This window comes from Streptomyces sp. NPDC102467 (assembly GCF_044765445.1).
Taxonomy (GTDB): domain Bacteria; phylum Actinomycetota; class Actinomycetes; order Streptomycetales; family Streptomycetaceae; genus Streptomyces.
Window position 1 is genome coordinate 113358 of sequence record NZ_JBIWKA010000014.1, and the last position, 57671, is coordinate 171028.

50 protein-coding genes and 1 tRNA gene (2 of these 51 cut by a window edge) are annotated in these 57671 nt (G+C 70.7%); 28 read left to right on the top strand and 23 right to left on the bottom strand.

Going from position 1 to position 57671, the window contains the following annotated elements; translation table 11 throughout:
- The 4 genes from ACIREE_RS28390 to ACIREE_RS28405 all read left to right on the top strand — a co-directional run.
- On the top strand, positions 1-303 hold the end of the coding sequence (locus ACIREE_RS28390) for an ABC-F family ATP-binding cassette domain-containing protein (protein ID WP_404157965.1). It extends 1506 nt beyond the left edge of the window; the window shows 303 of its 1809 coding nt (coding positions 1507-1809); the start codon falls outside the window, past its left edge; it ends in the stop codon at positions 301-303.
- A 203-nt stretch (positions 304-506) separates the two neighbouring features.
- On the top strand, positions 507-2357 hold the full coding sequence (locus ACIREE_RS28395) for a PQQ-binding-like beta-propeller repeat protein (protein ID WP_404157968.1): 1851 nt from the start codon (positions 507-509) through the stop codon (positions 2355-2357).
- Positions 2358-2424: 67 nt separating this feature from the next.
- On the top strand, positions 2425-4302 hold the full coding sequence (locus tag ACIREE_RS28400) for a PQQ-binding-like beta-propeller repeat protein (protein WP_404157971.1): 1878 nt from the start codon (positions 2425-2427) through the stop codon (positions 4300-4302).
- Between the two features lie 268 nt (positions 4303-4570).
- Entirely contained in the window at positions 4571-5278 is a 708-nt protein-coding gene (locus tag ACIREE_RS28405; RefSeq protein ID WP_404157974.1) for a LuxR C-terminal-related transcriptional regulator, read from the top strand.
- A 719-nt stretch (positions 5279-5997) separates the two neighbouring features.
- Here the strand turns inward: ACIREE_RS28405 and ACIREE_RS28410 are convergent.
- The 3 genes from ACIREE_RS28410 to ACIREE_RS28420 form a co-directional block, all read right to left on the bottom strand.
- Positions 5998-6735, bottom strand: a complete 738-nt coding sequence (locus ACIREE_RS28410; protein ID WP_404157977.1) for a hypothetical protein — start codon at positions 6733-6735, stop codon at positions 5998-6000.
- A gap of 760 nt (positions 6736-7495) precedes the next feature.
- Positions 7496-7687, bottom strand: coding sequence for a DUF397 domain-containing protein (locus tag ACIREE_RS28415; RefSeq protein WP_404157980.1), 192 nt, complete (start codon positions 7685-7687; stop codon positions 7496-7498).
- Between the two features lie 8 nt (positions 7688-7695).
- Positions 7696-8547, bottom strand: coding sequence for a helix-turn-helix domain-containing protein (locus ACIREE_RS28420; RefSeq protein ID WP_404157983.1), 852 nt, complete (start codon positions 8545-8547; stop codon positions 7696-7698).
- 217 nt (positions 8548-8764) lie between these two features.
- On the opposite strand from ACIREE_RS28420, the gene ACIREE_RS28425 reads away from it, so the two are divergent.
- Positions 8765-9205: an ATP-binding protein gene (locus ACIREE_RS28425; protein ID WP_404157986.1), complete on the top strand. Its 441-nt coding sequence runs from the start codon at positions 8765-8767 to the stop codon at positions 9203-9205.
- Positions 9206-9325: 120 nt separating this feature from the next.
- Here the strand turns inward: ACIREE_RS28425 and ACIREE_RS28430 are convergent, their stop codons facing one another.
- Positions 9326-9628, bottom strand: coding sequence for a hypothetical protein (locus ACIREE_RS28430; protein WP_404157989.1), 303 nt, complete (start codon positions 9626-9628; stop codon positions 9326-9328).
- Positions 9629-9645: 17 nt separating this feature from the next.
- Entirely contained in the window at positions 9646-11340 is a 1695-nt protein-coding gene (locus ACIREE_RS28435) for a sodium:solute symporter family protein (protein WP_404157992.1), read from the bottom strand.
- Positions 11341-11608: 268 nt separating this feature from the next.
- Here ACIREE_RS28435 and galT point away from each other — a divergent pair, with 268 nt between their 5' ends.
- From galT to galK, 3 genes are read left to right on the top strand one after another with little or no spacing between them, the layout of a single operon-like run.
- Positions 11609-12673: a galactose-1-phosphate uridylyltransferase gene (gene galT / locus ACIREE_RS28440; protein ID WP_404157994.1), complete on the top strand. Its 1065-nt coding sequence runs from the start codon at positions 11609-11611 to the stop codon at positions 12671-12673.
- Positions 12673-13650 (top strand): UDP-glucose 4-epimerase GalE, encoded by a 978-nt coding sequence (galE, locus tag ACIREE_RS28445; RefSeq protein WP_404157997.1) that lies wholly within the window; start codon positions 12673-12675, stop codon positions 13648-13650. Before galT ends, galE begins: the two co-directional genes overlap by 1 nt.
- A 32-nt stretch (positions 13651-13682) precedes the next feature.
- The gene (gene galK / locus ACIREE_RS28450) at positions 13683-14846 is read left to right on the top strand and encodes a galactokinase (protein ID WP_404158000.1); all 1164 of its coding nucleotides are present in this window, start codon (positions 13683-13685) and stop codon (positions 14844-14846) included.
- Between the two features lie 11 nt (positions 14847-14857).
- Here galK and ACIREE_RS28455 read toward each other — a convergent pair whose 3' ends face one another.
- Entirely contained in the window at positions 14858-15301 is a 444-nt protein-coding gene (locus ACIREE_RS28455; RefSeq protein WP_404158003.1) for a GNAT family N-acetyltransferase, read from the bottom strand.
- Between the two features lie 265 nt (positions 15302-15566).
- Between ACIREE_RS28455 and ACIREE_RS28460 the strand changes: the two genes are divergently transcribed.
- On the top strand, positions 15567-16316 hold the full coding sequence (locus ACIREE_RS28460) for a response regulator transcription factor (protein ID WP_363194740.1): 750 nt from the start codon (positions 15567-15569) through the stop codon (positions 16314-16316).
- A gap of 62 nt (positions 16317-16378) precedes the next feature.
- Here the strand turns inward: ACIREE_RS28460 and ACIREE_RS28465 are convergent, their stop codons facing one another.
- Complete coding sequence (locus ACIREE_RS28465) at positions 16379-16876, bottom strand: MarR family winged helix-turn-helix transcriptional regulator (RefSeq protein WP_404158006.1); 498 nt, start codon at positions 16874-16876, stop codon at positions 16379-16381.
- Between the two features lie 88 nt (positions 16877-16964).
- Here ACIREE_RS28465 and ACIREE_RS28470 point away from each other — a divergent pair, with 88 nt between their 5' ends.
- The gene (locus ACIREE_RS28470; RefSeq protein WP_404158009.1) at positions 16965-17798 is read left to right on the top strand and encodes a trans-aconitate 2-methyltransferase; all 834 of its coding nucleotides are present in this window, start codon (positions 16965-16967) and stop codon (positions 17796-17798) included.
- Positions 17795-18163 carry a hypothetical protein gene (locus tag ACIREE_RS28475; RefSeq protein WP_404158012.1) on the top strand — a complete coding sequence of 123 codons (369 nt, stop codon included), beginning with the start codon at positions 17795-17797 and terminating at the stop codon, positions 18161-18163. Before ACIREE_RS28470 ends, ACIREE_RS28475 begins: the two co-directional genes overlap by 4 nt.
- Before the next feature lie 79 nt (positions 18164-18242).
- On the opposite strand, the gene ACIREE_RS28480 is transcribed toward ACIREE_RS28475, so the two are convergent.
- A complete protein-coding gene (locus ACIREE_RS28480) occupies positions 18243-18935 on the bottom strand; it encodes a TetR family transcriptional regulator (protein ID WP_404158014.1) in 693 nt (230 codons plus the stop codon).
- A 12-nt stretch (positions 18936-18947) separates the two neighbouring features.
- Entirely contained in the window at positions 18948-19940 is a 993-nt protein-coding gene (locus ACIREE_RS28485; protein ID WP_404158017.1) for an acyl-CoA desaturase, read from the bottom strand.
- Positions 19941-20232: 292 nt separating this feature from the next.
- Here ACIREE_RS28485 and ppc point away from each other — a divergent pair, with 292 nt between their 5' ends.
- Positions 20233-22971 (top strand): phosphoenolpyruvate carboxylase, encoded by a 2739-nt coding sequence (ppc, locus tag ACIREE_RS28490; protein WP_404158019.1) that lies wholly within the window; start codon positions 20233-20235, stop codon positions 22969-22971.
- 9 nt (positions 22972-22980) lie between these two features.
- On the opposite strand, the gene ACIREE_RS28495 is transcribed toward ppc, so the two are convergent.
- The 7 genes from ACIREE_RS28495 to ACIREE_RS28525 form a co-directional block, all read right to left on the bottom strand.
- A complete protein-coding gene (locus ACIREE_RS28495) occupies positions 22981-23433 on the bottom strand; it encodes a hypothetical protein (RefSeq protein ID WP_404158022.1) in 453 nt (150 codons plus the stop codon).
- Between the two features lie 61 nt (positions 23434-23494).
- Entirely contained in the window at positions 23495-24094 is a 600-nt protein-coding gene (gene pth / locus ACIREE_RS28500) for an aminoacyl-tRNA hydrolase (RefSeq protein ID WP_404158025.1), read from the bottom strand.
- Between the two features lie 122 nt (positions 24095-24216).
- The gene (locus ACIREE_RS28505) at positions 24217-24798 is read right to left on the bottom strand and encodes a 50S ribosomal protein L25/general stress protein Ctc (RefSeq protein WP_404158028.1); all 582 of its coding nucleotides are present in this window, start codon (positions 24796-24798) and stop codon (positions 24217-24219) included.
- Positions 24799-24998: 200 nt separating this feature from the next.
- Positions 24999-25976 (bottom strand): ribose-phosphate diphosphokinase, encoded by a 978-nt coding sequence (locus ACIREE_RS28510; protein ID WP_404158031.1) that lies wholly within the window; start codon positions 25974-25976, stop codon positions 24999-25001.
- A 116-nt stretch (positions 25977-26092) separates the two neighbouring features.
- Complete coding sequence (glmU, locus tag ACIREE_RS28515) at positions 26093-27547, bottom strand: bifunctional UDP-N-acetylglucosamine diphosphorylase/glucosamine-1-phosphate N-acetyltransferase GlmU (protein ID WP_404158034.1); 1455 nt, start codon at positions 27545-27547, stop codon at positions 26093-26095.
- Between the two features lie 112 nt (positions 27548-27659).
- Positions 27660-27731, bottom strand: a tRNA-Gln gene (locus ACIREE_RS28520).
- Positions 27732-27758: 27 nt separating this feature from the next.
- Positions 27759-28616 (bottom strand): hypothetical protein, encoded by an 858-nt coding sequence (locus ACIREE_RS28525; protein WP_404158037.1) that lies wholly within the window; start codon positions 28614-28616, stop codon positions 27759-27761.
- A 167-nt stretch (positions 28617-28783) separates the two neighbouring features.
- Here ACIREE_RS28525 and ACIREE_RS28530 point away from each other — a divergent pair, with 167 nt between their 5' ends.
- Positions 28784-30118: a sensor histidine kinase gene (locus ACIREE_RS28530; protein ID WP_404158040.1), complete on the top strand. Its 1335-nt coding sequence runs from the start codon at positions 28784-28786 to the stop codon at positions 30116-30118.
- Positions 30119-30211: 93 nt separating this feature from the next.
- Here ACIREE_RS28530 and ACIREE_RS28535 read toward each other — a convergent pair whose 3' ends face one another.
- Complete coding sequence (locus tag ACIREE_RS28535) at positions 30212-30727, bottom strand: SUKH-3 domain-containing protein (protein WP_404158043.1); 516 nt, start codon at positions 30725-30727, stop codon at positions 30212-30214.
- A complete protein-coding gene (locus ACIREE_RS28540; protein WP_404158046.1) occupies positions 30727-31281 on the bottom strand; it encodes a YwqJ-related putative deaminase in 555 nt (184 codons plus the stop codon). The genes ACIREE_RS28535 and ACIREE_RS28540 overlap by 1 nt, the downstream gene beginning before the upstream one ends.
- A gap of 268 nt (positions 31282-31549) precedes the next feature.
- Between ACIREE_RS28540 and ACIREE_RS28545 the strand changes: the two genes are divergently transcribed.
- From ACIREE_RS28545 to ACIREE_RS28560, 4 genes are all read left to right on the top strand, one after another.
- Positions 31550-32545: an SMI1/KNR4 family protein gene (locus tag ACIREE_RS28545; RefSeq protein ID WP_404158049.1), complete on the top strand. Its 996-nt coding sequence runs from the start codon at positions 31550-31552 to the stop codon at positions 32543-32545.
- Between the two features lie 7 nt (positions 32546-32552).
- The gene (locus tag ACIREE_RS28550) at positions 32553-35477 is read left to right on the top strand and encodes an SUKH-4 family immunity protein (protein WP_404158051.1); all 2925 of its coding nucleotides are present in this window, start codon (positions 32553-32555) and stop codon (positions 35475-35477) included.
- A 76-nt stretch (positions 35478-35553) separates the two neighbouring features.
- Positions 35554-36549, top strand: a complete 996-nt coding sequence (locus ACIREE_RS28555) for an LCP family protein (protein ID WP_404158054.1) — start codon at positions 35554-35556, stop codon at positions 36547-36549.
- Between the two features lie 172 nt (positions 36550-36721).
- Positions 36722-37615, top strand: a complete 894-nt coding sequence (locus ACIREE_RS28560; RefSeq protein ID WP_404158056.1) for a cellulose-binding protein — start codon at positions 36722-36724, stop codon at positions 37613-37615.
- Between the two features lie 86 nt (positions 37616-37701).
- Here ACIREE_RS28560 and ACIREE_RS28565 read toward each other — a convergent pair whose 3' ends face one another.
- The gene (locus ACIREE_RS28565; protein WP_404158058.1) at positions 37702-37908 is read right to left on the bottom strand and encodes a MarR family winged helix-turn-helix transcriptional regulator; all 207 of its coding nucleotides are present in this window, start codon (positions 37906-37908) and stop codon (positions 37702-37704) included.
- A gap of 14 nt (positions 37909-37922) precedes the next feature.
- Here ACIREE_RS28565 and ACIREE_RS28570 point away from each other — a divergent pair, with 14 nt between their 5' ends.
- The gene (locus ACIREE_RS28570; RefSeq protein ID WP_404158061.1) at positions 37923-38882 is read left to right on the top strand and encodes a zinc-binding alcohol dehydrogenase family protein; all 960 of its coding nucleotides are present in this window, start codon (positions 37923-37925) and stop codon (positions 38880-38882) included.
- 237 nt (positions 38883-39119) lie between these two features.
- Here the strand turns inward: ACIREE_RS28570 and ACIREE_RS28575 are convergent, their stop codons facing one another.
- The gene (locus ACIREE_RS28575; protein ID WP_404158064.1) at positions 39120-39584 is read right to left on the bottom strand and encodes a helix-turn-helix domain-containing protein; all 465 of its coding nucleotides are present in this window, start codon (positions 39582-39584) and stop codon (positions 39120-39122) included.
- 68 nt (positions 39585-39652) lie between these two features.
- On the opposite strand from ACIREE_RS28575, the gene def reads away from it, so the two are divergent.
- On the top strand, positions 39653-40252 hold the full coding sequence (def, locus tag ACIREE_RS28580) for a peptide deformylase (protein WP_404158067.1): 600 nt from the start codon (positions 39653-39655) through the stop codon (positions 40250-40252).
- A 10-nt stretch (positions 40253-40262) separates the two neighbouring features.
- On the opposite strand, the gene ACIREE_RS28585 is transcribed toward def, so the two are convergent.
- The 3 genes from ACIREE_RS28585 to ACIREE_RS28595 all read right to left on the bottom strand — a co-directional run bounded on the left by ACIREE_RS28585 (position 40263) and on the right by ACIREE_RS28595 (position 43853).
- Positions 40263-41894, bottom strand: coding sequence for a cation acetate symporter (locus ACIREE_RS28585; RefSeq protein ID WP_404158070.1), 1632 nt, complete (start codon positions 41892-41894; stop codon positions 40263-40265).
- Positions 41891-42262, bottom strand: a complete 372-nt coding sequence (locus ACIREE_RS28590) for a DUF485 domain-containing protein (RefSeq protein WP_404158072.1) — start codon at positions 42260-42262, stop codon at positions 41891-41893. The genes ACIREE_RS28585 and ACIREE_RS28590 overlap by 4 nt, the downstream gene beginning before the upstream one ends.
- A gap of 73 nt (positions 42263-42335) precedes the next feature.
- Positions 42336-43853 (bottom strand): MFS transporter, encoded by a 1518-nt coding sequence (locus ACIREE_RS28595; RefSeq protein ID WP_404158075.1) that lies wholly within the window; start codon positions 43851-43853, stop codon positions 42336-42338.
- A gap of 291 nt (positions 43854-44144) precedes the next feature.
- Here ACIREE_RS28595 and ACIREE_RS28600 point away from each other — a divergent pair, with 291 nt between their 5' ends.
- The 9 genes from ACIREE_RS28600 to ACIREE_RS28640 all read left to right on the top strand — a co-directional run.
- Complete coding sequence (locus ACIREE_RS28600) at positions 44145-44933, top strand: ABC transporter ATP-binding protein (protein WP_404158078.1); 789 nt, start codon at positions 44145-44147, stop codon at positions 44931-44933.
- The gene (locus ACIREE_RS28605) at positions 44930-45091 is read left to right on the top strand and encodes a hypothetical protein (RefSeq protein WP_404158081.1); all 162 of its coding nucleotides are present in this window, start codon (positions 44930-44932) and stop codon (positions 45089-45091) included. Before ACIREE_RS28600 ends, ACIREE_RS28605 begins: the two co-directional genes overlap by 4 nt.
- Entirely contained in the window at positions 45088-47670 is a 2583-nt protein-coding gene (locus ACIREE_RS28610; RefSeq protein WP_404158084.1) for an ABC transporter permease, read from the top strand. Before ACIREE_RS28605 ends, ACIREE_RS28610 begins: the two co-directional genes overlap by 4 nt.
- 511 nt (positions 47671-48181) lie before the next feature.
- Positions 48182-49078, top strand: coding sequence for a 2-dehydropantoate 2-reductase N-terminal domain-containing protein (locus ACIREE_RS28615; RefSeq protein ID WP_404158086.1), 897 nt, complete (start codon positions 48182-48184; stop codon positions 49076-49078).
- Positions 49079-49174: 96 nt separating this feature from the next.
- Positions 49175-50404, top strand: a complete 1230-nt coding sequence (locus tag ACIREE_RS28620; RefSeq protein ID WP_404158089.1) for a glycosyltransferase — start codon at positions 49175-49177, stop codon at positions 50402-50404.
- Positions 50404-52266: a right-handed parallel beta-helix repeat-containing protein gene (locus ACIREE_RS28625; protein ID WP_404158092.1), complete on the top strand. Its 1863-nt coding sequence runs from the start codon at positions 50404-50406 to the stop codon at positions 52264-52266. Before ACIREE_RS28620 ends, ACIREE_RS28625 begins: the two co-directional genes overlap by 1 nt.
- Positions 52267-52317: 51 nt before the next feature.
- Positions 52318-53199, top strand: coding sequence for a polysaccharide lyase (locus ACIREE_RS28630; protein WP_404158095.1), 882 nt, complete (start codon positions 52318-52320; stop codon positions 53197-53199).
- A 148-nt stretch (positions 53200-53347) separates the two neighbouring features.
- Entirely contained in the window at positions 53348-56878 is a 3531-nt protein-coding gene (gene mfd / locus ACIREE_RS28635) for a transcription-repair coupling factor (RefSeq protein WP_404158098.1), read from the top strand.
- A 146-nt stretch (positions 56879-57024) separates the two neighbouring features.
- Positions 57025-57671, top strand: the 5' portion of a protein-coding gene (locus ACIREE_RS28640; RefSeq protein WP_404158381.1) for an HNH endonuclease family protein. Its footprint extends 40 nt past the window's final position; the window shows 647 of its 687 coding nt (coding positions 1-647); its start codon is at positions 57025-57027; the stop codon falls past the right edge of the window.

The following is a 57671-nucleotide window of genomic DNA, read 5'->3' on the forward strand; positions in this document are numbered from 1 at the left end:
GAGTACCTGGAGCGCAGGCAGCGGATGATCGACGCCGCCGTCCCGGCGACCGTGACGGCCCCCGCCTCCGCCGCGAAGGCCGGTCCGTCGGCCGCCGACAGCCGCGCCGCCAAGAAGGAACTGCAGAAGATCGAGCGGCAGTTGAGCAAGGTCAACGACAAGGAGACCAAGCTGCACGCCCAGATCGCCGATAACGCCACGAACTTCGCGAAGGTGGCCGAACTCGATACCGAGCTGCGCGAACTCGTCGCCGAGCGCGATGACTTGGAAATGCGCTGGCTGGAACTCGCCGACGACGCGTGAAGGCCGCGTGTAGACGCGTAACGGACGCATCACGGGCCGGTCCACCCTTGGGAACAGGGGGCGGACCGGCCCTCTGCGTGCGTGCCCAGAGTGATAGAAAGGGCGGCTGGGAGCGGCCTGAGCGCATCCCGTGACCGACCTGAGAACGTCCGGAAAACACCCAGGCGTGCCGGTACATCAGCACTGAAAAGGGGGAGGCGCTGATGACTCAGCCGCCCAACCAGCCGCCGTCCGGCGGCTTTGGAGCACCACAGGATCCGCAGGCGTCGCCGAGCCCGCAGCAGCCGGCCCCGACGCCGCCTCCGCCGGCCGCTCCACCGCAGACGCCTCCGGCGCCGCAGCCCGGTTACGGGTACCCCCAGCAGCAGCCGGGCCCGTACCAGCAGCAGCCGGGTCCCTACGGCCAGCCGCCGCAGCAGCCGGGCCCGTACGGCCAGCAGCCGCAGCAGCCGGGTCCGTACGGCTATCCCCCGCAGCAGGGCCCGTACGCCCAGCAGCCCGGCCCGTACGCCCAGCAGCCCGGCCCCTACGGGCAGCAGCAGCCGCAGTACGGCTACCCGCAGCAGCAGCCGCCACCGGCCCCGCCGGGCGGTGGCGGCGTCAAGAAGAAGACCTGGGTGATCGCGGCCTCGGCCGTCGCCCTGCTGGTCGTCGCGGGCGGTGTCGTGTTCGCCGTGGTCGGCGGCGACGACAAGAAGGACACCGCCGACAAGGACGCCGACAAGAACAAGGACCCCAAGGCGTCCGTGTCCGCCCCGGTCGACCCGGGCGACGGGCAGGGCGACGGCCACGGTGGCGAGGAGGACCTCAACGCGGGCCGGCAGAGCGGCGAGGCGAAGGTCCTCTGGTACAAGACGGCCCCCAAGGTGGGCAGCGACGGCGCCGAAGCCCCCGGCATGTGGATCACCGACAAGGTCGCGGCCAAGGCCGCGTACAAGGAAGTCCTCGGCTACAACGTCGCGGACGGCAAGGTCAGTTGGCCTGCGGTCACGCTGCCGCAGAAGATCTGCTCCGTCACGAAGACCCCGTCCGACGCCGGCAAGATCATCGTCGCGTACATGAGCGGCACCAGCTCGCGCGCCAAGTGCAACCAGGTCCAGGAGATCGACCTGGCCACCGGCGCGAAGGGCTGGACGGCGAAGATCCCCGAGCGCGAGGACGAGGACAACTTCTTCGACGGCACCGGCTCCAGCATCTCGCTGACCTACGTCGGCGGCGACACCCTGATGGTCGGCCGTCAGATGTCGGGCCTCGCCCTGGACGCCAAGACCGGCACGAAGAAGAAGTTCGTCGTCGAGCAGTACGGCAGCGACTGCTTCCCCAAGGCCTACACCGGTACCAAGGACAAGCTGCTCTCGGTGGCGTCCTGCGGCGCGGGCGGCAACAAGGCGCACGAGGAGCTGCGCCAGCTGAACCCGGAGACCGGCAAGGCCCTGTGGACCAAGAAGTTCCCCAAGGACTGGTCGATCGCGAACGTGTACTCCGTCAGCCCGCTGGTCGTGTACAGCACCAACGAGGACGACAAGAAGTACAACATCGCCTCCTTCAAGAACAACAGCAACTCCGTGCAGGCCGAGGTCGGCGTCGACGGCCTCGACACCGGCTGCGGCTCCAGCTTCTCCTTCCTCTCCCGGGACCTGGACGGCTGCGCCGGCGTGACCGCGGACGCCTCCACCCTCTACATGCCGACCAAGGGCAAGACGGGCGGAGAGAACGAGGTCGTCGCGATCAGCCTCACCAGCGGCAAGGAGCGCTGGCGGACCAAATCCCCCGCGAACCAGTCGCTGCTGCCGCTGAAGACCGAAGGCGGCTCAGTCGTCGCGTACATGGAGGCGTCGTACGGCGGCTCCGCGGGACGCGTCGTGTCCATCCCGGTCGCCGGCTCGCACAAGCCGAAGACGCTGCTGCAGAACCCGGCGGGCACCGCCGAGATCGAGAGCGGCTTCTACTCGAAGGACGTCGCCTGGGTCGACGGGCGCTTCTACCTCTCCGCCACCAACCTGTCCGGCAGCGCCAAGGGCCAGCAGAAGCTGATGCTGGCGTTCGGCGACTGACGTCACGCACCGCGCGCCCCTCCCCTCGACCCACCGTCCCGTCTTCAGGCACCCGAGGTACCACGTCATGACGCAGCCGCCCCCGCCCCCGCAGCAGCCGCCGAGCGAACCGCCGCAGGACCCGCTCCGCAAACAGCCCGAGTCCCCGCAGGCCCCGCCGCAGACTCCCGCCGCTCCGGCCGGACCGCCGCCCGCCGGCGGTTTCGGCGCGCCCACGCCGCCCCCGCCCGGCGGCTTCGGCGCCCCGACACCGCCCCCGCCGCCGCAGGACGCCCCCGGCTACGGCTACCCGCAGACGCCGCCTCCGCCGCCGCAGGGCGCGCCGGGTTACGGCTACCCGGGTCAGCCGCAGCAGCCGCAGCCGCCGACACCCGCGTACGGTCAACAGCCGTACCCGCAGCAGCAGTTCGGCCAACAACCCTATGGCCAACAGCAGTACGGCCAGCAGCAGTACGGGTACCCGCAGCCGCCCACCCAGCCGATGGCAGGCCCCGGCGGCGGCAGCGGCAAGAAGCCCTCGCCGATCGTGTGGATCATCACCGCGGCCGTCGTGGTCATCGCCCTCATCGTCGGCGGCGGAATCCTCTACGCGAGCTCCTCCGACGACAGCAAGGACGACAAGAAGAACTCCGCCGACGGTGACAAGGGCGGCGACGGCGGCAAGGACGGCTCCGGCACCGGCGGCGCCGGCCAGGAGAAGGCCCCGGCCAGCACCGCCGCGACCATCGCTTTCCAGCTGCCCGCGCCCAAGGTGGCCAAGGACGCCGTGTGGAGCGTGGCGGGGTCCTGGCTGACCGACTCGACGTACGTCAAGGCGGACCTCAACCAGGTCGTCGGCTACGAGCCGGACTCCGGCACCAAGAAGTGGACCCTGCCGCTGTCCGGGCAGTCCTGTGGCGCCTCGCCCGAGGTGACCGAGGCGGGCCTGGCCGCCGTGCTCTCCGAGGACGGCAAGCGCAAGAAGGACAAGGACTACTTCAAGTGCACCGACATCACGGTGTTCGACGTGAACACCGGTAGGAAGGTGTGGTCGGACAGCGTCGAGGTCAGCGGCCAGAAGATCGGGTTCAAGGAACTGTCCATCAGCGGCTCCACGCTGGCGGTCGGCGGCGGCTACGACGGCGGAGCCGCCTTCGACGTCACGTCCGGCAAGTCCCTGTGGAAGCCGCAGCAGGGCAGCTGCGAGGACGTCGGCTACCGCGGTGGCGAGCAGCTCGTCGCGGTCCGCAAATGCGGTGACTTCGACGCGGAGACGTACGAGGTCCAGGTCCTCGACCCGGCCTCGGGCAAGCCGAAGTCGACGTACAAGGTCCCCGGCACGCCCGGCAGCGTCAACCTGCTCTCGGTGTTCTCCACCAAGCCGGTCACCTTCGGTGTCGCGCTCGGCGAAGAGGTCAAGTACACCGACGCGTTCTCGCTCGACGACAGCGGCAACAAGCTGCGCGCCAAGATCAGCATCGACCCGGACAAGTACGACGTCGACTGCGAGGTCGGCGAAGTACACGGCTGCAAGGGCGTCGTCGTCGGCAACGACCGGCTCTACCTGCCCTCCAAGCAGCACGACGGCAGCGGCACCGACCAGGTCAACGAGGTCGTGTCGTTCTCCCTGGCCGACGGCAAGATCACGAGCGACCGCTTCGACAGCGGCGCGGACTACGAGATCTTCCCGCTCCGCATGGACGGCGGCAACGTGCTGGCGTACAAGGACGGCCCGTACGACAAGGGCGCCCAGGTCGTCACCATCGACCCCAAGGGCGGCAAGCAGACGGTGCTCCTCGAGACGCCCGCGACGCAGGCCGTACGGGACGTGCTGAGCCGGATGGTGCCCAAGTCCTCCGAGATGCTGTACTCCAACGGCCGTCTGTTCATGGGCAAGGACCTGATCAGCGAACCGTATTCGGCGGACGACAAGCAATACGCGGCCATCGGCTTCACGGCCAAGTAAGCCATTTCCTAGATCAATTGGCGGCTCCGCACCCGGATCACGGGGAGCGGAGCCGTCGGCATATGCGCCCCCCTCTAGCGGCAATCGCCCCTGAAAGACGGGGATTTCAGCATTGCGGGCCGCTTCTCACCGGTAGGGGGCGCGCAACGTCGAACAAGCGTGTAGCTTCCGGGGATGAAAGAGGACGGGGAGTCGGGGGGCTCGCCTGTCCGTGGGGGTCCCGGGTGCCCATTGCTGCCCCCGGGGCGAACTGGGGGGTTGGCTCTCAATGGGTGTTCGGCTCATGGTGGTCGACGACCACCGATTGCTCGCCGAGGCGCTCGCCTCGGCACTGAAACTGCGCGGGCACCGGGTACTCGCCGCGGCCGCGCCCGCCGCGGGCGCCGCCGAGCTGGTCATCTCCCGCGCCCCGGAGGTCTGCCTCATCGGCACGGCCACACCGGCCGAACCGGGCACGTTCGACCCGGTTCTCCGCATCAAACGGGAACGGCCCCAGGTGGCGGTCGTGGTCCTCGGCCCGGTCCCGTCCCCCCGTGGCATCGCCGCGGCCTTCGCGGCCGGCGCCGCCGGATACGTACGGCACGACGAGCGCATAGAGGGTGTCGAGCGCGCCCTCATGAAGGCCAGGGCGGGCGAGGCGGCGGTCGCCCCGGCGCTGCTCCAGGGCGCGTTCAGCGAACTCCTCAACCCCGCGGCCCAGCCGGACGACGAAGGTCAGCGCCTGCTTCAGATGCTGACGCCGCGCGAGGTCGAGGTCCTGGTCCGGGTCGCGGACGGCGAGGACACGCGCCTGATCGCGGCCGGCATGGGCATCGCCCCCTCGACGGCCCGCACACACGTCCAGCGCGTACTGATGAAACTCGGCGTGGGTTCCCGCCTGGAGGCGGCCGCACTGGCCGCGCGCACCGGCTTGCTGGACCGCGCGGGCCCGGTGGGCAAGCCGCCGCCCCCCGATTCAGCGGATCCGGATTCCTGAGCTATAGTCGATCTTGCGTTGGTCACCGCAACTCGCGGTGGCGGACAATGCGTCGGTGGTCCAAGGAAAGACGCCCCGCTTCCTGCGGGGAAATGCAGGTGCAAGGCCTGCCCGGCGCTCCACCCCAAGTCCCATCCCGCTCCGGCGGGGTGGGACTTGCGCGTTGTGGGGGCGACGGGGGCCGGGGCCGGGGGGCGGGGGCGTGGTGCCCTGGTTCGGTTTCGTCGCGGGCGGCCCGGCCCGGTGGGGGTTGGGGTCCGGCGCATGCGCGCCGGTGGGGTGGCGCGGGTGGGTTTGATGCGTCTGCCGGCCGGTGGGCGCCTTTTTATTGGATTACGTGGCGGGGGCCCGGTGGGTGGTTGCGACGGCCTCCGCTCGTTTCGTTGTTGTCGATCCGCCGTCTCGGGCTGGCTTTCGTGGGCTGGGGTTGGTGGGTGGAAGGGCCTCAAGTCACCTGTATTTACAGACCCTTTCGGCCACGGGCGCCACAGTCGCCGAGGGGGCGAGTGCGGCTATGAGTGGGGTGGCTGTCGTAAAAGCGCAGCAGCAGGAGTGGGTGTGAGTGGGCGGGGATGAGTGGGGGGAGGGAGCGAGTGCGGCGGGCGGGGCGGAGTGATGTGAGCGGGGGAGAGCGAGTGCGGGTACTGGCGCCGGCGGTCAGAGTGTCGGGGCCGGGCCGGGCCGGGGCCTGTGTCTGGGCTAGGGCTGGCGTCAGTGGGTCAGTGGGTCAGTGCTTGTCGGATACGGGTGATTATGTTGGCGGGGGCGTGCATGACTTCGCTGGCGGTGAAGCGCAGGACGAGGCGCACCTGTGGGCACAGCTGGAGGTCGTTGAAGCGGGCGAGGTCGCGGCGGTGGGCCTCGCGGCTGCCGTGGTAGGCGTAACCCTCGATCTCGACCACGACCCCTTCACGGGTGAAGAGGAAATCGGGCCGCACCCTTCGCCCCTCGGGGGTGGTCAGTTCGGCCTGACTCGTGGGACGGAGCCCCGCTTCGTGTATGCGCAGCCTGGCCAGGGTCTCGGCGGGTGAGGCAGCGTTCGGGTCGACGAGTCGTAGCCGCTGCAGGGCCTGGTGCCGCCCGTGCGTACGAGGCTTGGCGACCTCCGCCGCGACCCTGTCCAGGGTGGTGAGCGGGCCGCGCCGGAACGTACGGATACGCCGCCAGGTGAGGGCAGACTCGACGCCGATGACCGCGTCGTCCTGCCCGGCGCTGCGCAACAGATCCCCCAGGGTCCGGTCCACCCCGGTGCACCGAAGCCCACGCCGCACAACGACATCTCTCTCTGCCAGCGACAGGCAGCGAACGCCGGTCTGCTTACGACTGAGGGTCCGCCGCATCGCGGTGAACTCGGCTGTCACGTCGCGGAACTCGATGTCCCACAGCCAGGCGGCGGCCGAGTGGCTGACCACCAGATGCGGCGCGGACCACTGCTCCGCCAACAGCCGAACCCGCACGTCTTCAACAACACCGGGCGCCAACCAGGCTCCCTCACTCAGCCGCCGCCACCCGTCCTCCTTCAGCCGCTGGTACAGCGTGCTCCGACTCCACCCATGCGCCAGCGCCCAGGGACAGAGCAACACCCCCTCAACAGCCAACTCGCGCAGAGCAACCCCCTTCTCCCCCCTCCGCAAGCGCTTTCCACCCCAACCTTCCATCCCCCACCCCCACGCACCAGCACCCGAACAACCACCGGGACTTTCGGGGACTTTCGGTGCAGAAACCGCTTCCCCACCCCGCCTCACTCACAGAAAGCCGCATACAGCATCCCGCGAGCCCACCCCCCCCCCAGGGGCCGCCTGTGGATAACCGCCCCCTCGCCCTCATCCCTCCTCCTGCTGCTGCGTTTTTGCGACAGCCACCCCACTCATAGCCGCACTCGCCCCCTCGGCGACTGTGGCGCCCGCGTCCGAAAGGGTCCGTAAATACGAGTGACTTGAGGCCCTTCCACCCACCACCTCAGCCCACGAAAGCCAGCCCGAGACGGCGGATCGACGACAACGAAACGGGCGGAGGCCGTCGCAACCACCCACCGGACCCCCGCCACGTAATCAAATAAAAAGGCGCCCACCGGCCGGCAGACGCATCAAACCCACCCACGCCACCCCACCGGCGCGCATGCGCCGGACCCCAACCCCCACCGGGCCGGGCCGCCCGCGACGAAACCGAACCAGGGCACCAGGCTCCGCCGCGGGGCCGCCCCGGGTTCAACTGAGGTCAGCTGTCGCGGTGCTGCGCCTTAAGAGTCTGAATGAGGCTCGCCAATGGGGCGCGGCCTGCGACGAGTTCGACGCTGGCGTCATCGCTTTCGCGGAGGAGTATCTGGTCGCCGCTGGAGGCGAGTTCGACGCACGCGTTGCCGTCGCCGCTGCCGGAGAAGGATGACTTCTGCCAGTTGGCGGTGGTCATGGGGTGCCTCACAGTTCCTTCGCCAGGCCGTGAATGAAGTCACGAGATCGGTCAGGGTCGAGCGCCTTCTCCACCATCCTACGGAAGAGCGTTCGAAGCGCACTGAGTTGAGCCTCGGAGTCGATGAACTGCGCGCCATGGGGCGTATCGCGGACGACGGTATCCAGCTTGGTCGCAGAGGCGCCCGCGTACACCATGGCGCTATCGGCTCCGGCGAAGCCGTCCAGGTCGAAGGGGATGACGCGTACGGTCACGTGTTCCGCCTCGGAGCACGCCAGGATGTGGCTGAGCTGGGCTCGTGCGGAGGCACGGTCACCGACCCGGATGCGCAGAGCCGACTCGTGGATCACGGCCTGATACGGCGTCGGCCTGGGGCGTTCGAGGATGACGCGACGTTCCAACCGATGGCGAACACGCAGGTTGACGTCGCTCGCGGGGAGTTCGGGTACGCGGTACCCCAGGATTGCGCGTGCGTAGCTTTCGGTCTGGAGCAGTCCGGGGACATGCAGGAAGTCCACATCCCACCGGTACGTGGCGTGGTGCTCCAGCTCGGAGAGGTCGAGGAACGCCTCCGGCAGGGAATCGCGGAATTCCTCCCACCAGCCGCGGGTCCGTTCCGTAGCCATGGCGACCAGGGCGTCGATCAACGTCACGTCGGTGCAGGAGTAGTGCGCGGCCATTCGGCGCAGGCGCTCCTCGCTGACGCCGGAACGGCCGGCCTCAATTTGACTCATCTGCGCGGAGTTCGCACCGATCAGCGCGGCCGCCTCGGTGGCCCTCAGTCCTGCGGCCTCCCGCATTTTGCGCAATTCGGTGCCCAGCCGCAACTGACGTGCAGTGACTTGCTTCCGCAGTCCCATCTGGCTCCTCGTGACAACGGCCTTGCCCAAGTACCTCGTTCGGGGTCAAGGGTACGCAAGCGGCTTGCGGGGTAACAAATTTAAGGTCTACCTTCGGTGACGTACCGCACACGCATCGCAACCGGCCCCGGAAGCGCACCACTCCGCCACGCCACGACGGCAGTGACACAGCCACCGGCCCGCGCCCAGCCCCCGCCAAAACCAACGGAGTACACCCATGCCCGAATCCGGACCCGACCCCGACCCCTGGGAGTACACCGTGTACTTCCCCAACGACCTCAGAGCCGTCACGGTCTGCCGCCGAGCCCTGCGGCTCATCCTCACCCTCCACGGGCCACCCCAACTGGTCGAAACAGCCGAACTGTTGGCAACAGAGCTGGCGAGCAACGCCGTTCGGCACACCGAGGGCCCGGCCGGGCTGCGCCTCCACTACAAGAACGGAGTCCTCCGCATCGGCGTATGGGACGCGGACCCGAATCCACCGTCCCCGCCCCTTCCCGCCCCTCTCCTCGTCCCCGCCGACGCCGAACAAGGCAGAGGCCTCGACCTCGTGCGGGCCTGTGCCGACGGCTGGGGCTGGTACCCCCTGATGAGCAGCGGCCCCACGGGCGGCAGCGGCCGGGGCAAATACGTGTGGTGCGATCTGGGCGTGGCCTGATGACCGGCGCGCCGGACGGGGCGCCAAAACGCGAGCGCCGGGCGGCTGCCCGAACCAAAAAGCCGGAGCCCACCGCCCGTAAGCGATGAACTCCGGCCTTGTCCGAGCCGGTGAAAAGGGCTACTCGGACTCGTCCTGCGGCAGCGGCGGCGTCGGCGGTGCCGTTGGGCGCAGCTTCAGCCAGATCATGAAGAACGCGCCGAGGGCGAGCATGCCGAGGCCCGTCCACAGGTTGATGTTGATGTCCTGGGCCTTCTTGAGGTCCGCGTCGGACGCCGTGATGCCCGCGATCGTGACGATGATCCCGTACACCACGAAGAGGCCGCCGATGATGCGGCGCACGTCGAAGAGGCGGGCGGCCGTCGCCGACTTGGCCTCCAGCTCCGTCACCTCGTCCACGTGGCTGTTCGTGTGGTCGCTCATGTCGTGTACCTCGGGCCTCAGAAGGAGAACGGGATGTAGCAGATGACGGCGAGGGCGATCGCGCCCCAGCCCAGCAGGGCCGGCTTGCGGTACCAGGCGTCGTCACCTTCGGCGGGCAGTTCGTCCATGTCCGGGGACTTGGTGCCGTAGACGAGACCGGCGAGTTCCTCGGCGGGCTTGGACTTGGTGAACATCGTGACCACGAACATCACGACCGCGCCGACCACGAAGGCGACGATCGAGGAGACGAAGTTGGCGCCCTGGTCCGAGGGGATCGAGATGACGCCCTGCTTGTAGAACCAGAAGTAGTTCACCATGGCGGCCACCGTGCCGGACAGAAGCCCCCAGAATCCGGCCGCGGGCGTGGTGCGCTTCCAGAACATGCCGATGATGAAGACCACGAACAGCGGGACGTTGAAGAAGGAGAACAGCGTCTGCAGGTAGTTCATGATGTTGCTGAAGCTGCCCGCGATGAACGCCGTGCCCATGCCGATGAACACGCCGACGGCGGTCACGACGCGGCCGGTCTTCAGGTAGTACCGGTCGCTGAGGCCCTTCTTGATGTACGCGCCCCAGATGTCGTTCGTGAACACCGTGTTGAACGACGAGACGTTGGCCGCCATGCCGGCCATGAACGCCGCCAGCAGACCGGTCACCGCGATGCCGAGGACACCGTTGGGGAGCAGGTCGCGCATGAGGACCGGGATGGCGTCGTTGTACTGGAGGCCGTCCTTGCTCTTGCCGAGCGAGGGCTCCATCACCAGGGCGATCAGGCCCGGGATCACGACGACCATCGGGATGAGGATCTTCGGGTACGCGGCGATCAGCGGCGTGCGCTTGGCGGCGGAGAGGTTCTTCGCCGACAGGGCGCGCTGCACCTCGGCGAAGTTGGTCGTCCAGTAGCCGAAGCTCATCACGAAGCCGAGGCCGAGCACGATGGTCAGCCAGTTCGCGCCGAGCGGGTTGGAGGAGCCGATCCCGGTGCCCTGCCAGGCGGTCATGAACGAGTCGCCGTGCGAGTGGGAGAGCGAGTCCGAGATGCCGTTCCAGCCGCCGACGCGCTTGAGGCCGACAATGGTCAGCGGGATCAGCGCGGCGAGGATGACGAAGAACTGCAGGACCTCGTTGTAGATCGCCGAGGACAGGCCGCCGATCGTGATGTACGCGAGGACGAACAGCCCCGCGATGACGATCGCCAGCCACTGCGGCCAGCCCAGCAGTGCCTGGAGCACCAGGGCCATCGCGTACAGGTTGACGCCCGCGATCAGCACCGAGGAGACGGCGAAGATGATCGAGGAGAGGAGGTGGGAGGAGGGGCCGAACCGGTGGAGCAGGAACTCGGGGACCGAGCGGACCTTCGACGAGTAGTAGAACGGCATCATGACCAGGCCGAGGAAGACCATGGCGGGGATGGCGCCGATCCAGTACCAGTGGACGGTGTAGGCGCCGTACTGCGCGCCGTTGGCGGCCATGCCGAGGATCTCGGTGGCGCCCAGGTTCGCGGAGACGAACGCGAGACCCGTGACCCAGGCGGGCAGGGAGCGCCCGGAGAGGAAGAAGTCGAGGCTCGTCTTCACCGAGCGGCGGGCCGCGAAGCCGATACCGAGGACCACGACGAAGTAGATCGCCATGATCGCGTAGTCGAGGCCGTTGGTGGGCAGCCGTAGCCCTTCGGCCAGGGTTGTCGAGGCAGACAGTGTGGGGGACTGCATGGGGGAACTCGCTTCGTTGCGCGAACTGAATCAGACCGGAACCTACGCCTCCGCCTTCAATAAGTGAACAGTCTTCGTGACGTTCTTTGTTGGATTGTGATCGAGAGCTCGCCGTAGCTACCCGGATACCCTCTTTGTTGCACAGGAAGCGCATAGTCCCCTCCGGTCTCGTTCGGCCCCGGTCCGGCCCGTTCCCTTGACGGTTCTGTTGACTTATGCTTTGTTGTGTTTGGTTCTGTTTGGTTGGTGTGATGAGGAGCAATCGGCCGTGAAGAAGACGTCGACCCGGCTCGCCGACGGTCGTGAGCTCATTTACTACGACTCGCGCGACGACGTCGTCCGGGAGGCGGTCGACCGCCGCCCCCTCGACCGCACCGTCACCACGTCGGAGGTCCGCCGCGACCCGCTGCTCGGCGACGCGGTCGCGATCGCCTCGCACCGGCAGGGGCGCATCTACCACCCGCCGGCCGACGAGTGCCCGCTCTGCCCGTCCGCGGGGGAGCGCCTCAGCGAGATCCCCGACTCCTCGTACGACGTGGCCGTCTTCGAGAACCGTTTCCCCTCGCTCGCCGGTGATTCCGGCCGCTGCGAGGTGGTCTGCTTCACCTCCGACCACGACAAGTCCTTCGCGGACCTGAGCGAGGAGCAGGCCGGGCTCGTCCTGGAGGCGTGGACCGACCGGACCGCCGAGCTCTCGCACCTGGACTCCGTTGAGCAGGTCTTCTGCTTCGAGAACCGGGGCGCCGAGATCGGTGTCACCCTCGGCCATCCGCACGGGCAGATCTACGGCTACCCCTTCACCACCCCGCGCACCGCCCTGATGCTGCGCTCGCTCGCGCAGCACAAGGAGCAGACCGGCGGACGGAATCTCTTCGCCGACGTGGTGGAGAAGGAGCTCGCGGACGGCTCGCGGATCGTCCTCGAAGGCGAGCACTGGGTGGCCTTCGTGCCGTACGCGGCGCACTGGCCCTACGAGGTGCACCTCTACCCGAAGCGCCAGGTCCCCGACCTGCTCGGGCTCGACGACGCGGCGCGCACAGAGTTCCCCAAGATTTATCTGGAACTCTTGAGGCGCTTCGACCGGATCTTCGGTGAGGGGGAGCCGCCGACGCCGTACATCTCGGCGTGGCACCAGGCTCCCTTCGGCACGCTGGACGAGTTCGAAGGCGTCAACCGCGACGACTTCGCGCTCCACCTCGAGCTTTTCACCATCCGCCGCACTTCCGGCAAGCTGAAGTTCCTCGCGGGTTCCGAATCCGGCATGAGCGTGTTCATCAACGACGTGCCGCCGGAGACCGCGGCCGAGCGACTGCGAGAGGTAGCGAGCAAGTAATGGGCCAGACCGTTCCTAAGAAGTACATGGTCACGGGTGGTGCGGGATATGTCGGCAGTGTCGTCGCCCAGCACCTGATCGAAGCGGGCCACGACGTCACGGTCCTCGACAACCTCTCCACGGGCTTCCGCGAGGGCGTCCCCGCGGGCGCGACCTTCGTCGAGGGCGACATCCGCGACGCCGGCAAATGGCTCGACTCCTCTTACGAGGCGGTTCTGCACTTCGCCGCGTTCTCGCAGGTCGGCGAGTCCGTCGTGAAGCCCGAGAAGTACTGGGACAACAATGTCGGTGGGACGATGGCCCTGCTGGCCGCCATGCGCTCCGCGGGCGTCAAGAAGCTCGTCTTCTCCTCCACCGCGGCCACCTACGGCGAGCCGGTCAGCACCCCGATCACCGAGACGGACCCGACCGCGCCCACCTCCCCCTACGGCGCCTCGAAGCTCGCCGTCGACCACATGATCACGGGTGAGGCGGCCGCGCACGGCCTGGCCGCCGTGTCGCTGCGCTACTTCAACGTGGCCGGTGCATACGGAAGTTGTGGTGAGCGGCACGACCCCGAGTCGCACCTCATCCCGCTCGTCCTCCAGGTCGCCCAGGGCGGACGCGACGCCATCTCCGTCTTCGGCGACGACTACCCGACGCCCGACGGCACCTGCGTCCGCGACTACATCCACGTCGCCGACCTGGCCGAGGCCCACCTCCTCGCGGTCGACGCGGCCCGCCCCGCCGAGCACCTCATCTGCAACCTCGGCAACGGCAACGGCTTCTCCGTCCGCGAGGTCATCGAGACCGTCCGCAAGGTCACCGGGCACCCGATCCCCGAGGTCGTCGCCCCGCGCCGCGGCGGCGACCCGGCGATCCTCGTGGCCTCCGCCGCCACCGCGCGCGAGCGCCTCGGCTGGAACCCGTCCCGCGCGGACCTCGCGGGAATCGTCGCCGACGCCTGGGAGTTCGCCCAGGCGCGCCAGCAGTCGTAACTCGGATTCGGATCAGGGTAGGTAGCCAATTCATGTCTGTCGCCGCGCAGTTCAGTGATCTGTACGGGTACGAGCCCGCGGGAGTATGGGCGGCCCCGGGCCGCGTCAATCTCATCGGCGAGTACACCGACTTCAACGAGGGCTTCGTCATGCCGCTCGCGCTGCCGCACACCGCGGTCGCCGCGGTGGCCAAGCGGACCGACGGCGTGCTGCGTCTGCACTCCGCCGACATCGACGCCCCCGTCGCCGAACTGCGCGTCGACGACCTCACGCCGCTGTCGAAGTACGGGCAGGGCGGCTGGGCCGCCTACCCGGCCGGCGTGGTGTGGGCGCTGCGCGACGCGGGCCACCCGGTCACCGGCGCGGACCTCCACCTCGCGTCCACGGTGCCGACCGGCGCGGGCCTGTCGTCCTCCGCCGCGCTGGAGGTCGTCACCGCGTACGCGCTGAACGAGCTCTTCGAACTCGGCCTGAACCGGCAGGAGTTGGCCGTCCTCGCGCAGCGCGCCGAGAACGTCTTCGTCGGCGTCCCGTGCGGCGTCATGGACCAGATGGCGTCCGCCTGCGCCACCGAGGGCCACGCGCTGCACCTGGACTGCCGCGACCTGTCGATCCGTCAGGTCCCCTTCGACCTGGCGGCGCAGGGTCTGCGGCTCCTCGTCGTCGACACCCGCGTCAAGCACGAGCTGGGCGACGGCGCGTACGCGGAGCGGCGGGCAGGCTGCGAGGAGGGTGCGCGCGTCCTCGGCGTATCGCACCTGCGGGACGTCGCCTACGCCGAACTCGCCGACTCGCTCGGTGAGTTGGAGCGGGCGGGCGCCGACGAGAAGGTCGTGCGCTACGTCCGGCACATCGTCTCCGACGACCACCGCGTGGAGCAGGTCATCGACCTCCTCGACGCCGGTGACGTACGCGCCATCGGCCCCGTCCTCACCGAGGGCCACTACTCGCTCCGCGACGACCTGCGCATCTCCTGCCAGGAGTTGGACCTGGTCGTCGCCACCGCGAACGCGGCCGGTGCGCTCGGCGCCCGGATGACGGGCGGCGGCTTCGGCGGCTCGGCGGTCGTGCTGGTGGAGACCGCCGACGCGGACGCCGTCACCAAGTCGGTCCTGGCCGCCTTCGACGAGGCCGGATACACGGCGCCGCGCGTGTTCCCCGCGGTGCCCTCGCCGGGCGCCCGCCGCCTGGCCTGAACCCGGCGGGTTCAGACAAGCCGCTTCGTCAGCGTGAATTCTTTGACCCCCGGCGGGTAGTCCGGCACCACCGCGACCACGTCGTAGCCGTGCTGCCGGTAGAAGCCGGGGGCCTGGAAGTCCCAGGTCTCCACACGGGAGTTGACGCAGGCGCGGTCCTCGCGGGCGGTGCGCTCCGCCTCCGCGAGGAGCCGGGAGCCGAGGCCCGCGCCGCGGTGCTGGTCGGCGACCCAGAGCAGGTTCACATGCAGCCAGGTCGCCCAGGTGTGCGCGTCCAGGCCCGCGGCCAGAGTGCCGTCCTGTGCCAACGCCCATACCTGGAGCGGCGTTTCCCGCTCGGCGGCGGTCCCGCGCAGGTCGCGCAGTGCGGGGGACGCCGCCGTGTTGGTGTCCCGGAGCAGCGACTGGAGCAGAAGGCCGCGCTCTTTGTCGACTTCTGTCTCAATGCGAAACATGTGACTCACCCTAAACGCGCTCCGTGGTCGTCCGTCGGCCAACGGGTAACCAGTTCTGTGAATTGGCTTCCCCTCCGGGCCCGCAGCCCTAGTCTGAGGACCAACACCGGTGGGGGCCGGTGTTGATCAGGGGGCGAGACAGCCGGGTACGACGCCCGGAGTGGGGGTAGCGGTCTTGGCGCGGCGGCGGCCGTGCGGCTGCGGCGATCCGTACTCCGGGCGCCGTACCCGCGTTGGTCCGTCTCCCGACCAGTGGGGGTTATCAGTGGTTCGTATCCGGGTTCTGGTCGTCGACGACCATCGCATCTTCGCCGAGTCCCTGGCCGCGGCGCTCGCCGCCGAGCCGGACGTGGACGTGTCGGCCGCGGGCAGCGGCCCGGCCGCTCTGCGCTCCTTGGACCGGGCGGCCGCCGAGGGTCGCAGATTCGATGTGCTGCTGGTCGACGCCGACCTGGGCGCGGCGTCCATGCAGGGCATGCGCCCACCGACCGTCGTGCCCGACGGTCCCGCGCAGGAAGGGCTCGTCGACGGCATCTCGCTGGTGGCGGGCGTCCGTTCGGGCCAGCCCGCCGTCCGTACGGTGGTGCTCGCCGAGCGGGACGATCCGCGGCGCGCCGCGCTCGCGCTGCAGGCGGGGGCCTCCGGCTGGGTCGCCAAGGACTGCTCGCTCTCCCGCCTGCTGACCGTCATACGCGGTGTGCTGCGCGACGAGACGCATCTGCCTCCGGCGCTGCTCACGGGTGTACTGCGGGAGTTGACCGCGGCCCGTAAGCACCGGACGGAGTCGGAGCGGCTGGTCGAATCGCTGACCCCGCGTGAGCGTGAGGTTCTGCGGTGCATGGTCGCGGGTCTTGGCCGTAAGGCGGTGGCCGAGCGGTTGTTCCTGTCGCCGCACACCGTGCGGACCCATATGCAGAACGTGCTGGGGAAGCTGGGGGTGCACTCGACGCTCGCCGCGGTCGCGCTCGCGCGCCGGGCGGGTGTGGGGCCTGTCGACCTCGAGGCCGCCAGCTGAACCCCCGCGCCCCTGAGATGCGTATTGCGTGCGGCATCTCCTTCAGGGGCGCGGGGCATCCGCTAACCCGGAATGTTGTCGAACGGGGCCGTCAACTGCCGTAGCAGTGAGGCCAGTTCGGATCGGTCGGAGCGGGAGAGCTCGGCCAGGATCGCGCGCTCCTGCGCGAGCAGGCCCGCCAGCGCCTGATCCGCCCGGTCGCGGCCCGTCGACGTGAGCCGGACCAGGACGCCACGGCGGTCGCTGGGGTCCGGAAGGCGTTCGACGAGGCCCTTTTTGGTGAGCCGGTCGATGCGATTGGTCATCGTGCCGGACGTCACCAGGGTCTGGGTGAGCAGCTGACCGGGGGAGAGCTGATACGGCTCGCCGGCGCGCCGGAGCGACGTCAGCACGTCGAACTCCCACGGCTCCAGCTGGTGCTCGGAGAACGCGAGGCGGCGGGCGCGGTCGAGATGGCGCGCGAGCCTGCTGACCCGACTGAGCACCTCGAGGGGCTCCACGTCGAGGTCTGGGCGCTCTCGGCGCCACGCTGCGACCAGCCGGTCGACCTCGTCCTCCATGCCGATCAGTGTAGAGGGTGTGTCGACATGAAGTCTCTTGACATCGAGTCTCTTGACATCGAGATACGTGGGTGGGGACCCTGAGAACATGACGAGCACCTCTCCCACCTGGGACCCCCAGCAATATCTGCGCCACGCCGACCACCGCGGCCGCCCCTACGCCGATCTGCTCGCCCGCGTCCCCGCCCTGCCCCGCGAACCGGCCCGCGTCGCAGACCTGGGCTGCGGCCCCGGCAACGTCACGACGCTGCTCGCCGAGCGCTGGCCCACCGCGCACATCACCGGCTACGACAACTCGCCCGAGATGCTGGCCAGGGCCGAACCGTACGCGGGACCCACGACAGGCGGCGGCAGGCTCGACTTCGCGCATGCCGACGTAGCGCACTGGACGCCCACGGAGACGTACGACCTGATCGCCTCGAACGCGACACTGCAGTGGGTACCGGGACACGCCGACGCCTTCCCCCGACTGCTGGACGCGCTCGCGCCGGGCGGCACCTTCGCCTTCCAGGTCCCCGGCAACTTCGAGGCGCCCAGCCACGCCCTGATGCGAGAACTCGCCGAGTCCGGGCGCTGGCGGAGCCGCCTCGCGGGCGTGCTGCGACACGCCGACGCGGTGCTCACACCCACCGCCTACCTGGAACGGCTCGCGGACCTCGGCTGCGCGGTCGACGCGTGGGAGACGACGTACACGCATCTGCTGGCAGGCGCCGACCCAGTCCTGGACTGGGTCAAGGGGACCGGCCTGCGGCCCGTGCTCACCGCCCTCGCGGACGACCCCGAGGCGCGCGACGCGTTTCTCGCCGACTACCGCGACCTGCTGCGCGAGGCCTATCCGGCGACCGCGCACGGCACGGTGCTGCCGTTCCGCCGGATCTTCGTGGTGGCGGTCACATCGATCGAACCGGTCGAGCCGTCGTGATCGAGGCACTGGACCATGTCCAACTCGCCGCGCCCGTAAGCAGCGAAGCGCTTCTGCGCGCCTTCTACATCGATGTCCTCGGCATGACCGAGACGCCCAAGCCGCCGGCGCTCGGAGCGCGCGGCGGCTGCTGGTTCGAGGCGGCGGCGCAGGCGCGCGGGCCGGAGGGGTTGCCGCTTGGTGGGCGGCCGCGGGTCCGTCGTGGTTGCTCGCGCCCGCGCGGCGGAGCCGCAGATCGATACGGCCCCGCGCCCCTGAAGGCGCGGCTTCGCCGCAGCCTTCATCGATGGGATGCCGCACGAAGTGCGCATCCCAGGGGCGCGGGGAACTGCGCGACCAGCCACGAGGAGGGCGCGCTCGCGTGACGGCGGAACAACCCGCGGCGCGGGGGCGCGACCAGCCACGACGAAGGGCGCGCTCGCGTGACGGCGAAAATACCCGCGGCTAGCTCTTTCGGTGCCCTATGAGGCGCGGCCTCGGCTCCAGGCCGTCCAAGCCGTGCCACGCCAGATTGACCAGGTGCGCAGCAACCTCGGCCTTCTTCGGCTTGCGGGCGTCCAGCCACCACTGGCCGGTCAGCGCGACCATGCCGACCAGTGCCTGCGCGTACAGCGGGGCGAGCTTGGAGTCGAAGCCGCGGGCCTTGAACTCGCGCCCCAGGATGTCCTCGACCTGCGTAGCGATGTCGGAGATGAGGGAGGCGAAGGAGCCCGTGGACTGCGGGATGGGGGAGTCGCGGACGAGGATGCGGAAACCGTCCGTGTACTCCTCGATGTAGTCGAGGAGCGCGAACGCCGCCTGCTCGCACAGCTCGCGCGGGTGGCCGGCCGTCAGGGAGCCGGTGACCATGTCGAGGAGCTGGCGCATCTCCCGGTCCACGACGACCGCGTACAGGCCCTCCTTGCCGCCGAAGTGCTCGTACACCACCGGCTTGGAGACCCCGGCCTTCGCCGCGATCTCCTCCACCGATGTGCCCTCGAATCCCTTGGCGGCGAAGAGGGTGCGACCGACCTCCAGCAGCTGCTGGCGGCGGTCGGCCCCCGTCATCCGCGTACGGCGCGCACGCCGTGGCTTGTCGGGCCTGTCGCTGCTCGCATTGCTCGGGGTGCTTGAGTCGGTCGCCACGCAACCCATCATGCCGTGCCGGGGTCACACCGCGTCGGCGGCCTCAGTCCTGCGTCGCGCGGCGACCCGCTCCTTGGACGGCCAGCGCACGTCATGCGCCCAGCCCAGCTGCTCGAACCAGCGGATGAGGCGCGCCGAGGAGTCGACCTGGCCGCGCATCACGCCGTGCCGCGCCGACGTCGGGTCGGCGTGGTGCAGGTTGTGCCAGGACTCGCCGCAGGACAGGACGGCCAGCCACCACACGTTGCCCGAGCGGTCCCGGGACTTGAAGGGGCGCTTGCCGACCGCGTGGCAGATCGAGTTGATCGACCAGGTCACGTGGTGCAGCAGCGCCACCCGCACGAGCGAGCCCCAGAAGAACGCCGTGAACGCGCCCCACCACGACATCGTCACCAGGCCGCCGATCAGCGCCGGCAGGAACAGCGACAGCGCCGTCCAGGCGATGAACTGACGGGAGACCGCGCGGATCGCCGGGTCCTTGACCAGGTCCGGCGCGTACTTCTCCTGCGAGGTCTGCTCCTCGTTGAACATCCAGCCCATGTGCGCCCACCACAGGCCCTTCATCAGGGCCGGCACGGTCTCCCCGTACCGCCACGGCGAGTGCGGGTCACCCTCCGCGTCGGAGAACTTGTGGTGCTTGCGGTGGTCCGCGACCCAGCGGACGAGGGGGCCCTCCACCGCCATCGACCCGGCGACCGCCAGGGCGATGCGCAGCGGGCGCTTCGCCTTGAAGGAGCCGTGCGTGAAGTAGCGGTGGAAGCCGATCGTGATGCCGTGGCAGCCCAGGTAGTAGAAGAAGACGAGCAGCCCCAGATCGAGCCAGCTGACTCCCCAGCCCCACGCCAGCGGCACCGCCGCGAGGATGGCGAGGAACGGCACGGCGATGAACAGGAGCAGTGTGATCTGCTCCACGGAGCCTTTGCGCTCACCGCCGAGCGTCGCCGACGCCGGCGGGCCGGAGGAGGGTCCGGGCGCCCCCTCCGGGACGTCGTCGATCACATCGGAACGTGTGGCCATGAGAGTCCCCTGTAAGTCGAGGGTTGAGAGGGTCTGTGATGGGTCAGGAGATCAACGGAGATCCGCGGAAGAGAGCCTTCGTCATTCCTACGGTTCCGTAACTTACGGGGTCGTAAGCATCGCGGCGCGTAACCGGACGCCGCGAGGCCCCGGAGAGTGCCGAGAGCGCGGGCACATATCCTTGGTCACGGTCGGACAGCGCGGTCCGCTCTGAATCTCCACCCGGGACTACTACCCGGTTCCGGGGACTCCTCCCTCCAGACGAGCTTCACCACTGCAAGGAGCCGCACCTGTGAGCAGTGCCGACGAATCGACCGCCCCGACGAGCACCAGCGCCGAGCTGCGCGCCGACATCCGCCGTCTCGGTGATCTGCTGGGCGAGACCCTCGTACGACAGGAGGGGCCCGAGCTCCTCGAACTCGTGGAGAAGGTCCGCCGCCTGACGCGCGAGGACGGCGAGGCCGCCGCCGAGCTGCTGCGCGGAACCGAACTGGAGACCGCGGCCAAGCTGGTCCGCGCCTTCTCCACCTACTTCCACCTCGCCAACGTGACCGAGCAGGTGCACCGGGGCCGCGAGCTGCGCGCCAAGCGCGCCGACGAGGGCGGCCTGCTGGCCCGCACCGCGGACCGCCTCAAGGACGCCGACCCGGACCACCTGCGCGAGACCGTGCGGAACCTGAACGTGCGCCCCGTCTTCACGGCCCACCCGACCGAGGCCGCCCGGCGCTCCGTGCTGAACAAGCTGCGCCGGATCGCCACGCTCCTGGAGACCCCGGTCCTGGAGACCGACCGCCGCCGCTACGACACCCGCCTCGCCGAGAACATCGACCTGGTGTGGCAGACGGACGAGCTGCGCGTGGTGCGCCCCGAGGTCACCGACGAATCGCGGAACGCGATCTACTACCTCGACGAGCTGCACGCCGGCGCCGTCGGCGACGTCCTGGAGGACCTCACCGCCGAGCTGGAGCGCGTCGGCGTCACCCTCCCCGACGAGACCCGCCCGCTCACCTTCGGCACCTGGATCGGCGGCGACCGCGACGGCAACCCGAACGTCACCCCGCAGGTGACCTGGGACGTCCTGATCCTCCAGCACGAGCACGGGATCAACGACGCGCTCGACCTGATCGACGAGCTGCGCGGCTTCCTGTCGAACTCGATCCGCTACACCGGCGCCACCGAGGAGCTGCTCACCTCGCTCCAGTGCGACCTGGAGCGGCTGCCGGAGATCAGCCCCCGCTACAAGCGGCTGAACTCCGAGGAGCCCTACCGGCTCAAGGCGACCGCGATCCGGCAGAAGCTGGAGAACACCAAGGAGCGGCTCGCCAGGAACACCCCGCACGTCGACGGCCGCGACTACCTCGGCACCGGCGAACTGCTGCACGACCTCACCCTCATCCAGACCTCGCTGCGCGAGCACCGTGGCGGCCTCTTCGCCGACGGCCGGATGAACCGGACGATCCGCACGCTCTCCGCGTTCGGCCTGCAGCTGGCCACGATGGACGTGCGCGAGCACGCCGACGCCCACCACCACGCCCTCGGCCAGCTCTTCGACCGGCTCGGCGAGGAGTCCTGGCGCTACGCCGACATGCCCCGCGACTACCGCGGCAAGCTGCTCGCCAAGGAGCTCAGGTCGCGGCGCCCGCTCGCCCCGACCCCGGCGCCGCTCGACGCGGCCGGTGAGAAGACCCTCGGCGTGTTCCACACGGTGAAGAAGGCCCTCGACGTGTTCGGGCCCGAGGTCATCGAGTCGTACATCATCTCGATGTGCCAGGGCGCCGACGACGTACTCGCCGCGACCGTCCTCGCCCGCGAGGCCGGCCTCATCGACCTGCACGCGGGCTGGGCGAAGATCGGCATCGTGCCGCTCCTGGAGACGACGGACGAGCTCAAGGCCGCCGACACGATCCTGGAGGACATGCTCTCCGACCCGTCCTACCGGCGCCTCGTCGCGCTCAACGGGGACGTGCAGGAGGTCATGCTCGGCTACTCCGACTCCTCGAAGTTCGGCGGCATCACCACCTCGCAGTGGGAGATCCACCGCGCCCAGCGCCGCCTGCGCGACGTCGCCCACCGCTACGGCGTGCGCCTGCGCCTCTTCCACGGCCGCGGCGGCACCGTCGGCCGCGGCGGCGGCCCCTCGCACGACGCGATCCTCGCCCAGCCCTGGGGAACCCTGGAGGGCGAGATCAAGGTGACCGAGCAGGGCGAGGTGATCAGCGACAAGTACCTGGTGCCGTCGCTGGCCCGGGAGAACCTGGAGCTGACCGTCGCGGCCACTCTTCAGGCCTCCGCCCTGCACACCTCGCCGCGCCAGTCGGACGAGGCGCTGGCCCGCTGGGACGCCGCCATGGACGTCGTCTCGGACGCCGCGCACGGCGCGTACCGCAAGCTGGTCGAGGACCCGGACCTGCCGACGTACTTCGTCGCGTCCACGCCGGTCGACCAGCTCGCCGACCTGCACCTGGGCTCGCGGCCCTCCCGCCGCCCCGGCTCCGGCGTCTCGCTCGACGGGCTGCGCGCCATCCCGTGGGTCTTCGGCTGGACGCAGTCGCGGCAGATCGTGCCCGGCTGGTACGGCGTGGGCAGCGGGCTCAAGGCGCTGCGCGAGGCGGGCCTGGACAGCGTGCTCGACGAGATGCACGAGCGCTGGCACTTCTTCCAGAACTTCATCTCCAACGTCGAGATGACGCTCGCCAAGACCGACCTGCGCATCGCCCGGCACTACGTCGACACCCTCGTGCCCGACGAGCTCAAGCACGTCTTCGCCAACATCGAGACCGAGCACGAGCTGACCGTGCGCGAGGTGCTGCGCATCACCGGGGAGACCGAACTCCTGGACGCGCACCCGGTGTTGAAGCAGACCTTCGACATCCGGGACGCCTACCTCGACCCGATCTCCTACCTCCAGGTCGCCCTGCTCAAGCGGCAGCGCGACGCGGCCGCCGCCGGCCAGGAGCCCGACCCGACGCTCGCCCGCGCCCTGCTCCTCACGGTCAACGGTGTCGCCGCGGGTCTGCGCAACACCGGCTGACCGACCGCTCTAGACGAGGCTGACGGTGACGAACGCCGCCGTCAGCAGAGCGAATCCGGCGTCTGACGTGATCCACGCCAGGCGCCGGTTCAGCATTCCGCCCGCGAGCACCACGGACGCGAGCAGCAGCGCACCGCCCAGCGGTATCCAGGCATTGAAGAAGCCGGCTGTCCCCGAGCGCACCGCTCGCCGCGTGCCCGGCTCGACGACCACGGGAACACGGGCGCCCTTCTTCACGCCGACCGAGCGCCGCATCGACACGTCCGCGCCGCCGCCCGAGGCCAGCGGTCCGCTGCACGTACTGCCCGCGCACCGTGCCACCACCAGCTCACCGTGCTGGCGACCCTTGGGGAACACCACGTGCTGCGCCGAACCCCACGACGCCCAGAACCCGGCCACCACGAGGAGCAGGGCGAGGGCCAACGCCGCCACCCGCCGGGACACCGACATCGCTGAAGCCATGGCCGTGATCTTTGGCCATGCATACGCGTACGGTCAACACCCGGCGCCTGTCCGGAAGGTGTCAGGAGTTGTACGACGACTGCGCGCGCTCCAGGCCCTCGATGACGAGCGCCTCCACCGCGTCGGTCGCCCGGTCCACGAAGTAGTCCAGTTCCTTGCGCTCCGTGGACGAGAAGTCCTTGAGGACGAAGTCCGCGACCTGCATCCGCCCCGGCGGCCGGCCGATCCCGAACCGCACCCGGTGGTAGTCGGGCCCCATCGCCTTGGTCATCGACTTCAGCCCGTTGTGCCCGTTGTCGCCGCCGCCCAGCTTCAGGCGCAGCACCCCGTAGTCGATGTCCAGCTCGTCGTGGACGGCCACGATCCGCGCCGTCGGCACCTTGTAGAAGTCGCGCAGCGCCGTCACCGGGCCGCCGGAGACGTTCATGTACGACATCGGCTTCGCCAGGATCACCCGGCGGCTCGCGGGGCCGGGCGGACCGATCCGGCCCTCCACGATCTGGGCCTGCCCCTGCCCCTTCGTTGCCCGCTTGAACTTGGCGCCCATCCGCCGCGCCAGCAGATCGGCGACCATGAAGCCGACGTTGTGCCGGTTCATCGCGTACTCGGGGCCCGGGTTGCCGAGCCCGGCGATCAGCCAGGGAGCGTTCTCGTCGGACATGCACATTCCTCACGCGCGTACGTACGGGACGACGGTGGAGCCGGATAGGAACAGCCGGATACAGCGGTACGGGGTGGCAGGCCGCGCCCACCACCCCGTACGACGGCTCAGAAGCCGAAGGCTCAGGCCTCCGCGGACTCGTCGCCCTCGGCGGCGGCCTCTTCGGCCTGCGCGGCCAGGACCTGCAGCACGATGGCGTCCTCGTCGACGGCGAGCGTGGTGCCGGCCGGCAGCTTGATGTCCTTGGCGTGCACGGCGTCACCGGCGTCCAGGCCCGCGATCGAGATGACGACCGACTCGGGGATGTGCGTGGCCTCGGTCTCGACGGCCAGCGTGTTCAGGACGTACTCGAGCAGGTTGCTGCCCGCGGCGAGCTCGCCCTCGGCGACGATCGGGAGCTCGACGGTGACCTTCTCGCCGAGCTTCACGAGGAGCAGGTCGACGTGCTCGATGAAGCCCTTGAGGGCGTCACGCTGCACGGCCTTGGGGATGACCAGCTGGGTCCCGCCGTCGAGGTCCAGGGAGAGCAGGACGTTCGGCGTACGCAGGGCGAGCTGCAGCTCGTGGCCCGGCAGCGTGATGTGGATCGGGTCGCCACCGTGACCGTAGACGACGCCGGGAACCTTGTTCTCGCGGCGGATGCGGCGGGCGGCGCCCTTGCCGAACTCGGCACGGATCTCGCTGGCGAGCTTGACCTCGGACATGTGCTCTCAACTCCTCGTAGAACTGGGGAAAACCAGAGAAAAAGGTCACCCGGCCACGAAACGGCCTGCTACGAAGAGCGCGTCGATAACGGATCGCCGTACAGAAAAGTACGGCCTCCCTCGCCGAGCAACTTTGGCAGTCTACTCGGCGAGGGAGGCCGTACCCAAATGGATCTTCAGTGCGCGGATCCTCCAGAGGATCAGGCTTCGCCCTCGAAAAGGCTGGTGACCGAGCCGTCCTCGAAGACCTCACGCACGGCGGAGGCGATCGTCGGGGCGATCGACAGGACCGTGATCTTGTCGAGCTCCAGCTCGTTCGGCGTCGGCAGCGTGTTCGTGAAGACGAACTCGCTCACCTTCGAGTTCTTCAGACGGTCGGCGGCCGGGCCGGACAGCACACCGTGCGTGGCCGTCACGATGACGTCCTCCGCGCCGTGCGCGAACAGCGCGTCCGCGGCGGCGCAGATCGTGCCACCCGTGTCGATCATGTCGTCGACCAGGACGCAGACGCGGCCCTTCACGTCACCGACGACCTCGTGCACGGTGACCTGGTTGGCGACATCCTTGTCGCGGCGCTTGTGCACGATCGCCAGCGGAGCGCCGAGACGGTCGCACCAGCGGTCGGCGACGCGCACGCGGCCGGCGTCGGGGGAGACAACGGTCAGCTTCGACCGGTCCACCTTCGCGCCCACGTAGTCCGCCAGGATCGGCAGCGCGAACAGGTGGTCCACCGGGCCGTTGAAGAAGCCCTGGATCTGGTCCGTGTGCAGGTCCACGGTGAGGATCCGGTCGGCACCCGCGGTCGCCATGAGGTCCGCGATCAGACGCGCCGAGATCGGTTCACGTCCGCGGTGCTTCTTGTCCTGCCGCGCGTAACCGTAGAACGGCACGATGACGGTGATGGAGCGGGCCGACGCACGCTTCAGCGCGTCGATCATGATCAACTGCTCCATGATCCACTTGTTGATCGGAGCCGTGTGGCTCTGGATCAGGAAGCAGTCGGCACCGCGAGCGGACTCCTGGTAGCGGACGTAGATCTCACCGTTGGCGAAATCGAAAGCCTTGGTCGGAACGATCCCGACACCGAGCTGGTGCGCGATCTCCTCCGCAAGCTCAGGGTGGGCGCGGCCAGAGAAGAACATCATCTTCTTCTCGCCCTGCGTCTTCATCCCGGTCACAGCACTGTCTCCTCAGACGAGTTCGTCCGCCGCGGCTGCCCGCGCGTCATAGCAGCGAGCCAGGCGAATCGTGAGCATCTATCACGGTACGCCGTGTCGGACGCACCTGTTTCCGGTCAGCCTTCGCTACCCGGCTCCCGAGTGGCCGCCTCCGCCGCCTTCGCGGCCGCGCTCCCCGGACGCTTGCGGGCCACCCAACCCTCGATATTCCGTTGCTGGCCCCGGGCCACGGCCAGTGAACCGTCAGGCACATCCTTCGTGATGACCGAGCCGGCGGCGGTGTACGCACCGTCCCCGACCGTGACAGGCGCCACAAACATGTTGTCCGCGCCGGTCCTGCAATGCGACCCGATCGACGTGTGGTGCTTGTCCTGACCGTCGTAGTTCACGAAGACGCTCGCCGCACCGATATTGGTGAAGTCGCCGATCGTCGCGTCCCCCACGTAGGACAGGTGCGGCACCTTCGTGCCCTCACCGATCGTCGCCTTCTTCAACTCGACGTACGTACCGACCTTCGACTTGAGGCCGAGCCGCGTACCGGGACGGAGATAGGCGAACGGCCCGACGCTCGCCTGCTGGCCGATCTCGGCGCCGTCGGAGACCGTGTTGTCCACCCGGGCGCCGGCGCCCACCGTGGTGTCCGTGAGGCGCGTGTTGGGGCCGACCACGGCGCCCTCGCCGAGATGCGTCGCACCGTGCAGCTGCGTGCCCGGCAGAATCGTCGCGTCACGGTCGAAGGTCACCGTCACGTCGACGAACGTGCTCGCCGGGTCGACGACCGTGACGCCGTCGAGCATCGCGCGCTCGAGAAGACGGTCGTTGAGAGTGCGGCGCGCCTCGGCGAGCTGCACGCGGTTGTTGATACCGGCGATCTCGCGGTGGTCGCGGGCCACGGACGCACCGACCCGGTGCCCGGCCGCGCGCAGGATCCCCAGCACGTCCGTGAGGTACTCCTCGCCCTGACTGTTGTCCGTACGCACCTTCTTCAGGGCGTCGGCGAGCAGCCGGCCGTCGAACGCGAAGACGCCCGAGTTGATCTCGGTGATCGCGCGCTGCGCCTCGGTGGCGTCCTTGTGCTCGACGATCCCGGTCACGGCGCCGGAGACGGCCTCACGGACGATGCGGCCGTAGCCGGTCGCGTCCGGCACGTCGGCGGTCAGCACGGTCACCGCGTTGCCGTCGGCGGTGTGCGTGGCGGCCAGCGCGGTCAGGGTCTCGCCGGTCAGCAGCGGAGTGTCGCCGCACACGACCACGACGGTCCCGTCGAGAGCGCCCTCGGGGGCCAGCCCCTCCAGGCCCATCCGCACGGCGTGCCCCGTGCCGTTCTGCTCGGCCTGCACGGCGGTACGTGCCCCGTCGTCGACGGCGCTCACGTGCGCGGCGACCTTCTCGCGCTCGTGCCCCACGACCACGACGAGCCGCTCGGGGTCCAACTCCCGCGACGCGGCCAGCACATGGCCGACCAGCGAGCGGCCACAGAGATCGTGCAGGACTTTGGGAGTGGCCGATTTCATACGGGTGCCCTCACCCGCTGCGAGAACGACGACGGCGGCCGGGCGGTTGGCGCTCACGGGTGTGTCCTTCGGCTTCGAAATGGGGTGGACATCCGCAGGATACCGGGGCGTTCGAAGGGGGAAATGAGGGCGGGGCCCGACCGATGGTCGGGCCCCGAACCGAGCGCGGCTCCCCCGCCAGGACTTGAACCCGGACAGATGGCACCAAAAGCCACAGTGCTGCCAATTACACCACGGGGGATCATTAAGGCCTAAACCGGACATTACGTCAGGTGGTCGGCCGGGCCCCCAACACTATGCCGCACCAAGAGCCTTCGATGCGACGGTACAGGTCCGATCCCTGGCGCACCCTGATGCCGAGGCAGCCGCGATACTCGGCTCCCGTGTTTTTGCGGACGGTTGCGGGGTTGTGTCTCTTGAGCACCGTCTTGGCGAGGTCGTGTTCGTCAATGCCGAGGATGTCGGCCCAGTAGCGCTCGGCGCCGCTCACGTCGGCCGACTCGTGGATCATGACCCGGCAGTGCAGGCGGCCGCGGTCCACGCCCAGAAGGTCGAGCCATGCGAGGAACACGGTGATCATGCCCGGATCGCTGTTCACGAATTCCACGATCTCGCGACGCTTGTGCGGTTTATCTTTGGTTCCCTCAGCCCAGTAGAGGCCGACGCCCACAAGGAAGAGTTCGCGGTCGGTGATCCCGCCGATCGCACGAGCGGCGGTCTGCTTGGTCGCCCGACGCTCCTCGTCCTGTGCCGTCCGCAACTTCGTCAGTCCGGCATTCATCCGGGCCCGCTGCTCCTCAGGAGTGCAGCGCGGCTCCGGGACGGGCAGGTCTCGCACCCAGAGCGAGACGGAACTCTTCGAGCAGCCCAATTCGGCCTGGATCTCGTTGTACGTCCGGCCGCTGAGGCGCAACTCGCGCGCCCGTTCCCGTAGGCCGTCCTTCGCTCTCGGGCGTTTGGTCCACTCCGCGGGGGGTTCGCCCCGCACGAGGCGGCCCAGAACCTCCTTGTTGCGGACCCCGAGCTCGTCGGCGATCCGGTGGAGGCTCGCTCCTTCGCGGCGCAGCTGCACCGCCCTCCTTCGTAGCCCCTCGAAATCCGCGTACTTGCCTTTGGCGTGTGTCATAGGCACAGGCTGCGCCGGAATGTCGGCGTCCGGGGGCGGCAGTGATCGCTGGTCAGCCGTTCGAGGGATACCGGTGGGTTTCGCATCTGTTCGATTACGGGGAGTGGTGTAGGCCAGTTAGTAAAACTCGCCGGAAAACGGGCGGTGCGCGCCCGTAGGCTGGAGGCATGACCGCGACGGGGGAAGTTCACCGAGCCACGGCCGGGGGGCCGTGGTGGTGGGAGCGGTGGCGCAGTGCCGGGCTCGATGTGGGGCTCGCGGCGGCGTCTGCCGTGGAGTGTGCGTTCGAGGGTGTGCCGTTCGCGCACAAGGCAGGGCTGCCCGTATGGATGGGGATCGTCTTCGGGGTGCTGACCGGCGGGACGCTGCTGTTGCGGCGGCGCTGGCCGATCGCCGTGGTGCTGGTCTCGGTGGCGGTGACGCCGGCGCAGATGGGCATCATGCTCACCGTCGTCGGGCTGTACTCGCTGGCCGCCTCCGAGATGCCGCGCCGGATCATCGGGGCGCTGGCCGGGATGTCGTTCGTCGGGACGCTGATCGTCTCGGTGGTCCGGGCGCAGCAGGACATGGTGCAGAGCGACCGGTTCCAGGTCGGCGGCTGGTTCGTGCCCTTCGTGGCGATCACCACGTCGCTGGGGGTGACGGCGCCGCCGTTGCTGCTCGGGCTGTACGTGGGTGCGCGGCGGCGGTTGATGGAGTCGTTGCGGGAGCGGAACGAGTCGCTGGAGCGGGAGTTGTCGCTGCTCGCGGAGCGGGCCGAGGAGCGGGCCGAGTGGGCGCGGGGCGAGGAGCGGACCCGGATCGCGCGCGAGATGCATGACGTGGTGGCGCACCGGGTGTCGCTGATGGTGGTGCATGCGGCGGCGTTGCAGGCGGTGGCCAGGAAGGACCCCGAGAAGGCGGTGAAGAACGCGGCGCTGGTCGGGGACATGGGCAGACAGGCGCTGACGGAGCTGCGGGAGATGCTCGGGGTGCTGCGGGCCGGGGATCCGGTGCCGGAGCGTGGTGGCCGGGCGGTGCATGCGGTGCCGTTGGCGGCGGTGGGGATGGCGGCGGCCGCGGCGGCGTCCCGGGCCGAGGCGGAGGAGGCCGGGGCGGTGGAGGGCGGCCCGTGTCTGGCCGACCTCGACGAGTTGGTGGGGCAGTCCCGGGAGGCCGGGATGGTGGTGGAGATGACGTGGGAGGGGGAGGCGCGGGGGTACGCCGCGGTGGTGGAGCAGACCGCGTACCGGGTGGTGCAGGAGGCGCTGACGAACGTGCACAAGCACGCGGCCGGGGCGAAGACGTACGTGCGCCTCGCGCACCGGGGCGCGGAGGTGGCGATGCAGGTGGAGAACGAGCCGCCGCCGGTGCTGTCGGACGCGTCGGCGGCGGGGTTGCCGTCGGGTGGGAACGGGCTGGTCGGGATGAAGGAGCGGGTCGCCGGGATCGGCGGGGTGTTCGTGTCCGGGCCGACGGACGCGGGCGGTTACCGGGTCTCGGCGGTCCTTCCGGCGGCGTAGGGCCTGGCCCTCCTCAGGCGCCCCGGCTGTACAGGCAGCGCCCCGGGCCTTGGACGCCCGGGTTCCGGACGCCCTGGCCTGGACCCTCAGCCCTCAGTCGCCCGTGATCGCCTGGAGGCGGGGCGGCTGGGCGCCGGTGATCAGGGTTTCCAGGGCCTGGTCGATGCCGGGGCCGAGGTACCAGTCGCCGCTGTGGTCGAGGGCGTAGACGCGCCCCTCCGTGTCGATGGCCAGCAGGGCTTCCGTGCCGGACTCCGCGCCGAGCGGGCTCACCTCGGTGTCGAGGGCGCGGCCGAGGTCGCCGAGGGTGCGGGCCATGTGGAGGCCGTGCAGGGGATCGAGGTGCGGCTGGACCGGCGCTATCTGGCGGCCGGGGCCCGTGGGTGTGAGATGCAGGCCGCCGAACTCGGCCCAGGCCTCCACCGCCGCGGGGAAGACGGCGTGCCGGTGGCCTGCAGGGGAGACGTGGGTGCGCAGCGCGTCCGCCCAGAACTCGGCCTGCTTGATGTCCCAGCGTCCGGGCTGCCAGCCGGCGGCCCGCAGTGTGGCGTCGACGGTGCCGGTGAAGCGGGTGTTCGAAGTGCGGTCCACGGGTGCGGAGTTCGGCATCAGTGGGCGGCCTCGCTGTCCTCGGTGTCTGCGGTGGGGTCTACTACGCGCACGCCGAAGTGGGCGGTGAGCGCGGCGCAGGCGCGGCAGGGCCGGGCGAAGCCGCCGTGCAGCGGGTCGCCGTCCTCGCGGATGCGCCGGGTGGTCAGTTTGGCGTGTTTGAGGGCTTTGCGGGCCTCGCTCATCGTCATGGGTCTGCGCCGGGCGCGCTTGGACTTCTCGCCGCGTTCGGTGTCCGTGGCCGCGAGCCGGCGCGAGATGAGGATGGTCTCGGCGCAGCGTCCGGTGAACCGGTCGCGCTGTGCGCTCGTCAGCGTGTCCAGGAAATCCTGCACCAACGGGTGCAGGGCGGGCGCCAGTTCGCCGCGGGCGGCGGTGGATGTGAGTGTGCTGCCGCGTACCGAGAGCGCGGCGGCGACGGCGGGCAGGATGCCGTCGCGGCGTCCGCGCAGTACGGGAACGTCGGTGGAATCGGTGGCGCTCCAACCGACGCGCGGGTCGTCGCCGGACGGCGCGTCCGTGGCTGCGGATGGCTCTGCGGTACCGCTGTGCATGTGGTGCTTCCCCTCCTGCAATCCCCCAGGTTGCCTGCACAGAGTGCCAAATGGGGCGGCTGGTTCGGAAGCCGGTACCCGCCGACACGCCCGATCGTCACGGGGTGGTGACACTGGGGTGACTGCTGGTCATGGAACCGGAGGGCCGGTGACCCGTGTCGTACAACCGCATAGGCTGTCGTTGTCCGCGATCGATACGTGTCAAAAAGCAGAGCACGAGTTCGGTACGGAACAAGAACCGTCAACAGCGCCGCAGGGGGCAACCGCCATGACGACAGGTCGGCTCGGGCAGCAGGCCGCGCCGCCGAACGCGGCCTATGCCGGGCAGGTAGTGAACTTCCCTGACCCGGTCCGCGCCGCCCGGCACCCGCGAGGGGTGCGGGTGGACGGCGACGGCTACCCGGACTTCTCGGCGTACGCGCGGGCCGCGGCCGAGATCGCGGAGCCGCCCCAGGGCTTCGGCGTCGACGAGTTGCGCCTCACGGACTATGTGTCGGCGAACGCCGCGCTTGCCGCGTCCGGGCACGAGCTGTGGGACACGATCCCGGCGGTGGCGACGCCGCACGGCTGGACCTGGCACCACGTCCGTGGATCGCGCCGCCTGGAGCTGGTGCCCGTAGAGGTGAAGGCGTTGCTGCGCCATCACGGCGGTCTCGCGACGGCGGCCGTGGACCAGCACAAGCGGGGCACGCGCCCGTTGCAGGACACCCGGCCCGCGCATTTCGCGCTGCCGAAGTCGGCGGTGGCGGTGACCGAGCAGCAGGTGCTCGGCGTGGAAGAGGATCTGGGGTACCGGCTGCCGGGCGCCTACCGGTCCTTCCTGAAGGCGGGTGGCGGTTGCGCGCCCGTCGGGGCCGCGCTCGACGCCGAGCTGGGTCTCCTGATCGACCAGCCGTTCTTCACGGTGCGCGACGAGGCCGCGGTCAACGATGTGCTCTACGTCAACAAATGTCTGCGTGATCACCTGACGAAGGACTACTTGGCGGTCGGTTTCGTGCAGGGCGGCATCCTCGCCGTGAAGGTGCGGGGCGCCGCGACCGGTTCCGTGTGGTTCTGCGCGTACGACGACGCGCGGGACGGCGGTGACGCGGCCGGCTGGTCGGCCGCCGAGCGCGTGGAGCGGCTGCTGCTCCCGTGCGGGGACGACTTCGATGTGTTCCTGTCCCGGCTGGCCGGTAATCCCCCGGAGTTGGAGACGGTGGCGAACTTGATGGTGGACGGCGGGTTCGCGAACGCCGTGCCGACGAACGCGGACGAGGGGTGAAGGTCCGATGGTGACGTTCGCGCAGGCGCAGGAGCGCGCCGAGGAATGGATCAACGGGGATGTGCCCGCCTACCAGCACCGTGAGGTGCGGGTGCGGGAGTTCGAGCTGGGCTTCGTGGTCTGGGCGGAGGACCGGGAGACCGGTCCGGTCTCCGACGGCGGTCGTCAGCGGCTCGTGCTCGCGCGGGACAGCGGTGAGGCCACGCTGTGGCCTTCGCTGCCCGTGGGTGAGGTGATCCGGCGGTACGAGGAGGAGTACGGGCTGCCGGACGGCCCGGCCGAGCCTGCCGCTCCGCGGCCGCCCGAGCGGGTGGACCTGAACCAGACGTCGTTCCTGCTGAGTCCGCCGGAGTGGTTGCAGGAGGCGGCGGACAAGCTGGGAATCCCGGACCGGCGCGAGTCGTCTTCGTCGACGCCCTCGACGCCACCGAGTCCTTCGGCTCCCTCGACTCCCTCCGCTGTGCCGCCTGCCACGCCCTCGCCGGCGGCTCCGGTCGCTCCGGCTCCGGCGCGGGCCGCCGCCGAGCCGCAGGATTCCGTTCCCGCCGCGCCCGAGGGCGCGACGCCGTGGGCAGGTACGGACACGAACGGCGCGGGCGACGAGGAGGACCGCTCGGTGCCGTTGCCCGAGACGGTGTTCTCGCCGCCGCTGTCCGAGGACATGCCGCCGCCCGGCGTCACCCCTGAGGCGAAGACCGCGCTGATCTCCGGCGGCAGCCGGTTGCCGCGAACGGCGGAGAGCCCCTCGCTGGGCGGTCCCCCCGCCCCGACGTACGGCTACCCGCAGGGGCCCGGCGGCTCCAACACGCCGCCGCCTCCGGGTGGTTCGACGCCGCTGCCTCCGCCGGGCGCGCCGCAGTACGGGTACCCGCAGGGGCCTGCCGGTTCCAACGTGCCGCCGTCGGCGCCTGGTTCGGCCCCGTCGCCCGTTCCGGGTGCGCCCTTGCCGCCGCCGGCGCCGGGTTCGGCCGTGCCGGGTACGCCGCCGGCTGCTCCGGGTGCTCCGCAGTACGGGTATCCGCAGGGGCCTGCCGGTTCCAACGTGCCGCCGCCGGCGCCGGGTTCGGCCCCGCTACCCGTTCCGGGTGCGCCCTTGCCGCCTCCGGCGCCGGGTTCGGCCGTGCCGGGTACGCCGCCGGCTGCTCCGGCTGCTCCGCAGTACGGGTATCCGCAGGGGCCTGCCGGTTCCAACATGCCGCCGTCGGCGCCGGGTTCGGCCCCGCTGCCCGTTCCGGGTGCGCCCTTGCCGCCTCCGGCGCCGGGTTCGGCCGTGCCGGGTACGCCGCCGCCTGCTCCGGGTGCGCCGCAGTACGGGTACCCGCAGGGGCCCGGCGGCTCCCACACCCCGCCGCCGTCCGGTCCCGCGCGGGATGCCGCCGGGCGGCCGCTCGCGCCCGGGGCCGGGGACATCGCGGACGTCGCCACCAGCAAGGCCCAGCCGCCGCATCGTGGTGGCGGGCAGACTCCACCGCCGCCGGGTGCGCCCGGTGTGCCCGGTGCTCCGGCGGGCGGCTACGTCCCGACGCAGCTTGTGTCCTCGCTCGGTCCCGACGGGCAGCCGCAGGCCCCGGGCGCGCCCACCGCGCCGAGGCCGCCCGGCAGTACGCCCCCGCCCCCCGGCGGCATGCACCACGCGGCGACGATACTCTCCGGACCTGCCGTCGGCGCCCCGGGCGGGCAGGCACCGCCGCCGCCGGGACCGCCCGGCGTCCCGGGCGCACCGCAGCAGCCCGCCGCGCCGAGGCCGCCGGGCAGCACGCCCCCGCCGCCCGGCGGTACCGGTGGCGGAGCCCATCACGCGGCGACGATGCTCGCGGGACCTGGCCCGCAGGCTCCGCAGGGCCCCGTCGGGCCGCCGCCCGGCGCGATGCCTCCGCCCACGCCGGGGCAGCAGATCCCCGGCGGCCCGCCCCCGGCGGCGTACGGCTACCCGCAGCAGGCGGCGCCGCCGATGGGCCAGCCGACCGTGGGCCCGGGGTACCAGGCCGTGCTGCGCTACCGCGCGCCCGACGGCTCCGAGCAGCAGCTCATCCGGCGTTCCGCGCCGGGTACGCCGCACCCGGAGTGGCAGATCTTCCACGAGCTGCGCGGCATGAACATCCCGGCGGACCAGGTACTCGAACTCCACACGGAGCTGGAGTCCTGCGCGCTGCCGGGCGCGTACTGCTCGCGCATGATCAAGGAGCAGTGGCCGCAGGCGCGGATCACGTCGATCGCGCCGTACGGCACGGATCACGCGTCCCGCCAGCAGGGCATGCAGCAACTCATCGCGCACCAGGGTGAGTTGCACCAGGTCGCCGACGGCCCGGCGCGTCCGGCGCCGGTCCGCGCGCCGCTGCCGCCCGCGCAGCCCGCGCCGCCGGTCCCGCCGGAGGGCATCGCGCAGGAGCTGGCCGCCGCGTTCGGGCCCGGGGTGTTCCGGTTCGACCAGCGGGCCGTGTCGCGGCAGGGCGTCCCGGACGTCGTGGCGCACACGCTCGTCGTGGCCGGTCTGCCCGCGGACTTCGGGCCGTTCTTCTGGGCGCAGGCCCAGCCGGGCCGCCCGGTGCCGACGCTGGCCGAGCTGGCGCAGGAGCGCGGGGTGCAGCCGGCGCCGGACGCGGGCTCGTACCTCGTCATGGGCAGCGATTTCGGCAAGGCGGTCTGCGTCCAGTACGGGACGGCGAACATTGTGGCCGTGCCGGTCGAGGCGGGTCCCGGTGGTGGGCCCGTGCCGCCGCAGTTCGTGAACAGCGGGCTGCCGGAGTTCGCGCGCTCGCTCGGGCTGCTCGGCCGGATGTGGCGGCTGCGCTACGGCCTCAACCAGGAGCAGGCGGGCCGTTGGACCGTCGACTTCCAGGCACAGCTGAACGGGATCGACCCGGCGGCGCTCGGCTCGCCCGAGACCTGGTGGTCGGTGCTGCTCGAACAGATGTGGGACGGCCTGCTGTAGCCACGTAGGCCGATAAGGGCATGCGCGCCGGGGCGCTCGACCTGCGGGATCGGTCGGGCGCCCCGATCATGCGCTCATGGCGGGCACACGGACGCGGACCGGAACGGCGAAGAGACGGCGCTGGCCCAGGCGCGTCCTGCTGACGGTGCTCGTGGTGCTCGTGCTGCTCGTCGGATACGGCACCGGGCTCTATTTCTGGGCGGATTCGCGGCTGCGGACCACGGACGCCTTCACCGACTTCGACGGCCGTCCGACGGCGGGCAAGGGCACGGACTGGCTGCTCGTCGGCTCGGACTCGCGCGCGGACCTGACGCCCGAACAGCGCAAGGAACTGCATGTCGGCAACGACCAGGGCCTGAACACCGACACGATCATGATCCTGCACTACGGGGGCAGCGGCCCGTATCTGATCTCGATCCCGCGCGACTCGTACGTACCGATCCCGGGCCACGGCACGAACAAGATCAACGCGGCGTACGCGCTCGGCGGCGCGAAGCTGCTCACGCGGACCGTCGAGCAGGCGACGGGGCTGCGCCTCGACCACTACGCGGAGATCAACTTCCTGGGTCTGGTGGATGTCGTCGACTCCCTCGGCGGCGTCACCCTGTGCGTACCGGACGGCGGTCTGCACGACGAGAAGTCCGGCGCCGACTTCGACGCGGGATGTCAGCACATGGGCGGGGTCCAGGCGCTGCAGTACGCGCGGGCCCGTTACTCCGACCCGAAGGGCGACCTGGGCCGGGTCGAGCGCCAGCAGCAGTTGGTCAACGCGATCGCCGACAAGGCGCTGAGCCCGGCGGTGCTGGTCCCGCCGTGGAAGCTGATCCCGTTCCTGAGCGCCTCGCTCGACGCGCTCACCGTCGACCCCGGCACCGGTATCGGCGCGCTGGCGACGATGGGCCGAAAGGTGTCCGGTCTGTCCGGCCATTCCGGGACGACGACCGTGCCGGTGGCGAGCGAACCGTATGTTTCCGGGGCGGGCGATGTCGTCGAGTGGAACCGGAGCGAGGCCGAAGAACTCTTCGCGGCGCTACGCGCCGACACCGCGATTCCGACTTTCGACACCAATTGACGCATCCTTGGCCGAGTAGGTCGGGCGGTGTGTCACGTGTGTCGCGTTATGGACGCTTCCGCTTGATCCATCAAGATGTGCGCCAATCACACAGAACATCGCGCAGGACATCGCGCAGAACATCGCGCAGGACATCACGCAGGACGTCGCACGGGTTGGAGAGGGGATCGAGATGAGCGGTGCAGGCGCATCGGCGTCGCCGTACGGTTTCGTCGTCGTACGAGGCCGTGGTTACCGCCCCGAGCAGGTGGAGGCCCGAGCCGCGGAGCTGTCCGCGGCCCGCGACGGGGCGTGGGAGCGGGCCGCGCGCCTGACCGTCCTCGCCAAGAACATGGAGGCGGAGGCCGAGCGGCTGCGTGCGGTCGTCGCCCAGCTGGCCCCGCAGACGTACGAGACGCTCGGCAGCCGCGCGCAGTACCTCCTTGAGCTGGCCGAGGAGGAGGAGGCCGCCGTCCGGCACGCGGTACGGGCCGAGGCGCAGGCCGTCTCCGACGCCGCGGGGGCGGCGGGGCACGAGGTGCGGGACGCCGCGCAGGCCTACGCCGACGAGGTGCGCGGCGAGGCCGACGAGCGGGCCCGGCGCCGCGAGCGCGAGGGGCAGGCGCACGCCGACGAGATCCGGGTCTCCGCGCGGCGTGACGTGAAGGAGGCGCGGGGCGAGGCCTTGGCTGTGCTGCGCGAGACGCGGCTGCGCGGCGAGGGGATCCTCGGCGACCAGGCCAAGGAGCATGCCGGGCGGCTCGAGGCGTTCGACCGGGAGGCCGCCGAGCGGGAGGCGGCCGCGGACGAGTGGGAGACGGCCGCCGTCGCCGCGGCCGAGGAACGATTGTCGGCCGCGAAGCGGGCGTTCGCCGAGGCGGGGGAAGCCGCACGGCACGGGCAGGAGGACGCGGAGGCGGCCGCCGCGGAACTGCTCGCGCAGGCACGGGCGCAGGAGGAAGGGATCACCCGCGAGACGGAGCGGGTGCTGCGTGAGCACGGTGAGGTGCGGGACGAGGTGCAGGCCCATATGGACCACGTGCGGAGTTCGCTTGCGGCCCTGACCGGGCGGACCGCGGCGGAGTAGTCGCGCGTCCGGGGCTCACTCGCCGAGCGGGCCGGGGTCGAGCGTCTTGGCCGCCAGGTCGCGGAGGCGGTCGCGCTCGGCGGCGGTCAGCGGCTCCGTGAGATCGGCGATCGGCGCTCCGCCGCCGCTGCGCAGCGCTCGACCAGGGCGCGGCCTTTCGGGGCGAGGGCGAGCAGGATGCCGCGGCCGTCGTGCGGTGAGCGTTCCCGGGTGACGAGGCCGTGCTTCTCCGCGCGGGTGACCAGGCCCGTAAAGTTCAGCGGTACGCCCGGTTCTGATCCGTCCCCACGCACCCCGGGAGGTCCTCATGCGCGCAGCCGTCGTCCACTCCTTCGACACTCCGCCCCGCTACGACACCTTCGAGACGCCCGTGCCGCGCGGCGAGCACCAGTTCCTGGTGGAGGTGCTGGCCGCCGGGCTGCACCCGCGGGTGCGCTCCGGCGCCGGCGGCACCCACTACTCGTCCGACGGCGCGCTGCCGATGGTTCCCGGCGTCGACGGCGTCGGCTGCACGGACGACGGGGAGCTGTACTACTTCGTCGCCCTGGACGACGCGGTCGGCACCATGGCCGAGCGGGCCGTCGTCGACCGGCGCCGCGCCGTCCCGCTGCCGCCCGGCACCGACCCGGCCGCCGTGGCCGCGGCCATGAACCCCGGTATGTCGTCCTGGGTCGCGCTGCGCCGCCGCGTCGACGTGCGGCCCGGCGCCTCGGTCCTCGTCCTCGGTGCCACCGGCAGCGCCGGGCAGCTCGCCGTGCAGATCGCGAAGCACCTCGGCGCGGGCCGTGTGGTGGCGGCGGGCCGCGACCCCGAGCGGCTCGCGCTGCTGCCCGCGCTGGGCGCCGACGAGACGCTCTCGCTGAGCGGCGAACCCGACGAGGTGGCCGAGCACGTCGCGAAGGGCGCCGCCGACGTCGACGTCGTCATCGACTACCTGTGGGGCCACGTCACCGAGACCGTCATGCCCGCCCTGCTGCTCGCCCGCACCGACCGCTCCGCGCCCCTCGACTGGATCGAGATCGGCTCCATGGCGGGCCAGGAGATGGCGCTGCCCTCCGCGCTGCTGCGCAAGGCGAACCTGCGCGTCCTGGGCAGCGGGCAGGGCTCCGTCTCCACCGCCGACATCGTGGCCGAACTGCCCGCGCTCGCCGCCGAGATCACCACCGGCAGCCTGGCCGTGCATCCGGTGTCGATGCCCCTGTCGCAGGTCGAGCAGGCGTGGGCGGCCCCCACCGGGCCCGGCGAACGGATCGTTCTCGCGCCCTGATCGCGGCGGCCCGGTGACCATGGCCCGATGGGGGCAAGGGTGCCCGGCACGCCCGCGGTGCACCGCTCTGCGGCTGCTTGCCGGTGAGGCGCGCATCCTGGTGCGGGGCGCGGCCTGGTGGTGGGCGGCCGGGGTGCTCCTGACGGCGGTCGCCGGTGCCGGGGCCGGAGTGCGGATGGCGTGGGGCGGTGACGGCGCGGGCTTGGCGCTATGGGGCTGCGCGGCGTTCCTAGGTGGTCAGGTCGCCGGCCCGTCCGGTGCGGGCAGTGGGCGCAGCCGGGTGACGGCCGAGACGGGTACGGCGCCCGCGGGGTGGTCGCGGCGGTGCGCGTAAGGAGCGAACAACTCCTCGATGCGAGAAGCCAGTTGGTCGACCTCGTCGGGCGTCAGGTGGACGACGGACTCGACCGACCGCTCGACGGCCCGCACGGACTGCCGCGGGTCGTCCCAGCGCAGCCGCCACGGCCGCACCCGCCCGCCGCTGTGCGAGGCCTCTTCGATGAGGCCGTGCCGGGCGAGCTGGCGCAAGTGGAACGAGCAGAGCCCCGAGCTGTGTCCGAGGCGGGCCGCCGCCTGCGAGGACGTGACGGTGCCGAGCTCGGCCAGCAGGTCGAGCAGGGCGATACGGACGGGGTGGTCGGGCAGGGTGCGGGCGGCCCGGCCCGTCTCCCCGGACTCTTCGGTGAGATCTTCTTCGGTCACTTTGCAAAGGATGCTACTTTGCAAAGAAACAAGTCAAGTAGCGGTCGGACGCGAGGAGTTGACGGGTCATGGGCGAGGGGCTGTTGCCGGAGGTCGAGCGTGGCGTCGTGCGGCGCATCACGGTGGTCGGTGAGGAGGTGCTGCACCGCCGCTGCAAGCCGGTCACGGACGCGGAGTTCGGTACGCCGGAGCTGGCGCGTCTGATCGACGACATGTTCGCCACGAACCATGTGGCGCACGGCGCCGGCCTCGCCGCGAACCAGGTCGATGTGGACCTGCAGCTGTTCGTCTGGGACATCGAGGACGACTGGGGAGTGCGCCACGTCGGGCACATCGCGAACCCGGTCCTGGCCGAGGAGCCCGTCGCCGGGCGCCGACTCGTCGAGGAGCTGGAGGGCTGCCTGTCGGTGCCGGGTCCCTTCAAGTCGCTGGCGCGCGCCGACCACACGGTCGTGCGCGGCCAGGACAAGGACGGCGCGGATCTGGTCGTCGAGGGCCGGGGCTACTTCGCCCGCTGCCTCCAGCACGAGACGGACCATCTGCACGGCCGGCTCTACCTCGACCGGCTCGGCAAGCGGGAGCGCCGGGACGCCCTGCGGGAGATGGCGGAGGCGCGGGACGAGGTGTTCGCGCGGCGGGCGGCCGTGGCGGAGCGGCTCGGCAAGTGACCCGCCGCGGCTATCGCTTCGGGTCCCCCGACCGGCCCGCGCTCTCCTGCCGGACGGCCCCGGCGAGGATCCACTCCTCCACCGCCTCGTACTGCCGCAACTGCTCCGCCGCCCTGCGCGGCGGCGTCAGTACCGTGCCGAGCCAGCCGAAGAGGAAGCCGAGGGGGATGGAGACGAGGCCCGTCGTGGTGAACGGGAACCAGTTGAAGTCCCGGCCGGGGAAGGCCGACGTGGGCGAGCCCGAGACCAGGTTCGTGCCCGTCATCAGGATCAGACACGCGGCCGTGCCGCCCAGCAGCGTCCACATCAGGCCCGCGCGCGTGTAGCGGCGCCAGAAGAGGCTGTAGACCAGGGCGGGGGCCAGGGCGGACGCGCCCAGGCAGAAGGAGAGCGTGACCAGGGGCTGCAGGTTGCGGTGCTGGACGAGGGTGGCCAGGAGGATCGCGGGCACGCCGACGGCGAGCGCCGAGACGCGCGCCGTCCTGAGTTCCCTGCGCTCGCTCAACTCCGGTCTGCCGTACGCGAACACGTCGTGGGCCAGTGAGTTCGCGCAGGCCAGGATCATGCCCGCCACCGATGCCAGGAGCGTGAGGAACAGGGCTGTGGTGACCGTCGTGAAGAGCAGCGATTCCGTGGTGGACATCGTCGGGCCGAACGCCGCCCGCGCGCCGAGCAGGTACGCCGTGTTGCCCTGCGCGTCCGCCGTCGCGATGACCGAGCGGCCGAGGAGGGCCGTCGCGCCGATCCCGACGACGGAGATGATCAGGATGAAGACCCCCACCGACGACACCGCCCAGGACATCGAGCGCCGCACCTCGCGCGCGTGCCGCGCCGTGTACATGCGCATGGTGACGTGCGGCAGGCAGGCCGCGCCGAGCACCACCGTCAGCTGCGAACTGAGCATGTCCGTACGGGGGTCGGGGCTCTCGGCGAACTCAAGACCCGGGCTGAGGTAGGCGCGTCCCGCGCCGCTCTGCCGGGCCGCCGTCGCGAGCAGCGCACCGGGGTCCCAGTCGAAGCGGTGCAGGATCAGGGCCGCGATCACGGCGCCCGAGCCGAGCAGCATCACCATTTTCACGATCTGGATGACGGCCGTGCCCTTCATGCCGCCGATCGCCGCGTAGCTGATCATCAGTGCGCCGAGGGCGACCACGCAGCCGGTCTTGAAGCCCTCGCTGGTGAAGCCGAGCAGGAACCCCAACAGGTCGCCCGCGCTGGAGAGTTGGACCAGCATGAGCGGGGTGAGGGCGGTGAGCGTGGTGACGCAGGCGGCGATGCGCACCGCCCGGCCCGGCATCCGGCGGGCCAGCGCGTCGCCCATCGTGAAGCGGCCCGCGTTGCGCAGCGGTTCGGCCAGCAGGAACATCAGGAGCATCAGGCTGAGCCCCGTGCTCAGGGCGAGGACGACACCGTCGTACCCCATCAGGGCGATGATGCCGCCGGTGCCGAGCACGGTCGCCGCCGAGATGTAGTCGCCCGCGACGGCCAGCCCGTTGCTCATCGGCTTCAGGCGCCCGAAGCCGGTGTAGAACTCCTCCAGGTCGTCACGGTCGGGGCCGGTCATGACGCACAGCAGGAGCGTGACCGTGGCGACCGCCGTGAACGCCACCAGTGACATCGACTCCGACGAGGAGCCGGTCATCGTACGCCGCCTCGCGGACCCCGGCCCTGTCGGCGCAGCCGGTGCGCGAGCGGGTCGACGCGCCGCCGGGCGGTGTACTCGTACAGCAGCAATGCGACACAGGAGACGGGGAGTTGGCAGAGGCCGATGAGCAGCCCTGTGGAGAGGCCGCCGCTGGCGGAGCGGTTCATCACGGACGGGGCGAACGCCGAGAGCAGCAGGAAGAGCGTGAAGTAGCCGAGCGCGGTGAGGGTGGCGACGCGGCGCTGCCGGCGGTACGCGGTGCGCAGCAGGAGCAGCGCACGGCTCGGGCCGCCGGGCGGGGGCAGGTCGGGGTGGCGGGGCAGGCGGTGGGCCGGTGAGCGGTAGGCGTGGGAAGAGTGCGGCATCCCGATCTCCTTGCGTGAGCGGGGTCCGCCGGGGACGGGCGGACCGCAGGGAGGTGCGTGGGGAGCCGGAACGTTACTCGGAAGTAGGGGAGTTGGGCGAGGGTTTGTACAAACCGATCGGTCGGTCCTGCGCCGGAGCGTCCTCCGGCGTGGGTGCGGGGTCCAGGACCGGGAAGCGGCGGGGTGCGAGCAGCAGGAGGACGAGGAGGGCGAGCGCGGCCGCGCAGGCCGCCCCGATGTAGACGGAGTCGACGGCCGCGTCGACCGCCCGGCGCACCTCGTCGGCGCCGGAGCGGGTCACCGAGTCGAGGTCGGCGCCGCTGCCGAGGCGGCCGGAGATCACCCCGTTGGCGACGGCGCCGAAGACGGCCGCGCCGACCGTCTGGCCGATCTGCCGGTAGAAGAGGATCGAGGCGGTGGCCGTGCCGCGCTCGGCCCAGCCGACCGAGGACTGCACGCCGATGATCAGGGGGAGCTGGAAGAGGCCGAGGGCCGCGCCGAGCAGCAGGCTGAGCAGCGTGGGCTGCCAGACCGCGCCGGGGAAGGGCAGCAGCGGGAACGCGACGAGGATCGCGAGCGCCGCCGTCATGCCGATCGCGGCCGTGGAGCGGAAGCCGATCCTGCGGTACACGTGCTGGCTCAGGGCCGCCGACACCGGCCAGCTCAGCGTCATCACGGAGAGCACGAAACCGGCCGCGGTGGGGGAGAGGCCGAGCACCGACTGCGCGTACGTCGGCAGGAACGTGGTCGGGGCCACCATCAGCAGGCCCATCGCGCAGAGGGCGAGGTTGACCGCGGCGATGGTGCGCCGCCGCCAGACCCAGCCGGGCAGGATGGGTTCGGCGGCCCGGCGCTCGATCACGACGACCGCGCCGATCAGGGCAACTCCCGTGCAGAGCAGGGTGATCGAGGGCGTCGAGTTCCAGGCCCACGCCACGCCGCCCTGCACCAGCCAGGTCAGCAGGACGCCGCCGGCCGCGAACACGGCGAGCGCGCCCGCCCAGTCGATCCGGGGGCGCGGGCCCGGCTCGCGGCGCGGCTCGTGCAGATGGCGGGCGACGAGGAGGAGCGCGACGGCGCCGACCGGCAGGTTGATCAGGAAGATCCAGCGCCACCCCGCGGACGAGGCGAGGAGGCCGCCGAGCGCCGGGCCGAGGACGGACGAGGTGGCCCACACGGTCGACAGCTTGGCCTGGATCCTGGGGCGTTCCTTCAGCGGGTACAGGTCGGCGGCGAGGGTCTGCACCGTCCCCTGGATCGCGCCGCCGCCGAGCCCCTGGACGACCCGGAAGGCGATCAGGGCGCCCATGTTCCACGCGGACGCGCAGAGCAGTGAGCCGACCAGGAACAGCACGCTGCCCGCGATCAGCACCGGCTTGCGGCCCAGGGTGTCCGAGAGCTTGCCGTAGACGGGCAGGGTGACCGTGACCGCGAGCAAGTAGCCGGAGAACAGCCAGGAGAAGACGGAGAACCCGCCGAGTTCGCCGACGATCTGCGGCACCGCCGTGGAGACGATGGTGGAGTCGAGTGCGGCGAGCGCCATGCACAGCATCAGCGCGGCGACGACCGCCGTCTTCTTCTTCGCCTGCATGTGTTCCCCCTGCACGTATCTCCGGTGAGGAGCTTATGCGGGTGGAGACGACCCTGAGTAGGGCTGCACCGAAGGGTGGACCTCCCCTAGGGGTTCCTCCGTACAACGGACCGGGGGCGGTTCGTCCCCCCGGAGGACGAGGCGGGCGGGGGTTCTTCCTACCTTCGAGGGGTGGGGTTTTCCCCCGGGAAAGACGGTGACTTCCACCAGGGCGCCCGGGGCCCCGCATCACCAGACTTGGACGTACCGCAGACCACTGCGGGATCGCGTGACCGACATAGGAGAAAAACCGTGACAACGGCTGTGAGCATTCCCAGGCACGGGGGCACTGGCGAACGAACGGCCGTTGCCGCGCGGGCACGGCAGGTCGTGAAGGCGTACGGGTCGGGGGAGACCCGCGTCGTCGCGCTCGACCAGGTCGACGTGGACATCGCCCGTGGGCAGTTCACCGCGATCATGGGCCCGTCGGGCTCCGGCAAGTCGACGCTCATGCACTGCCTTGCCGGGCTCGACACCGTGACCTCCGGCCAGATCTACCTCGACGAGACCGAGATCACCGGGCTCAAGGACAAGCGGCTCACGCAACTGCGCCGCGACCGGGTCGGGTTCATCTTCCAGTCCTTCAACCTGCTGCCCACGTTGAACGCCCTGGAGAACATCACCCTCCCGATGGACATCGCGGGCCGCAAGCCCGACCGCGCCTGGCTGAACCAGGTCGTGGAGACCGTCGGCCTCGCCGGGCGGCTCAAGCACCGGCCCACCCAGCTCTCCGGCGGTCAGCAGCAACGCGTCGCTGTAGCAAGGGCGTTGGCCGCACGGCCCGAGATCATCTTCGGTGACGAGCCGACCGGAAACCTCGACTCGCGGGCCGGCTCCGAGGTCCTCGGCTTCCTGCGCCGCTCCGTCGACGAGCTCGGCCAGACCATCGTCATGGTCACCCACGACCCGGTCGCCGCCTCCTACGCCGACCGCGTCCTGTACCTGGCCGACGGCCGCATCGTGGACGAGATGTTCCGCCCGACGGCCGACGCGGTCCTGGACCGGATGAAGGACTTCGACGCCCGGGGACGTACGTCATGAGCATCACCGAGCGCCGCCGGGCGGCGCGTTCCGCCCGCCGGATCCGGCTGCGCCTGCGGGCCGCTTCCGGTCTCGGCCCCTTCGCGCCCGTCTCCTCGCCACGCGCCGCGCGCCCGTTCCCGGGCCGGGCCATCGACACCCCAGGACTGACGCCATGAGCGCCAACACCGTGCTGAAGACCTCGCTGCGCAACTTCCTCGCGCACAAGGGCCGGATGGCCCTCTCCGCGGTCGCCGTGCTCCTCTCGGTGGCCTTCGTCTGCGGGACCCTCGTGTTCACGGACACGATGGACAAGACGTTCGACAAGCTCTTCACGGCCACCTCGTCCGACGTCACCGTCAGCCCGAAGGGCTCAGGGACCGAGGGCAGCGCGACGGGCCGCCCCGAGTCGCTGCCCGCCTCCACGCTCGCCACCGTACGCACGGCGGACGGCGTCAAGTCGGTGGAGGGCGCGGTCAGTTCGATGAACGTGACCGTCGTCGACGCGCACAACAAGAACATGGGCTCCGAGAACGGCGCGCCCACCATCGCGGGCAACTGGACCAAGAACGACCTCCGGTCCATGGAGATCGACTCCGGGCACGCCCCGCGCGGCCCGACCGAGGCCATGATCGACGCCGACACCGCCGGCAAGCACCACCTGAAGCTCGGCGACGAACTGCGCACCATCGCCGCCACCGGCGACTTCAAGGCGAAGATCGTCGGCATCGCCTCCTTCAAGGTCACCAACCCGGGCGCGGCCGTCGTCTACTTCGACACCGCCACCGCCCAGCGTGAACTCATCGGCGCCACCGGCCGGTTCACCCAGATCAACGCCACCGCCGCCGCCGGAGTCTCCGACGCCCGGCTCAAGCAGAACGTCGCGGCCTCCCTGGACGGCACGTACAAGATCCAGACACAGAAGGAAGCCGCGGACGCCAACGCCTCCGACGTCTCCTCCTTCATGGACGTCATCAAGTACGCGCTGCTCGGCTTCGCCGGGATCGCGTTCCTCGTCGGCATCTTCCTGATCATCAATACGTTCTCGATGCTCGTCGCGCAGCGGACCCGCGAGATCGGCCTGATGCGCGCCATCGGATCCAGCCGGAAGCAGATCAACCGGTCGGTGCTGATCGAGGCGCTGCTGCTCGGCGTCGTCGGCTCCGTCGTGGGTGTCGGCGCCGGTGTGGGCCTGGCCGTCGGACTGATGAAGCTGATGTCGGCCGCGGGCATGGACCTCTCCACGAACGACCTCACCGTGCAGTGGACGACCCCCGCGATCGGCCTGCTGCTCGGCATCGTCGTCACCGTCCTCGCCGCGTACCTGCCCGCACGCCGGGCCGGCAAGGTCTCCCCGATGGCGGCCCTGCGCGACGCGGGCACCCCCGCGGACGTCAAGGCCGGTGTCGTCCGCGGCGCCCTCGGGCTCGTCCTCACGGGCGGCGGCGGCTTCGCGCTCTACCTCGCCACGCAGGCCGACAAGGCGAGCCAGGGCTCCCTGTATCTGGGCGTCGGCATCGTCGCCACGCTCATCGGCTTCGTCGTCGTCGGCCCGCTCCTCGCCGGCCTCGTGGTCCGGGCGATCAGCGCCGTACTGCTGCGGTTCTTCGGCCCGGTCGGCCGGCTCGCCGAGCGCAACGCGCTGCGCAACCCGCGCCGCACCGGCGCCACCGGCGCGGCCCTGATGATCGGCCTCGCCCTCGTCGCCTGCCTCTCGGTCGTCGGCTCCTCGATGGTCGCCTCGGCCACCGACCAGCTCGACAAGTCGGTCGGCGCGGACTTCATCGTCGAGCCCGGCAACGGCGCCATCACGCCGCAGGCCGCCGCGGCCCTGAAGAAGGTCACGGCGTCCGGGGACGTCACCCACGTCACCGAGGTCAAGTACGTCAAGACGACGCTGACCACCCCGGGCGGCAAGAAGGAGAAGGAAGAGCTGGTCGCGGCGAGCCCGTCCTACGCCCAGGACCTGCGGCGCGAGGCGACCTCGGGCGAGCTGCGGGCCGCGTACGGAAAGAACGCCATGTCGGTCGGCTCCGACTTCGCGAAGAAGAACCACCTCAAGGTGGGTGACGCGCTGACCGTCGCCTTCGAGCACGGGCGCACCACCAAGCTCACGATCGCGGCGATCACCTCGGACGACACCGTGTTCGACAAGGGCGCGATGTACACCAACCTCGCGACCGCGAAGCAGTACCTGCCGGCGGACCGGGTGCCGCTGAACGGGATGATGTTCGCCAAGGCCGCGGACGGCAAGGAAGACCAGGCGTACAAGGCGCTCAAGGCCTCCGTCGCCGCCGACCCGACCGTCAAGGTCAAGGACCAGACCGACTACAAGCAGACCCTCAAGGACCAGATCGGTCAGCTCCTCAACATGATCTACGGGCTGCTCGCCCTCGCGATCATCGTCGCGGTGCTCGGCGTCGTGAACACCCTCGCCCTGTCGGTGGTGGAGCGGACCCGGGAGATCGGCCTGATGCGGGCCATCGGCCTCTCCCGCCGCCAGCTGCGCCGCATGATCCGCCTGGAGTCGGTGGTCATCGCCCTCTTCGGCGCCCTGCTCGGCCTCGGGCTCGGCATGGGCTGGGGAGCGACGGCCCAGAAGCTGCTTGCCCTTGAGGGCCTCGGCGTCCTGGAGATCCCCTGGCCGACGATCATCGGGGTCTTCATCGGCTCGGCCTTCGTAGGCCTGTTCGCGGCGCTGGTGCCTGCGTTCAGGGCGGGCCGGATGAACGTACTGAACGCCATCGCGACAGATTGACGCGTTCCCTCCTGTGGAGGACGGCCCCCGGCGCACTCACCGTGCGCAGGGGGCCGTTTTCGCGTCGCGTTTCTCCGATTCAACCAACAGAACCCCTGCTGACGGGCAAAGCGTCAACTTTGAGACACGCACCATTAATAGCCACATTCTATTTCTTCTGGCCCTCCGGGCGGGAAAGCCCCTAATGTCTGACATGGAGGGGCGAGCGCCCTAGGGCGCTCCTCGTTTGTGTAATTCAGGGGGGTTGAGGGGGAGTGCACTCGATTTCTGCCGAGAGCTCCCGCGCCGCCGACGCCGTCGGTCCTGAGCAGCGGGAATCCGTGGAATCGAGAGCACGGGCGGTGGTCGACCGGAGAACGCGACGACGCTGAGTCGTCGCCTCCGTGTCCACGCCCTCACTATTTTCGTGCGCCCGCGCGCCATGGAGAACCGGCCACGGGCGAATTCCCTATCCCGTTTCCGTATGCGCGTGTCGCCGAGCACACGCGTCCGACCAGGAGACGAGTTCACCATGGCAAGGATCTTCATCGTTGGCTCCGGTGTCGTGGGCAGTGCCACCGGCAAGGGTTTCCTCCGTGCTGAGCACGAGGTGACCTTCGTCGACGTGGCGCGGCCGCGCCTGGACCACCTGCGTTCCCAGGGACTCGACGCCCACGAGGTGCTCGACCTGCGGGGCGAACCCGACGCGTTCATCTTCCTCACCCTGCCGACCCCGAGCATGGGCCACGGCTACGACCTGTCCGCCTTCAAGGACGGCACCGCCGCGGTCGGCCGGGCCCTGGCCGACACCACGGCGGCCCACGTCGTCGTGGTCCGCTCGACGGTGCCGCCCGGCACCGCCGAGAACGTGGTGAAGCCGCTCCTGGAGAAGGAGTCGGGCCGCACCGCCGGCGAGGACTTCACGCTCGCCAGCAACCCGGAGTTCCTGCGGGCCGCCTCGGCCGTCGAGGACTTCCGCCACCCCTGGATGACGGTGATCGCCTCGCGCAGCGCCCGCACCCGGGAACGGCTCGCCGACCTGCTGGCCCCGTTCGGCGGCGAGACCCGGCTGTTCACCGACCCGGCCGAGGCCGAGTTCGTGAAGTGCGCCCACAACATCTACAACGCCACGAAGATCAGCTTCTGGAACGAGATGTGGCTGGTCAGCCGGTCCCTCGGCCTCGATCTGGACCCGATCGCGCAGACGGTGGCCCGCTCCGCCGAGGCCTCGTACAACCCCGACTACGGCATCCGCGGCGGCAGCCCGTACGGCGGTGTCTGCCTGCCCAAGGACACCCGGGGCTTCCTCGGCCTCGCCGAGGCCATCGGGGTGGACATGCCGCTGCTCGAAGCGGTCGTCAAGGTCAACGACCTGCTCGCCGAGGAGTCCGCGCCGGACGTCGACGAACTGACCGTCGGCGCGGCCTAGTACCTGTCCGACATCGCCAGGACGTCCGGCGGCCCGTCACGACGGGGCCGCCGGACGGCCCGGCCGACCCCGAAGGCACTCCCCTGAGGACAGGTCATGAGCAGATTCTTCGCCAGCACCCTCGACGACTTCAGGTACTACCTCGTCTACCTGCCGCTGGGCATCCTCGGCCTGGTCCGCTGGGCCTGCTGGCTGCTGCGCAGAGCGCCGGCCGTCCTGTACCGGCCGGTGAAGAACGACTTCCGGTGCTCGCTCGGCGTCGTCGTCCCGGTCTACCAGGAGGACCCGGAGATCTTCGCCCACGCCATCGAGTCCTGGCTGGCGAACGGGGTGGACGAGGTGGTCCTCGTCATCGACGTCACCGACGACGCCTGCCGCCAGGTCGCCGACCGCTACCCGGTCACGGTCGTCGTCACCGATGTCCCCGGCAAACGCGACGCCCTGCGCAAGGGCTGGGAAGCGTGCGGAACGGAACTGGTCGCGCTGGTCGACTCCGACACCATCTGGGCCGAGGACGTGGCGGCCGAGGTCTGCAAGCCCTTCGCCGACCCGCGCGTCGGCGGCGTCGGCACCCGGCAGAACGTCTACAACCCGCGCGGCTTCCTCCAGCGCGTCACCGACATGTTCCTCGACTACCGGTACTTCGACGAGAACGCCGCGCAGACCGTCATGGGCCGCGCGGTTTCCTGCCTTTCAGGACGCACCGCCGTCTACCGCCGCGCCCTCCTCCTGGAGGTGTCCGACGACTTCATGTCCGAGACGTTCCTGGGCGTGCCGTGCATGTCGGGCGACGACAAACGCCTGACCACGCTCGTCCTGGAGCGCGGTCACCTCACCTACATGCAGCGCACCGCACGGGTCTGGTCGACCTTCCCGAACACCTCGCGGATCTTCGTCAGGCAGCGGCTGCGCTGGGCCCGCAACACCTGGCGCTCCGACCTCAGAGCCCTGTCGCGCCGCTGGGTCTGGCGGCATCCCTTTCTCGCCTGCACCATGATCGACAAGGGCGTCAGCAGCTTCACCCTCCTGCTGTCGCCGTTCTTCATGACGTACGCGATCGTCCGCGAGGACTGGTTCTTCGTCGCCTGTCTCTTCGTCTGGTGGTGGGTCAGCCGGTCGATGAAGATCCTGCCGCACCTCGTGCGCAGGCCCACGTCGTTCTTCCTGGTGCCCGGCTTCGTGGTGGTGTCCTTCGTGATGTCCGTGATCAAGATCTGTGCGCTGCTCACCATCCGCAAACAGCGCTGGCTCACCCGGCAGGTCTCGGTGGAGAACGGCGTTGTGGTCCGCACCGCGCAGACCGCAGGCAAAGCGGAGGCCGCCTGATGCCGGTCATCACCCGCACCCGCCTCGGGACGCTCGGCGTCATCACCGCCGCCGCCCTGGCCCTGCTGGTCGGCGCGGCGCCGGAAGGCCGGGCGCAGCCGGCCGCGGGCCCCGGCGCCCGAGCCGCCGTGCGCACCGACGGGGACCCGGACATCGCGGCGTGGGCCCGCAACGGCCGCCCCGAACGGCTGATGGTGCTGCGGCCCGGCTCCGTCACGCTGGTCGAGCGCGGCCGGGCGGTGAAGCGGTTGGACCCGGGGCCCGGCACGGTGACGCTCGGCTGGCTCTCCGCCCACACGGGCCGGCGCTGGGTGGCGTACGAGCCGGGCCCGCAGCCGAGGATGCGGGTGCGCACGGCCGTCCTGCTCGCGCCGGGAACCGCCCTGCAGATCGGCCCCGCGGACGGCACCGTCCTGCTGAGCGCCGGGGCGACCGCCGCCTCCGGCACCTGGATCAGGGGCTCCAACGCCCTGCTGGACATCGTCGGCGCCACCCTCGCCTCGGCGCCCCCGAACGGCACGGGGCCGGTGGCAGGACACGTCGCCGGGCGGCCGTACCTGGCGATGGGCGCGGGCGGCCGGATGAACATCGACAGCTCCACCGTCACCGGGTTCGGCCGCCCGGGGGCCGTCTCGCCGAACGAGTCAGGGGTCACCTGGGGCAAGGGCAGCACCGGCCGCGCGAGCCGCTCCACGTTCCGCGACAACCGCACCGGAATCCGCCTCGCCGGGGCCCGCGGCGTCCGGCTCGACCGGGTCACCGTGACGGGCGCCGTGGAGGACGGCGCGGTCCTGGACGGCGACCGGAACACCACGGTCAAGGGCCTGTCCGCCGAGCGGAACGGCCGGCACGGCGTCGTCGTGAGCGGGCTCGACAACCGCGAACTGACCGGAATCACCACCCGCGCCAACTACGACATGGGCATCAACGCGACGGCCCAGCGCGGCCTCACCCTGACCCGCCCGGTCTCGTACGGCGATCTGGGCGGCGGCATCCGGCTGACGTCCTGCGTCGCGTGCACCGTGACGCGGCCCGTCGTGCACGGGGAGTACGGGGTGCACGGGCCGCCCCGCGCGGTGGACGTCCTCGGTCCTGACTCCCGGGTGACGCTGCGCGCACCGGAGCTGACCAACGAGGGCGACGGCACCGGCATCTCGCTGGGCGCGGACATCGTGGGCGTCACCGTCTCCGGCGGAAAGCTGAGCGGCTTCGAGCGGGGCATCGCCGTCACCGGACCGCACGTCGTCGTCGACGGCACCGCGGTCCGCGGCTCCCGCATCGCGGTCGCCGTCCACGGCCGGGCCCGCCACGTCGAGCTGCGCGGCATGGAGGTCAGCGGCGGGCGGATCGGCATCACCGCCTCCGCCACCACCCGCGACGTGACCCTGACCGGGGTGCGGATCAGCGGCACGTCCCGCAGCGGTCTCTCGTCCGCGTCGCCGGGGCTGCAGATCAGCGGCGGCTCGGTCACCGGCTGCGGCACCGCCATCGACCTGCGGGGCAGGACCCGCATCGAGGAGTTCACCGTCAGCCGGACCCGGCGCGGCGTGCACCTCGCCGCCGGGACCCACGTCGCCGCCGTCGGCCTGGACGTCATCGCCGAACGCAAAGGCGTGGACGCCGATGCCGGGGCGGGGCTCGACCTGACGGACTCCCGGGTGCGCGCGCCCATCGCACTCGCAGGGGACGGCTCGGTACGGCGCCACGGCAACACCGTGATCACCCTTCCGCCGTTTCCCTGGCTCGGCTTCGCCGCCCTGGCCGCGCTCGGCCTCGCCATCCTGCTGCAGACCGTCCACCAGTTCCGGCACCGCAGGACCGCGCCGGCGCGGGTCGCGCCCCACGTACGCAACATCACCTGACCCGCCGCCCGGCACCGCACCCGGCACGTGACAGCAAGGGGATGACCGCAAGTGACAGCCATACGCAGACGGCAGTTCCTCGCGGCGGGCGCCGCGGCGGCCGGGGCGATGCTCGCCGGCTGCTCCTCCGGCTCGGGGGACCACGGCGGGCCGTCCGGCGGCCCGACACCGAGCGGCGCGTTCGACGGCCGCGCGGCAGGGGTGCTCCGGCTCTTCGACGACGCCCGGGTGAGCGCCCGCCGCCCCGGCTCGTTCGGCCTCGACCGGGCCGCCGTGCTGACCGACGGCGGCCCGGCATCGGGTCCCTTCCTGCGGGTGCACTACCCCGCGCGCTCGGCCAGCCCGACGGTGGCGCGCACCTACGACCGGCCCCAGGGCGGCACCCAGCTGTATCTGCCGCTGCGCGACGGGCCGGTCGACCGGCTCCATCTCCGCTACTACCTGCGCTTCCCGCACGGCTTCGACTTCGTCAAGGGCGGCAAACTGCCGGGCCTGTACGGCGGGCACGCCACCAGCGGCGGCCACGTCCCGGACGGCGAGAACGGTCTGTCCACCCGCTACATGTGGCGCTCCGGCGGCCGCGGCGAGGTGTACGCGTATCTGCCGACCTCGCTCGTGCACGGCACCTCGCTCGGCCGTGGCGACTGGTCCTGGCCGGCCGGCCGCTGGGTGTGCGTGGAACAGTCCGTGCGGCTCAACCACCCCGACCGCTCCGACGGTTCGGTGACCGTCCTCCTCGACGGCCGCCGGGTACTGCGCCGGACCGGCCTCGAGTTCCGCACCACCGACGAGCTGCGGATCGAAGGGGTCTTCTTCTCGACGTTCTTCGGCGGCGGCGACCCCAGCTGGGCCACCCCGCGCGCGCAGCACGCCGACTTCGCCGCGTTCGCGGTGTCCGAGCATCCCATCGGGGCTCTCCGCGAGGCCCGGTAGACCCGCATCACGGCATACGCACCATCGCTGAGCTGCGCAAACCCGCAGCGGTCGGCGTTTGTCAGAGGGCCGTCGTAGGCTGGACACCCCCGGTGCGTGACACGCACCGGGCTGTTCGCGTTGCCCACCCCCGACGGGAATCGCCCACATGAGCCTGTACGGACTTCTCGACGCCGTCGTCAAGGACACGGCCCTCACCGAAGCGGTGAAGGCCGCCGGTGACGGCAACCGGATGCACATCGACCTCGTGGGGCCGCCCGCGTCCCGGCCCTTCACCGTGGCCGCCCTCGCCCGCGAGGCGAAACGGACCGTCCTCGCGGTCACCGCCACCGGCCGCGAGGCCGAGGACCTGGCCGCGGCGCTGCGCTCCCTGCTGCCCGAGGAAGGCGTCGTCGAGTACCCGTCGTGGGAGACGCTGCCGCACGAGCGGCTCTCCCCGCGCTCGGACACCGTGGGCCGTCGCCTCGCCGTGCTGCGCCGCCTCGCGCACCCGCGCACCGACGACCCCGAGACCGGCCCGGTGTCGGTGGTCGTCGCCCCCGTGCGCTCGGTGCTGCAGCCGCAGGTCAAGGGGCTCGGTGACCTGGAGCCCGTCGCCCTGCGCAGCGGGCAGAGCGCGGATCTGAACGAGACCGTCGAGGCGCTGGCCGCGGCCGCGTACGCCCGGGTCGAACTCGTCGAGAAACGCGGCGACTTCGCGGTGCGCGGCGGCATCCTGGACGTCTTCCCGCCGACCGAGGAACACCCGCTGCGCGTCGAGTTCTGGGGCGACGACATCGAGGAGATCCGCTACTTCAAGGTCGCCGACCAGCGCTCCCTGGAGATCGCCGAGCACGGCCTGTGGGCCCCGCCCTGCCGGGAACTGCTGCTCACCGCGGACGTACGGGCCAGAGCGGCCGCCCTCGCCGAACAGCACCCGGAGCTGGGCGAGCTGCTCGGCAAGATCGCCGAGGGCATCGCCGTCGAGGGCATGGAGTCCCTCGCGCCCGTCCTCGTCGACGACATGGAGCTGCTGCTCGACGTCCTGCCCGAGGGCTCGATGACGCTGGTCTGCGACCCCGAGCGGGTCCGCACCCGCGCCGCCGACCTCGTCGCCACCTCGCAGGAGTTCCTCCAGGCGTCCTGGGCGGCGTCGGCGACCGGCGGCGAGGCCCCCATCGACGTGGGCGCGGCCTCGCTGTGGGGCATCGCCGACGTCCGGGACCGGGCCCGCGAGCTCGGCATGATGTGGTGGTCGGTGTCGCCGTTCGCCGCAGACGCCTCGGGTTCGGACGCGGACACGCTCCAGCTCGGCATGCACGCCCCCGACACGTACCGGGGCGACACCGCGAAGGCGCTGGCCGACACCAAGGGCTGGCTCGCCGACGGCTGGCGCACGGTCTTCGTCACCGAGGGGCACGGCCCCGCGGCCCGTACCGTCGAGGTGCTCGGCGGCGAGGGCATCGCGGCCCGCCTCGACAAGGACCTCGCCGAACTCGCCCCCTCCGTGGTGCAGGTGTCCTGCGGCTGCCTCGAAGTCGGCTTCGTACACCCGGAGTTGAAGGTCGCGGTCCTCACCGAGACCGACCTGACCGGCCAGCGGACGGCCGGCAAGGACGGGCAGCGGATGCCCGCGCGGCGCCGCAAGACCATCGACCCGCTCACCTTGGAATCCGGCGACTACATCGTGCACGAGCAGCACGGTGTCGGCCGCTACATCGAGATGGTGCAGCGCACCGTCCAGGGCGCGACCCGCGAGTACCTCGTCGTCGAGTACGCGCCCGCCAAGCGCGGCCAGCCCGGCGACCGCCTCTACATCCCCACGGACCAGCTGGAGCAGATCACCAAGTACGTGGGCGGCGAGGCGCCGACCCTGCACCGCCTCGGCGGCGCCGACTGGACCAAGACGAAGGCCCGCGCCAAGAAGGCCGTCAAGGAGATCGCCGCCGACCTGATCCGGCTGTACAGCGCGCGCATGGCGGCGCCGGGACATGCCTTCGGCGCGGACACGCCCTGGCAGCGGGAGCTGGAGGACGCCTTCCCGTACGTGGAGACGCCCGACCAGCTCACCACGATCGCCGAGGTCAAGGACGACATGGAGAAGACGGTCCCGATGGACCGGCTGATCTGCGGCGACGTCGGTTACGGCAAGACCGAGATCGCGGTGCGCGCCGCGTTCAAGGCGGTACAGGACGGCAAGCAGGTCGCGGTCCTGGTCCCCACGACGCTCCTCGTCCAGCAGCACTTCGGCACGTTCTCCGAGCGGTACGCCCAATTCCCGGTCAATGTACGGGCGTTGAGCCGTTTCCAGACGGAGACCGAGTCCAAGGCGACGCTCGAAGGACTCCAGGACGGCTCGGTCGACCTCGTCATCGGCACCCACCGCCTCTTCTCCTCCGAGACCAAGTTCAAGGACCTGGGCCTGGTCATCGTCGACGAGGAACAGCGGTTCGGCGTCGAGCACAAGGAACAGCTGAAGAAGCTGCGCGCGAACGTGGACGTGCTGACGATGTCGGCCACCCCCATCCCCCGTACGCTCGAAATGGCCGTGACCGGCATCCGCGAGATGTCGACGATCACCACCCCGCCCGAGGAGCGCCACCCCGTCCTCACCTTCGTCGGGCCCTACGAGGAGAAGCAGATCGGCGCGGCCGTCCGCCGCGAGCTGCTCCGCGAGGGCCAGGTCTTCTACATCCACAACCGTGTCGAGTCCATCGACCGGGCGGCGGCCAGGCTCCGCGAGATCGTCCCGGAGGCGCGGATCGCGACAGCCCATGGCCAGATGTCCGAACAGGCCCTGGAACAGGTCGTGGTGGACTTCTGGGAGAAGCGGTTCGACGTCCTCGTCTCGACGACGATCGTCGAGTCCGGCATCGACATCTCGAACGCCAACACGCTCATCGTCGAGCGCGGCGACAACTTCGGTCTCTCGCAGCTCCACCAGCTGCGCGGCCGCGTCGGACGAGGCCGGGAGCGTGGTTACGCCTACTTCCTGTACCCGCCGGAGAAGCCGCTGACGGAGACGGCCCACGAGCGCCTCGCGACCATCGCCCAGCACACGGAGATGGGCGCGGGCATGTACGTCGCGATGAAGGACCTGGAGATCCGCGGCGCGGGCAACCTGCTCGGCGGCGAACAGTCCGGCCACATCGCGGGCGTCGGCTTCGACCTGTACGTACGGATGGTCGGCGAGGCCGTCGCGGACTACCGCGCGTCCCTCGAAGGCGGCGTACAGGAGGAGCCGCCGCTGGAGGTCAAGATCGAGCTGCCGGTCGACGCGCACGTCCCGCACGACTACGCGCCGGGCGAGCGCCTGCGGCTCCAGGCCTACCGCGCCATCGCCTCGGCGAACATGGAGGACGACGTCAAGCAGGTCCGCGAGGAGCTGACGGACCGCTACGGCAAGCTCCCCGAGCCCGTCGAGAACCTGCTCCTGGTCGCGGGCCTGCGGATGTTCGCGCGGGCCTGCGGTGTCGGCGAAGTGGTGCTCCAGGGCAACAACATCCGGTTCGCGCCGGTGGAGTTGAGGGAGTCGCAGGAGCTGCGCCTCAAGCGGCTCTACCCGGGCACGGTCATCAAGGCGGCCTCGCACCAGCTCCTCGTACCGCGTCCGAAGACCGCCAAGGTGGGCGGCAAGCCGTTGGTCGGGCGGGAGCTGCTGGCCTGGGTGGGCGAGTTCCTCACGTCGATCCTGGGGTAGTCGCCGAGCAGGGCCCGGAGAGTGTGATGGTGTCCATGGCAGGAATCGTCTGCCATGGACACCGGTGCTGAGCGGGGCCGGACTTGAACAAAAGGGGAGGTGGCGTCGTGTTGCGAGGCGCTGGGCGGGGAGCGGCCGCCGTGCTGATGGCCGCGGTGGCCGTCACCGGCTGCAAGGCGGAGACGGACACGACGGGCGGCGGGGCGGGACCCGAGCCGCAAGGCAGGGCGGGCAGCGCGCTCGCCGCCGTCGACGGACTGACCATCAAGGGCCGTGCGCCCAAGACCGGTTACGCGCGGGAACGGTTCGGCACCGCGTGGGCCGACACCGACTCCAACCGCTGCGACACCCGCGACGACATCCTCAAGCGCGACCTCACGTCGGTCCGCTACTCGGACGGGGAGTGCAAGGTCGTCGCCGGCACGCTCGCCCCCGACCCCTACGGCGGCAAGGACATCTCCTTCAAGCGCGGCGCCAGCAAGGTCGACATCGACCATCTCGTCGCCCTCTCCGACGCCTGGCAGAAGGGCGCCTTCAAGTGGGAGCCGAGCAAGCGCATAGCGTTCGCCAACGACCCGCTGAACCTCCTCGCCGTGGACGCGACGCCCAATCGCAGCAAGGGAGACGGGGACACGGCCACCTGGCTGCCGCCCAACAAGGGATACCGCTGCACGTACGTCGCCGGGCAGGTCGCGGTGAAGAAGAAGTACGGGGTGTGGGTGACCGCCGCAGAGAGCGCCGCCATGAAGAAGGTGCTCGGCGGCTGCCCGGACCAGAAGCTGCCCACCGGCGG

Bases quoted from the DNA above. Each gene is read 5' to 3' on its own strand.
- ACIREE_RS28395 (WP_404157968.1), top strand. From the start codon at position 507: ATGACTCAGCCGCCCAACCAGCCGCCGTCCGGCGGCTTTGGAGCACCA.
- ACIREE_RS28400 (WP_404157971.1), top strand. From the start codon at position 2,425: ATGACGCAGCCGCCCCCGCCCCCGCAGCAGCCGCCGAGCGAACCGCCG.
- ACIREE_RS28405 (WP_404157974.1), top strand. From the start codon at position 4,571: ATGGGTGTTCGGCTCATGGTGGTCGACGACCACCGATTGCTCGCCGAG.
- ACIREE_RS28415 (WP_404157980.1), bottom strand. From the start codon at position 7,687: ATGACCACCGCCAACTGGCAGAAGTCATCCTTCTCCGGCAGCGGCGAC.
- ACIREE_RS28420 (WP_404157983.1), bottom strand. From the start codon at position 8,547: ATGGGACTGCGGAAGCAAGTCACTGCACGTCAGTTGCGGCTGGGCACC.
- ACIREE_RS28425 (WP_404157986.1), top strand. From the start codon at position 8,765: ATGCCCGAATCCGGACCCGACCCCGACCCCTGGGAGTACACCGTGTAC.
- ACIREE_RS28430 (WP_404157989.1), bottom strand. From the start codon at position 9,628: ATGAGCGACCACACGAACAGCCACGTGGACGAGGTGACGGAGCTGGAG.
- ACIREE_RS28435 (WP_404157992.1), bottom strand. From the start codon at position 11,340: ATGCAGTCCCCCACACTGTCTGCCTCGACAACCCTGGCCGAAGGGCTA.
- galE (WP_404157997.1), top strand. From the start codon at position 12,673: ATGGGCCAGACCGTTCCTAAGAAGTACATGGTCACGGGTGGTGCGGGA.
- galK (WP_404158000.1), top strand. From the start codon at position 13,683: ATGTCTGTCGCCGCGCAGTTCAGTGATCTGTACGGGTACGAGCCCGCG.
- ACIREE_RS28455 (WP_404158003.1), bottom strand. From the start codon at position 15,301: ATGTTTCGCATTGAGACAGAAGTCGACAAAGAGCGCGGCCTTCTGCTC.
- ACIREE_RS28465 (WP_404158006.1), bottom strand. From the start codon at position 16,876: ATGGAGGACGAGGTCGACCGGCTGGTCGCAGCGTGGCGCCGAGAGCGC.
- ACIREE_RS28470 (WP_404158009.1), top strand. From the start codon at position 16,965: ATGACGAGCACCTCTCCCACCTGGGACCCCCAGCAATATCTGCGCCAC.
- ACIREE_RS28480 (WP_404158014.1), bottom strand. From the start codon at position 18,935: ATGATGGGTTGCGTGGCGACCGACTCAAGCACCCCGAGCAATGCGAGC.
- ACIREE_RS28485 (WP_404158017.1), bottom strand. From the start codon at position 19,940: ATGGCCACACGTTCCGATGTGATCGACGACGTCCCGGAGGGGGCGCCC.
- ACIREE_RS28495 (WP_404158022.1), bottom strand. From the start codon at position 23,433: ATGGCTTCAGCGATGTCGGTGTCCCGGCGGGTGGCGGCGTTGGCCCTC.
- pth (WP_404158025.1), bottom strand. From the start codon at position 24,094: ATGTCCGACGAGAACGCTCCCTGGCTGATCGCCGGGCTCGGCAACCCG.
- ACIREE_RS28505 (WP_404158028.1), bottom strand. From the start codon at position 24,798: ATGTCCGAGGTCAAGCTCGCCAGCGAGATCCGTGCCGAGTTCGGCAAG.
- ACIREE_RS28525 (WP_404158037.1), bottom strand. From the start codon at position 28,616: ATGACACACGCCAAAGGCAAGTACGCGGATTTCGAGGGGCTACGAAGG.
- ACIREE_RS28530 (WP_404158040.1), top strand. From the start codon at position 28,784: ATGACCGCGACGGGGGAAGTTCACCGAGCCACGGCCGGGGGGCCGTGG.
- ACIREE_RS28535 (WP_404158043.1), bottom strand. From the start codon at position 30,727: ATGCCGAACTCCGCACCCGTGGACCGCACTTCGAACACCCGCTTCACC.
- ACIREE_RS28540 (WP_404158046.1), bottom strand. From the start codon at position 31,281: ATGCACAGCGGTACCGCAGAGCCATCCGCAGCCACGGACGCGCCGTCC.
- ACIREE_RS28545 (WP_404158049.1), top strand. From the start codon at position 31,550: ATGACGACAGGTCGGCTCGGGCAGCAGGCCGCGCCGCCGAACGCGGCC.
- ACIREE_RS28550 (WP_404158051.1), top strand. From the start codon at position 32,553: ATGGTGACGTTCGCGCAGGCGCAGGAGCGCGCCGAGGAATGGATCAAC.
- ACIREE_RS28555 (WP_404158054.1), top strand. From the start codon at position 35,554: ATGGCGGGCACACGGACGCGGACCGGAACGGCGAAGAGACGGCGCTGG.
- ACIREE_RS28560 (WP_404158056.1), top strand. From the start codon at position 36,722: ATGAGCGGTGCAGGCGCATCGGCGTCGCCGTACGGTTTCGTCGTCGTA.
- ACIREE_RS28570 (WP_404158061.1), top strand. From the start codon at position 37,923: ATGCGCGCAGCCGTCGTCCACTCCTTCGACACTCCGCCCCGCTACGAC.
- def (WP_404158067.1), top strand. From the start codon at position 39,653: ATGGGCGAGGGGCTGTTGCCGGAGGTCGAGCGTGGCGTCGTGCGGCGC.
- ACIREE_RS28585 (WP_404158070.1), bottom strand. From the start codon at position 41,894: ATGACCGGCTCCTCGTCGGAGTCGATGTCACTGGTGGCGTTCACGGCG.
- ACIREE_RS28590 (WP_404158072.1), bottom strand. From the start codon at position 42,262: ATGCCGCACTCTTCCCACGCCTACCGCTCACCGGCCCACCGCCTGCCC.
- ACIREE_RS28595 (WP_404158075.1), bottom strand. From the start codon at position 43,853: ATGCAGGCGAAGAAGAAGACGGCGGTCGTCGCCGCGCTGATGCTGTGC.
- ACIREE_RS28605 (WP_404158081.1), top strand. From the start codon at position 44,930: ATGAGCATCACCGAGCGCCGCCGGGCGGCGCGTTCCGCCCGCCGGATC.
- ACIREE_RS28610 (WP_404158084.1), top strand. From the start codon at position 45,088: ATGAGCGCCAACACCGTGCTGAAGACCTCGCTGCGCAACTTCCTCGCG.
- ACIREE_RS28615 (WP_404158086.1), top strand. From the start codon at position 48,182: ATGGCAAGGATCTTCATCGTTGGCTCCGGTGTCGTGGGCAGTGCCACC.
- ACIREE_RS28620 (WP_404158089.1), top strand. From the start codon at position 49,175: ATGAGCAGATTCTTCGCCAGCACCCTCGACGACTTCAGGTACTACCTC.
- ACIREE_RS28625 (WP_404158092.1), top strand. From the start codon at position 50,404: ATGCCGGTCATCACCCGCACCCGCCTCGGGACGCTCGGCGTCATCACC.
- mfd (WP_404158098.1), top strand. From the start codon at position 53,348: ATGAGCCTGTACGGACTTCTCGACGCCGTCGTCAAGGACACGGCCCTC.